This is a genomic window from Herminiimonas sp. GW821-FHT09C12 (assembly GCF_059416385.1).
The window spans coordinates 230,686-288,356 of record NZ_JBWKPC010000001.1 but is presented as its reverse complement, the minus strand read 5'-3'; the positions used below and the strand labels follow the sequence as shown (position 1 = coordinate 288,356).

48 protein-coding genes, 3 tRNA genes and 3 rRNA genes (2 of these 54 only partly in view) are annotated in these 57,671 nt (G+C 51.2%); 27 read left to right on the top strand and 27 right to left on the bottom strand.

Annotated elements, in window-relative coordinates:
* Window positions 1–762 carry the end of a DNA primase gene (gene dnaG, locus AC07N2_RS01345; protein WP_494776670.1) on the top strand. It extends 1,038 nt beyond the left edge of the window, so 762 of the gene's 1,800 nt are visible here — the last part of the coding sequence; the start codon falls outside the window, past its left edge; its stop codon occupies window positions 760–762.
* A 325-nt stretch (window positions 763–1,087) separates the two neighbouring features.
* Here the strand turns inward: dnaG and AC07N2_RS01340 are convergent, their stop codons facing one another.
* Complete coding sequence (locus tag AC07N2_RS01340) at window positions 1,088–1,327, bottom strand: hypothetical protein (protein ID WP_231949310.1); 240 nt, start codon at window positions 1,325–1,327, stop codon at window positions 1,088–1,090.
* Between AC07N2_RS01340 and rpoD the strand changes: the two genes are divergently transcribed.
* The 5 genes from rpoD to AC07N2_RS01315 all read left to right on the top strand — a co-directional run bounded on the left by rpoD (window position 1,239) and on the right by AC07N2_RS01315 (window position 9,229).
* Complete coding sequence (rpoD, locus tag AC07N2_RS01335; RefSeq protein ID WP_494776669.1) at window positions 1,239–3,473, top strand: RNA polymerase sigma factor RpoD; 2,235 nt, start codon at window positions 1,239–1,241, stop codon at window positions 3,471–3,473. The two genes, AC07N2_RS01340 and rpoD, sit on opposite strands and share 89 nt — an antisense overlap.
* A gap of 17 nt (window positions 3,474–3,490) precedes the next feature.
* Window positions 3,491–3,569 (top strand) — tRNA-Ile (locus tag AC07N2_RS01330).
* Window positions 3,570–3,745: 176 nt separating this feature from the next.
* On the top strand, window positions 3,746–5,410 hold the full coding sequence (locus tag AC07N2_RS01325; RefSeq protein ID WP_494776668.1) for an ABC1 kinase family protein: 1,665 nt from the start codon (window positions 3,746–3,748) through the stop codon (window positions 5,408–5,410).
* A gap of 215 nt (window positions 5,411–5,625) precedes the next feature.
* Entirely contained in the window at window positions 5,626–7,305 is a 1,680-nt protein-coding gene (locus AC07N2_RS01320) for a methyl-accepting chemotaxis protein (RefSeq protein ID WP_494776667.1), read from the top strand.
* Between the two features lie 394 nt (window positions 7,306–7,699).
* On the top strand, window positions 7,700–9,229 hold the full coding sequence (locus AC07N2_RS01315; RefSeq protein ID WP_494776666.1) for a DEAD/DEAH box helicase: 1,530 nt from the start codon (window positions 7,700–7,702) through the stop codon (window positions 9,227–9,229).
* Between the two features lie 44 nt (window positions 9,230–9,273).
* On the opposite strand, the gene gluQRS is transcribed toward AC07N2_RS01315, so the two are convergent.
* Together gluQRS and AC07N2_RS01305 are read right to left on the bottom strand one after the other, a co-directional pair.
* Window positions 9,274–10,164, bottom strand: coding sequence for a tRNA glutamyl-Q(34) synthetase GluQRS (gene gluQRS / locus AC07N2_RS01310; protein WP_494776665.1), 891 nt, complete (start codon window positions 10,162–10,164; stop codon window positions 9,274–9,276).
* Window positions 10,165–10,167: 3 nt separating this feature from the next.
* Window positions 10,168–11,085, bottom strand: coding sequence for a LysR family transcriptional regulator (locus tag AC07N2_RS01305; protein WP_494776664.1), 918 nt, complete (start codon window positions 11,083–11,085; stop codon window positions 10,168–10,170).
* 137 nt (window positions 11,086–11,222) lie between these two features.
* Between AC07N2_RS01305 and AC07N2_RS01300 the strand changes: the two genes are divergently transcribed.
* Entirely contained in the window at window positions 11,223–11,921 is a 699-nt protein-coding gene (locus AC07N2_RS01300) for a pirin family protein (RefSeq protein WP_494776663.1), read from the top strand.
* Between the two features lie 73 nt (window positions 11,922–11,994).
* On the opposite strand, the gene kdsA is transcribed toward AC07N2_RS01300, so the two are convergent.
* Both kdsA and AC07N2_RS01290 read right to left on the bottom strand, forming a co-directional pair.
* Window positions 11,995–12,840, bottom strand: coding sequence for a 3-deoxy-8-phosphooctulonate synthase (gene kdsA / locus AC07N2_RS01295; protein WP_494776662.1), 846 nt, complete (start codon window positions 12,838–12,840; stop codon window positions 11,995–11,997).
* A 62-nt stretch (window positions 12,841–12,902) separates the two neighbouring features.
* Window positions 12,903–13,742: a sulfurtransferase gene (locus tag AC07N2_RS01290; RefSeq protein WP_494776661.1), complete on the bottom strand. Its 840-nt coding sequence runs from the start codon at window positions 13,740–13,742 to the stop codon at window positions 12,903–12,905.
* A gap of 202 nt (window positions 13,743–13,944) precedes the next feature.
* Here AC07N2_RS01290 and dnaE point away from each other — a divergent pair, with 202 nt between their 5' ends.
* From dnaE to msbA, 3 genes are read left to right on the top strand one after another with little or no spacing between them, the layout of a single operon-like run.
* Window positions 13,945–17,406: a DNA polymerase III subunit alpha gene (gene dnaE, locus AC07N2_RS01285; protein ID WP_494776660.1), complete on the top strand. Its 3,462-nt coding sequence runs from the start codon at window positions 13,945–13,947 to the stop codon at window positions 17,404–17,406.
* A 4-nt stretch (window positions 17,407–17,410) separates the two neighbouring features.
* Window positions 17,411–18,625 carry an O-antigen ligase family protein gene (locus AC07N2_RS01280; RefSeq protein WP_494776659.1) on the top strand — a complete coding sequence of 405 codons (1,215 nt, stop codon included), beginning with the start codon at window positions 17,411–17,413 and terminating at the stop codon, window positions 18,623–18,625.
* The gene (gene msbA / locus AC07N2_RS01275) at window positions 18,625–20,361 is read left to right on the top strand and encodes a lipid A export permease/ATP-binding protein MsbA (RefSeq protein WP_494776658.1); all 1,737 of its coding nucleotides are present in this window, start codon (window positions 18,625–18,627) and stop codon (window positions 20,359–20,361) included. Before AC07N2_RS01280 ends, msbA begins: the two co-directional genes overlap by 1 nt.
* 36 nt (window positions 20,362–20,397) lie before the next feature.
* On the opposite strand, the gene AC07N2_RS01270 is transcribed toward msbA, so the two are convergent.
* A complete protein-coding gene (locus AC07N2_RS01270; protein WP_494776657.1) occupies window positions 20,398–21,279 on the bottom strand; it encodes a glycosyltransferase family 2 protein in 882 nt (293 codons plus the stop codon).
* 360 nt (window positions 21,280–21,639) lie between these two features.
* Here AC07N2_RS01270 and AC07N2_RS01265 point away from each other — a divergent pair, with 360 nt between their 5' ends.
* Window positions 21,640–22,398 carry a glycosyltransferase gene (locus AC07N2_RS01265; RefSeq protein ID WP_494776656.1) on the top strand — a complete coding sequence of 253 codons (759 nt, stop codon included), beginning with the start codon at window positions 21,640–21,642 and terminating at the stop codon, window positions 22,396–22,398.
* A gap of 76 nt (window positions 22,399–22,474) precedes the next feature.
* On the opposite strand, the gene rng is transcribed toward AC07N2_RS01265, so the two are convergent.
* From rng to AC07N2_RS01225, 8 genes are all read right to left on the bottom strand, one after another.
* A complete protein-coding gene (gene rng, locus AC07N2_RS01260; protein WP_076592321.1) occupies window positions 22,475–23,938 on the bottom strand; it encodes a ribonuclease G in 1,464 nt (487 codons plus the stop codon).
* A complete protein-coding gene (locus AC07N2_RS01255; protein ID WP_494776655.1) occupies window positions 23,935–24,555 on the bottom strand; it encodes a Maf family protein in 621 nt (206 codons plus the stop codon). Before AC07N2_RS01255 ends, rng begins: the two co-directional genes overlap by 4 nt.
* 7 nt (window positions 24,556–24,562) lie before the next feature.
* Entirely contained in the window at window positions 24,563–25,033 is a 471-nt protein-coding gene (rlmH, locus tag AC07N2_RS01250) for a 23S rRNA (pseudouridine(1915)-N(3))-methyltransferase RlmH (protein ID WP_076592319.1), read from the bottom strand.
* 12 nt (window positions 25,034–25,045) lie between these two features.
* Window positions 25,046–25,708: a ribosome silencing factor gene (gene rsfS, locus AC07N2_RS01245; protein WP_076592318.1), complete on the bottom strand. Its 663-nt coding sequence runs from the start codon at window positions 25,706–25,708 to the stop codon at window positions 25,046–25,048.
* Window positions 25,708–26,379, bottom strand: a complete 672-nt coding sequence (locus AC07N2_RS01240; RefSeq protein ID WP_494776654.1) for a nicotinate-nucleotide adenylyltransferase — start codon at window positions 26,377–26,379, stop codon at window positions 25,708–25,710. The genes rsfS and AC07N2_RS01240 overlap by 1 nt, the downstream gene beginning before the upstream one ends.
* Window positions 26,380–27,354, bottom strand: a complete 975-nt coding sequence (gene hemF / locus AC07N2_RS01235) for an oxygen-dependent coproporphyrinogen oxidase (RefSeq protein ID WP_494776653.1) — start codon at window positions 27,352–27,354, stop codon at window positions 26,380–26,382.
* Window positions 27,355–27,421: 67 nt separating this feature from the next.
* Window positions 27,422–28,693, bottom strand: a complete 1,272-nt coding sequence (purD, locus tag AC07N2_RS01230; protein WP_494776652.1) for a phosphoribosylamine--glycine ligase — start codon at window positions 28,691–28,693, stop codon at window positions 27,422–27,424.
* A 134-nt stretch (window positions 28,694–28,827) separates the two neighbouring features.
* On the bottom strand, window positions 28,828–29,553 hold the full coding sequence (locus tag AC07N2_RS01225; RefSeq protein WP_494776651.1) for a YebC/PmpR family DNA-binding transcriptional regulator: 726 nt from the start codon (window positions 29,551–29,553) through the stop codon (window positions 28,828–28,830).
* Window positions 29,554–29,643: 90 nt separating this feature from the next.
* Between AC07N2_RS01225 and AC07N2_RS01220 the strand changes: the two genes are divergently transcribed.
* Window positions 29,644–31,134 carry a helicase HerA-like C-terminal domain-containing protein gene (locus AC07N2_RS01220; RefSeq protein WP_494776650.1) on the top strand — a complete coding sequence of 497 codons (1,491 nt, stop codon included), beginning with the start codon at window positions 29,644–29,646 and terminating at the stop codon, window positions 31,132–31,134.
* Between the two features lie 52 nt (window positions 31,135–31,186).
* Here AC07N2_RS01220 and AC07N2_RS01215 read toward each other — a convergent pair whose 3' ends face one another.
* The gene (locus AC07N2_RS01215; RefSeq protein WP_494776649.1) at window positions 31,187–32,089 is read right to left on the bottom strand and encodes a LysR family transcriptional regulator; all 903 of its coding nucleotides are present in this window, start codon (window positions 32,087–32,089) and stop codon (window positions 31,187–31,189) included.
* Window positions 32,090–32,257: 168 nt separating this feature from the next.
* Here AC07N2_RS01215 and AC07N2_RS01210 point away from each other — a divergent pair, with 168 nt between their 5' ends.
* The 6 genes from AC07N2_RS01210 to AC07N2_RS01185 all read left to right on the top strand — a co-directional run bounded on the left by AC07N2_RS01210 (window position 32,258) and on the right by AC07N2_RS01185 (window position 36,589).
* Complete coding sequence (locus AC07N2_RS01210; RefSeq protein WP_494778090.1) at window positions 32,258–32,872, top strand: FMN-dependent NADH-azoreductase; 615 nt, start codon at window positions 32,258–32,260, stop codon at window positions 32,870–32,872.
* A gap of 85 nt (window positions 32,873–32,957) precedes the next feature.
* A complete protein-coding gene (ribA, locus tag AC07N2_RS01205) occupies window positions 32,958–33,596 on the top strand; it encodes a GTP cyclohydrolase II (RefSeq protein ID WP_494776648.1) in 639 nt (212 codons plus the stop codon).
* Window positions 33,597–33,702: 106 nt separating this feature from the next.
* Complete coding sequence (locus tag AC07N2_RS01200; protein WP_494776647.1) at window positions 33,703–34,614, top strand: DMT family transporter; 912 nt, start codon at window positions 33,703–33,705, stop codon at window positions 34,612–34,614.
* Window positions 34,615–34,623: 9 nt separating this feature from the next.
* Window positions 34,624–35,403, top strand: coding sequence for an SDR family oxidoreductase (locus AC07N2_RS01195; protein WP_494776646.1), 780 nt, complete (start codon window positions 34,624–34,626; stop codon window positions 35,401–35,403).
* 36 nt (window positions 35,404–35,439) lie between these two features.
* A complete protein-coding gene (locus AC07N2_RS01190) occupies window positions 35,440–36,414 on the top strand; it encodes a quinone oxidoreductase family protein (protein ID WP_494776645.1) in 975 nt (324 codons plus the stop codon).
* Between the two features lie 10 nt (window positions 36,415–36,424).
* Window positions 36,425–36,589 (top strand): hypothetical protein, encoded by a 165-nt coding sequence (locus AC07N2_RS01185; RefSeq protein WP_494776644.1) that lies wholly within the window; start codon window positions 36,425–36,427, stop codon window positions 36,587–36,589.
* Window positions 36,590–36,698: 109 nt separating this feature from the next.
* Here the strand turns inward: AC07N2_RS01185 and AC07N2_RS01180 are convergent, their stop codons facing one another.
* Window positions 36,699–37,322, bottom strand: coding sequence for a DUF4136 domain-containing protein (locus tag AC07N2_RS01180; RefSeq protein WP_494776643.1), 624 nt, complete (start codon window positions 37,320–37,322; stop codon window positions 36,699–36,701).
* 234 nt (window positions 37,323–37,556) lie between these two features.
* On the opposite strand from AC07N2_RS01180, the gene pepN reads away from it, so the two are divergent.
* The 9 genes from pepN to AC07N2_RS01135 all read left to right on the top strand — a co-directional run bounded on the left by pepN (window position 37,557) and on the right by AC07N2_RS01135 (window position 49,784).
* Complete coding sequence (pepN, locus tag AC07N2_RS01175) at window positions 37,557–40,211, top strand: aminopeptidase N (protein WP_494776642.1); 2,655 nt, start codon at window positions 37,557–37,559, stop codon at window positions 40,209–40,211.
* A 95-nt stretch (window positions 40,212–40,306) separates the two neighbouring features.
* Window positions 40,307–41,311, top strand: coding sequence for a class 1 fructose-bisphosphatase (locus AC07N2_RS01170; protein ID WP_076592305.1), 1,005 nt, complete (start codon window positions 40,307–40,309; stop codon window positions 41,309–41,311).
* A gap of 587 nt (window positions 41,312–41,898) precedes the next feature.
* Window positions 41,899–43,431, top strand: a 16S ribosomal RNA gene (locus AC07N2_RS01165).
* A gap of 122 nt (window positions 43,432–43,553) precedes the next feature.
* Window positions 43,554–43,630 (top strand) — tRNA-Ile (locus AC07N2_RS01160).
* Window positions 43,631–43,652: 22 nt separating this feature from the next.
* Window positions 43,653–43,728, top strand: a tRNA-Ala gene (locus AC07N2_RS01155).
* A gap of 304 nt (window positions 43,729–44,032) precedes the next feature.
* Window positions 44,033–46,907: ribosomal RNA gene (locus AC07N2_RS01150) — 23S ribosomal RNA — on the top strand.
* Window positions 46,908–47,076: 169 nt separating this feature from the next.
* Window positions 47,077–47,189, top strand: a 5S ribosomal RNA gene (gene rrf, locus AC07N2_RS01145).
* Together the 16S, 23S and 5S rRNA genes with 2 tRNA genes alongside form the textbook arrangement of a ribosomal RNA operon.
* 627 nt (window positions 47,190–47,816) lie before the next feature.
* Entirely contained in the window at window positions 47,817–48,992 is a 1,176-nt protein-coding gene (locus tag AC07N2_RS01140) for an acetyl-CoA C-acetyltransferase (RefSeq protein WP_494776641.1), read from the top strand.
* A 51-nt stretch (window positions 48,993–49,043) separates the two neighbouring features.
* On the top strand, window positions 49,044–49,784 hold the full coding sequence (locus tag AC07N2_RS01135) for a beta-ketoacyl-ACP reductase (RefSeq protein WP_494776640.1): 741 nt from the start codon (window positions 49,044–49,046) through the stop codon (window positions 49,782–49,784).
* Between the two features lie 74 nt (window positions 49,785–49,858).
* Here AC07N2_RS01135 and AC07N2_RS01130 read toward each other — a convergent pair whose 3' ends face one another.
* From AC07N2_RS01130 to AC07N2_RS01080, 11 genes are all read right to left on the bottom strand, one after another.
* Window positions 49,859–50,497: a DsbA family protein gene (locus AC07N2_RS01130; protein ID WP_494776639.1), complete on the bottom strand. Its 639-nt coding sequence runs from the start codon at window positions 50,495–50,497 to the stop codon at window positions 49,859–49,861.
* Between the two features lie 95 nt (window positions 50,498–50,592).
* Window positions 50,593–51,180, bottom strand: coding sequence for a 3'-5' exonuclease (locus AC07N2_RS01125; RefSeq protein WP_494776638.1), 588 nt, complete (start codon window positions 51,178–51,180; stop codon window positions 50,593–50,595).
* A 111-nt stretch (window positions 51,181–51,291) separates the two neighbouring features.
* A complete protein-coding gene (locus AC07N2_RS01120; RefSeq protein WP_076592300.1) occupies window positions 51,292–51,513 on the bottom strand; it encodes an RNA-binding S4 domain-containing protein in 222 nt (73 codons plus the stop codon).
* A gap of 41 nt (window positions 51,514–51,554) precedes the next feature.
* Complete coding sequence (locus AC07N2_RS01115) at window positions 51,555–51,836, bottom strand: hypothetical protein (protein WP_494776637.1); 282 nt, start codon at window positions 51,834–51,836, stop codon at window positions 51,555–51,557.
* A 46-nt stretch (window positions 51,837–51,882) separates the two neighbouring features.
* A complete protein-coding gene (locus AC07N2_RS01110) occupies window positions 51,883–52,272 on the bottom strand; it encodes an MAPEG family protein (RefSeq protein ID WP_494776636.1) in 390 nt (129 codons plus the stop codon).
* 103 nt (window positions 52,273–52,375) lie between these two features.
* Window positions 52,376–53,809 carry an exodeoxyribonuclease I gene (sbcB, locus tag AC07N2_RS01105; RefSeq protein WP_494776635.1) on the bottom strand — a complete coding sequence of 478 codons (1,434 nt, stop codon included), beginning with the start codon at window positions 53,807–53,809 and terminating at the stop codon, window positions 52,376–52,378.
* Between the two features lie 37 nt (window positions 53,810–53,846).
* Entirely contained in the window at window positions 53,847–54,812 is a 966-nt protein-coding gene (locus tag AC07N2_RS01100) for a GGDEF domain-containing protein (RefSeq protein WP_494776634.1), read from the bottom strand.
* 10 nt (window positions 54,813–54,822) lie between these two features.
* Window positions 54,823–55,686 carry an HDOD domain-containing protein gene (locus AC07N2_RS01095; RefSeq protein WP_494776633.1) on the bottom strand — a complete coding sequence of 288 codons (864 nt, stop codon included), beginning with the start codon at window positions 55,684–55,686 and terminating at the stop codon, window positions 54,823–54,825.
* 11 nt (window positions 55,687–55,697) lie between these two features.
* Window positions 55,698–56,015 carry a hypothetical protein gene (locus tag AC07N2_RS01090; RefSeq protein WP_494776632.1) on the bottom strand — a complete coding sequence of 106 codons (318 nt, stop codon included), beginning with the start codon at window positions 56,013–56,015 and terminating at the stop codon, window positions 55,698–55,700.
* Window positions 56,016–56,223: 208 nt separating this feature from the next.
* The gene (locus AC07N2_RS01085) at window positions 56,224–57,363 is read right to left on the bottom strand and encodes a GGDEF domain-containing protein (RefSeq protein ID WP_494776631.1); all 1,140 of its coding nucleotides are present in this window, start codon (window positions 57,361–57,363) and stop codon (window positions 56,224–56,226) included.
* 169 nt (window positions 57,364–57,532) lie between these two features.
* A protein-coding gene (locus tag AC07N2_RS01080; RefSeq protein ID WP_494776630.1) for a DUF2237 family protein crosses the window boundary here: on the bottom strand, window positions 57,533–57,671 show its 3' portion. It continues 254 nt past the right edge of the window; the window shows 139 of its 393 coding nt (coding positions 255–393); the start codon falls outside the window, past its right edge — the gene reads right to left on this strand; its stop codon occupies window positions 57,533–57,535.

Sequence of the window (57,671 nt, the reverse complement as noted above, 5' to 3'; positions counted from 1 at the left end):
CCGGACAGTTTTATCCGCGAACTAGGCACCGATGCGTTCGAGAAGCAAGTGCAGGATGCCATGCCGTTGTCGCAATTTCTGTTGAAAGAAGCGGTTGGCGATAATGATCTCGGCACACCGGAAGGCAGGGCGCGTGCGCAGTTCGATGCCAAGCCTTTGCTGCAGGCATTGCCGCCTTCTTCATTGCGTTTGCAAATTGTGCGCAGCCTGGCGCAAGTAACGGAAAGTACGCCGGCAGAAATCGAAGCCCTATTCGAATTGGTACAACCGATTTCTCGTGTACGCGCTGCACCGCCGCGCAGCAAGCGGACAGCGCCGCTTGGTTTGGAGCGCCAGATCATGCGCTTGTTGGTAGCGCATCCGATATTGGCCGCCGAGCTGGATCAAGCTGCCTTGGATATGACGGCGCATTTTGCGCCGGATCATGCGGAAATGCTGGAGCAACTGGTCATGATGAGTCGCGACATGGGTGCGCAGGCAAATTTTGCGATTCTGGCAGAGTTATTGCGTTCTACCGGTTCGGATTTCGATCCCCTGATAGCCGAGATTGCCGCTGAGCCAGAGTCGGATGTGGCGGTTGCTCGTGTGGAGTTGGCTGGCGCGATTCGTCAGACCAAAATGAAGGTCTTGAAGGATGAGCTTGAGCAACTTGTGCTGGCAGGTTTAAATGGTGAGCAAGCGCAGGCGCGTTATCGCGATTTGACCTTGCAGCAAGAGCAATTGCGACGTCAGGCGCAGGCAGAAATCATGCAAAGAGGCTAATTTTGCTCTTGTGTAGAGGAGGAATGCTCCCCTATATGTTATAATTAAAGGCTTTCGATTCAAGGTCTTAGAGTTGTAGGTAATAAAGTAATCGAAAAGAAAATCAATAAACTTGCGCGGGCGTAAGCCAGAGTTGAATGCGCAAATCGGCTCGTCGAGCGCAAGCTTAACCGCGCTTCAAGAGCATAACCTTGGTAGTTGATCCAATGGCGAATGCAATGAAGAAACCCGCGAACAAACAAACTCTTGCCGCAAGTAAGGCCAAATCGGCTGCGGTAAAGTCGACAAAACCTGTTGAGAAGAAAGTAGCTGCCAAGTCAGTTGGTCAGGCAAAAGCCGTGGCCTCGAAGACAAAGGCAATAACATCGTCAAGCAAAGCCGTGACGAAGAGCGCTGCAGTTGTAGCGAAAACTCCCGCGGCCAAACTTTCACCCAAAGTTGCTGCAAAGCCGGTATCAGTGCAATCGAAAGCCCCTGTGACAAATAAGAAATCTGAAGTGAAGTCTGCTAGCAAATCAGCAAAAATCGAACCAAAAGTCGAGTCGCGTCCTGGCGTCAACGTCATGATCACTGCGACCGTCAGTCAGACTACTGACGCTGCTACTTTGGCCGCAATCGATACGTCGGGTTACATCCTGCCATCGATCAAGGTGCCTGGCCGTCGTGGTCGCAAACCAAAAGAATTCCAGCCTGAGAACGATGAAGTCGCGGCATTGAACGCAGTCGAACGTGCAGAACTGAAAGCTGTCGACAAAGCGAAAGCGAAAGATCGCAAGGCCAAAGAAAAAGCATTGTTGAAAGATGCATTCTCGTCCGATACAGAAGCCAGTGAAGAAGAACTCGAAGCGCGTCGTCAAAAACTGAAGACGCTGATCAAGTTCGGTAAAGAACGCGGCTTCTTGACGTACGCAGAGATCAACGATCACCTGCCTGAAAACATCATTGATCCGGAAGCGATCGAAGGCATCATCGGTACCTTCAACGACATGGGTATCGCGGTCTATGAACAAGCGCCGGATGCAGAAACATTGTTGTTGTCCGATAACGTCGCTACCGTTGCCAGTGATGATGAAGCCGAAGCTGCTGCTGAAGCTGCACTGTCGACTGTCGACTCCGATTTCGGCCGTACTACTGATCCTGTCCGCATGTACATGCGTGAAATGGGTTCGGTTGAACTGCTGACACGCGAAGGCGAAATCGGCATTGCAAAACGTATTGAAGATGGCTTGCGTGACATGATCCAGGCGATCTCCGCATGCCCGACCACGATTGCAGAAATCATCGCAGCATCGGAACGCATTGCCAAAGACGAAGCCAAGGTCGACGAGATCGTTGACGGCTTGGTCGACATGAATGCATCCGAGCCGGTGATTGCACCTCCTGCTCCTGCCGCTTCTGATGAAGAAGACGAAGAAGAGGAAGAGGAAGAAGAAGAGGAAGAAGAGGAAGAAACGACAGCTGCTTCTGGTGCTGCTGGTTTCTCGAGCGAACAACTGGAACAGTTGAAGCGTGACTCTCTCGCCAAATTCGCTACTATCGCTACGCAATTCGACAAGATGCGCAAAGCCTTTGAGAAGGAAGGCTATAACTCCAAGCCTTACGTCAAGGCGCAGGAAATCATCTCGAACGAATTGTTGAGCATTCGCTTCACCGCAAAAGTTGTTGAGAAATTGTGCGACACCTTGCGTGGTCAAGTTGACGAAGTGCGTCACATCGAAAAACAAATTCTCGATGTCGCTGTCAACAAGTGCGGTATGCCGCGCGGCCACTTCATCAAAGTCTTCCCAGGCAATGAAACCAATCTGGACTGGGTTGATGGTGAAGTGAATGGCAAGCATGCATACAGTGTTGTGTTGGCACGTAACGTACCAACCATCAAAGAATTGCAGCAAAAATTGATCGACTTGCAAGCGCGTGTCGTATTGCCCTTGCCAGATCTGCGCGCCATCAACAAGAAGATGGCTGCCGGTGAAATGAAGGCACGCAAAGCGAAACGCGAAATGACCGAGGCTAACTTGCGTCTGGTTATTTCGATCGCGAAAAAATACACCAACCGTGGTTTGCAATTCCTGGATCTGATTCAGGAAGGTAATATCGGTTTGATGAAGGCAGTCGACAAGTTTGAATATCGTCGCGGCTTTAAATTCTCGACATATGCAACTTGGTGGATTCGTCAGGCTATCACTCGTTCGATCGCCGATCAGGCGCGCACTATCCGTATCCCTGTGCACATGATCGAAACAATCAACAAGATGAATCGCATCTCGCGTCAAATCTTGCAGGAAACCGGCGCCGAGCCAGATCCAGCAACATTGGCGATCAAGATGGAAATGCCGGAAGACAAAATTCGCAAGATCATGAAGATCGCGAAAGAACCGATTTCGATGGAAACACCGATCGGCGACGACGACGATTCACATCTGGGCGATTTCATCGAAGATAACAATACATTGGCACCAGCCGATGCAGCGTTGCACGCTTCGATGCGCGGCGTGGTCAAGGATGTATTGGATTCGTTGACACCACGCGAAGCGAAAGTCTTGCGTATGCGTTTCGGTATCGAAATGTCTACCGATCACACTCTGGAAGAGGTTGGTAAACAGTTCGACGTGACACGTGAGCGTATTCGCCAAATAGAAGCAAAGGCGTTACGCAAATTGCGTCATCCATCGCGTTCGGATAAACTGAAGAGCTTCCTAGAAGGTAATTAAATTCTAAACAGGTTACTGGGCCTCTAGCTCATGCTTGGTTAGAGCAGCGGACTCATAATCCGTTGGTGCCGTGTTCGACTCACGGGAGGCCCACCACAAATAAGAAGGGGTTACGATTATTCGTAACCCCTTTTTTTATTGCCTAAAGCTTGGGCAATGGCTTGCGCCATCAGCCGGTATTGTGGATTATATGGAAACGGTGCTTCGCTCGAAGTACCGCTGCGGGGCCGCACGACGAATTGGATAGCACGTACAACCAAGGAGCGAGGCAGATGTTAGACATGACATTGGCGGCGATACGGGATCGCGAACGTTTGCGGCAGATTATTTCTGTGCTGGCACGTTTCGGCGTGCAGGATGTCTTCATACGTCTTGGTTTGGGCGATCTCTTCAACGATAAAACATCCAATAGTTCTATCAATACGCCTCCGGACACTGCGGCAGAAGGGCAATCCGCGCCGCAGCGTATGCGCATGGCGATAGAGGCTCTGGGGCCGACCTTCATTAAACTCGGACAGATACTGGCGACGCGTGGCGATTTATTGCCGACGGAGTGGATAGAAGAATTCGAGCGCTTGCATAGCCGTGTAGCAACCGTGCCTTGGTCTGATATACGCGAACAGGTGGTTGCAGATCTGGCCGCACCTGTTGAAGATGTGTTTGCATCTTTTGATATAGAGCCGCTGGCTTCTGCGTCGATGGCGCAAGTGTATCGTGCACGCTTGCACGATGGGCAGGACGTGGTGGTGAAGGTGCAGCGTCCAGGGCTTCGTCGTACGGTCGAAGCTGATTTACGCTTGCTGGCGCAACTCGCGAATATTGTCGAAGAACGCAAGCTGGCACCGTATTACAAACCGCGCGATATCGTGCGTCATCTGACGCTAGCGATGCAGGATGAGTTGGATTTCAGACGCGAAGCACAATCCTGCGAACAGGTGGCGCGTAATTTCGAACAGCATCCAGAGATCGAGATTCCGCGTATTTATTCCGAATGGTCGAGTGAGCGTTTGTTGGTGCAATCGTATGTCGATGGGATTGCACCTACGGATGACAGCGGCTTGCGTGCGCAAGGATTGGATCGCTCTTTGTTGGCTGAGCGTGGTGCACGCGCATTCTTGAAAATGGTATTGCATGACGGTTTGTTCCATGCCGATCCACATCCCGGTAATTTGATAGTGCTGGCCGAGAATCGGGTTGGTTTTATTGATTTCGGCATGGTGGGTCGTTTGTCAGATTTGCGACGGGATCAACTGCTGGTGCTGTTCCGCGCCATCGTATCCGGTCGACCTGATGGCTTGATTAACCTGTTGATGGATTGGTCGGGGCCGACAGATTTCAATTGGTTGAGAGCAGAGCAGGCGGTGCAGGAATTTGTTACACGTACTGCCAGTGCGCCGCTTTCGTTAAAGCAGGCTTTGAATGATTTCATGGAGATGGCCAAGCAGAGTCGTGTGGCGGTGCCACCTGATCTTGCCTTGCTGGTGAAGGCGTTTGCGACTGCAGATGGCGTGCTGCAACGCCTGGATCCGCAATTCAATATCGTGCAAATTGCTGGTCCGATGGTGAAGCGTGCTTTGTTGCGTCGTTATTCACCTCGCACTATACGGCGAGAAGCACTAGGTGCTTTGGTCGATGTGCAAACGGCTGCTCTGGATTTGCCACAACTTCTACGCTTGGTCATGTTGCGCTTGAAGCATGGACACTTCATGGCGAATATAAAAATTGCGAACCTGGATCGTCTTGGTACTTCATTGGAGCGAGCGGCGACACGTTTGGCGATTGCGATCGTTACAGCAGCAGTATTGCTGGCGCTAGGGCCTGTGTTGTTGCAGTACGGTCCGCATTGGATGGGGATGCCGGCATTTGCGTGGTTGGGATTGTTGGCTGCAGTTGCAGGTTTGGTCACTTTATTTTGGACATTTCGTCGCCGACCTTGACTGAAAAGAAGCTGATTGGTTTGAATACGGAGATTTTGTGCTGTAATTTTTTATGTCTATCTCTACAAAATTTGATCTAGCGCAATAAAAACTTTCCCTACGGGAATATATTGAGTCCAGCGTATTACCCATACGCTCCTTTCGATAACGGTATGCGTACTTGGTTTGCCTTCTTATCGATACGCTCATTTCATCCCAAAGCTGGAGATTTTTAGATGCGCACCAATTTACCCGTCACAAATACCGAATACTTTTTAAAAGACGGGATGTCTTTGGTGTCGAAGACAGATACCAAAGGCCGGATCACTTATGTGAATCCCGCGTTTATAGAAGCAAGCGGTTTTCATGAAGATGAGTTGATCGGCAAGCCGCACAATCTCATTCGTCATCCCGACATGCCGGAAGAAGCATTCGGCGATATGTGGCAGACGCTCAAGCAAGGATTGCCGTGGACGGGTTTGGTTAAAAACCGTCGCAAGAATGGTGAGCATTACTGGGTGAATGCGAACGTCACGCCGGTGCGCGAAGAGAATCAAATCGTTGCCTATATGTCGGTGCGCAGCAAGCCTAGTCGGGAGCAGGTCGAAGGCGCGCATGCTATTTATGCACGCTTTAAAGCTGATCAAGCCAAGGGTTTGGCGATCAAGCGTGGTGCAGTGGTATCGACGGGTTTGTTTAGCAAGCTGGCGGCATTAAAGGATATTGGTTTAAGCGTAAAAATTGCACTGGGTATGAGTACGATCATTGCGCTGATTGCGGCGCTGGGGTTTGCCGCATCAACTGCAGCGGAAAATGCTGCATGGGCTTACTGGTATGCCGGTGCAACGATAGGCGGCATTTGTCTCGCCTTGTTGTTATGGGCCGGATTACACGCATCCATCGTGCGCCCTTTACGGATGTTGATAGACGAGACGCGCATCATTGCCGGTGGTGATTTGACTTTCGATTTCAAGGTGAATCGTCATGACGATATGGGGCAGTTGCAGCAAGCCTTGCAGCAAATGAACGTGAATTTGCGCTCGGTAATGGGTGATATACGCAGCAACGTTGATTCCATTACGGTCGCAACGCGAGAAATTGCTGCGGGCAATATGGATCTGTCGGGCCGAACTGAATCACAGGCTTCCAGTCTGGAAGAAACTGCATCCAGCATGGAGCAGCTTGCTGCTACCGTGAAACAGAATGCAGACAATGCGAGCCAGGCCAATCAATTGGTGCAATCGGCATCGGACGTGGCTGGCAAAGGCGGCGCAGTCGTGGAAAAAGTTGGCGCCACGATGGATGAAATCAGTACATCGGCCAGAAAGATCGTCGACATCATCAGTCTGATTGATGGCATTGCATTTCAGACGAATATTCTCGCGCTGAATGCGGCAGTTGAAGCTGCGCGTGCCGGTGAACAAGGCAAGGGATTTGCGGTTGTCGCCTCAGAAGTGCGGAGTCTGGCGCAACGCTCTGCCAGTGCGGCGAAAGAAATCAAAACCTTGATCGATGCGTCAGTTGAAAAAGTCGATGCCGGCAATCGTCTGGTCAGTGATGCAATGGCTACCATGGACGATATCGTCAGCTCGGTGCAACGCGTGACCGGCATCATGAACGAGATCACAGTGGCTAGCCGCGAACAAAGTAGCGGAATAGATCAAGTCAATTTGGCGATTTCGCAAATGGATGAAGTGACGCAACAGAATGCCGCACTGGTGGAAGAGGCCGCTGCCGCTGCAGCCAGTCTGGAAGAGCAGACTGTGCATTTGGCGCAGTCCATTTCCGTCTTCAGGACGGGACGTAGTGAGGCCAGAGTTGCACCGTTCCATTCGCCACAAAAGTCCTTGCAAGTGCAACATGGCACGCATGAATCTCTATCAGCGAACAATGCAGCATTGAGAATATCGGCTTGATAAGTGGTTGATTCGATAAGTATTACCATTACATGCGGAAGGTTTCCCAGTGGTAATTTCTTCTGGGTCAGCTTTCGCGTGACCTATCTGTGAGTGGCCGGTAAAGAAATTTACCGGCTTTATTTACAGTTTTGCATCCAACATGTTGATAAATCACGATATATTCCCGTCCGGCGTATAATGCACACTGTCCTGTCGAGGGTAGTGATGGCGGTCGAGATGGTCCCGATTTTCAATAGCGGCCTGCGTCCGCACATGCACCTCGTTTCATCACCACAGAAATAATTCAAATTTATCGAAAGAGCCAGGTCTTTTTCGGATTCGTTGTGCGGTTTTTTGATCCACATCGACATCGATCATGTCGCCTTATAAGAGGCAAGACCTGCTAAAAATCATGTCTGATAGTCAGCCTGTAATCCAGTCAGCAACTCCATCAAATGTTGTGCTCAATGCGGCTGATGCGCATCCGGCCATTCGTTTCGAAGACTTAGGCCTCGCACCGGAAATCCTGCGCGCCTTGAATGATCAGGGTTATGTACATCCGACGCCGATTCAGGCTGAGGCAATTCCTATCGTATTGCGCGGCATCGATTTGATGGGCGCGGCACAAACCGGTACTGGTAAAACGGCTGGTTTTTCGCTGCCTATCATTCAGTTGCTGATGGCACATGCCAACACCAGCGCTTCGCCGGCTCGTCATCCTGTGCGTGCATTGATACTGGCGCCGACACGCGAACTGGCCGATCAGGTTGCCGCTAACGTGAAAGCTTATTGCCGTCATACGCCATTGCGCTCGCTGGTGGTGTTCGGCGGCATGGATATGGCGCCGCAAACCGCTGCATTGCGTAACGGTGTGGAAATCGTCATTGCAACGCCTGGTCGTCTGCTCGATCACGTGCAGCAAAAAACAATCAATCTGTCGCAAACGCAAATCCTTGTCATGGATGAAGCGGATCGCATGCTGGACATGGGCTTCTTGCCTGACCTGCAGCGCATCATCAATTTGTTGCCGAAGAAGCGCCAGAACCTGATGTTCTCCGCGACCTTTTCGCCAGAGATCAAGAAACTGGCTGCGACCTTCCTGAAAGATCCGGTCACGATCGAAGTTGCGCGCAGCAATGCGACGGCAGAAAACGTTACGCAGATCATTTACAAAATCGATGAAGATGCGAAGGCCGCTGCAGTGTCCTACATCATTCGCCAGCGCGAATTGAAGCAAGTCATCGTTTTCTCGAATACCAAAATCGGAGCATCGCGTCTTGCGCGCCATCTGGAAAGTGAAGGCGTCAAAGCTTCCGCGATTCACGGCGATAAATCGCAATCGGAACGCATGCAAGCCTTGGAGCAATTCAAGAACGGCACGATAGAAGTATTGGTTGCGACTGACGTTGCAGCGCGTGGACTTGATATTGCGGAACTGCCTTGCGTGATCAACTACGATTTGCCGTATAACGCAGAAGATTACGTGCATCGTATCGGTCGTACTGGTCGCGCTGGTGCTTCCGGTGATGCGATTTCTCTGTATTCGGACAAGGATGCACGCTTGCTGGTTGATATCGAAAAGATGATCAAACACACATTCGTGCCGGCACAACTGGCAGGATTTGTACCGCCAGCTGCGCGTGCTAGTGAGCGTAAACCGCAAGAGCGTGGTGCGCGTCGTGATGATACTGAGTCGCGTGGTCGTACGCCGGAGCGTTCAGAGCGTCGTGAATCGAGTAACCGTGATTCGTCCGCTAGTCGCGATCCTAGTAGCCGTAGTGCGTATGCCGCACCACGTAAGGAAAAGATAGATCCATTCTTTACCAAGCCTTACGAGCCGACACCATCCACGATTAGCGAAGCCAAGCCGGTTGAGAAAGCGCCTGCCAAACCGCCTAAGCACAAGATGGCAGCATTGCTGGGTGGAATGCCTAAGCGCTAAGACTTAGTTCTTCATTTAAAAAGGGCACATTACTGTGCCCTTTTTTATTGTGCGATGAATCGTTGCGTCCATGCAGCGATAGCACGTTGCCAAAATTCAGCGATGGATGGCGTCTGATCGATTTTTAATTCAAGAAAATGCGCTGCACGTATGAGTTCATTGAGTGGATTATTTAGATCAAGTGCTTTCGCACCGGTTTGCTTCGATAGTTTTTCGCCCAGCTCATTCAATACGACAGGCACATGCATATACGATGGTGTAGTCAAACCGAGCATGCGTTGCAGATAGATTTGGCGGCCAGTTGATTCCAGCAAGTCGGTACCGCGCACGATATGTGTGACACCTTGGTTTGCATCATCTACCACGACGGCGATTTGATAAGCCCAGAAGCCATCTGCACGTTTTAAAACAAAGTCACCGACTTCCGTTGCCAGATGCTGAGTCAACGTGCCGAGCCAGCGATCATCGAAGGTAATTAATTCATTTTCTTCATTCAGTTCGGGTACGCGCACACGCCAGGTGCGTGCAGTTTTACCTAGAGCGACGCCGTGTCTGCACGTACCGGGATAAATCGCGGCACCGTCGGCGGCTACACCTAAACGTGAATCGGCGATTTCGCGACGTGTGCAGCCACATGGATAAAGCAGCCCGTTTAAACGTTCAAATGCGGCCTGATATAAATCCTTGCGCTCGCTTTGCACCACGACTTCACCATCGTGTTGCATGCCGAAGACAGTCAGCGCATCCATGATGGCCGCAGTGGCATCGGGGACGGTGCGGGTTTCATCGATGTCTTCTATGCGCACCAGCCACTGACCGTGATGTGCTTTGGCATCCAGATAGCTGGCCATGGCTGCGACCAGCGAGCCGGCGTGCAAGGGGCCGCTGGGTGATGGCGCAAAGCGCCCTATATATTTATTCGAGTTATTCGTCATGTATTACTCCGCCAGCAGCGCGCGTTGCACATCGGGATCTGCCAGTTTGTTGAGGAACCACTTCAGGCATTTGCCGCGCGATGAAGTGCGCCATGCGTATTGCGGCAATCCTGTGGGTTTGATTTCTATCGTTTGTTTTTCTATCAGTTCGCCTGAAGCGAGATAAGGCGTGGCCCATTTGCGTGGCAGATGGCCGCAGCCGAGCCCAGCTAATTGCGCTTTCAATTTTTCATGGATATCCGGAACGGTCAGCGTGGCCTGGCCGGTAAGCAGGCCGGCACTGACGCTGGGCAGGAAGCGGCCGCTATCGCCGGCGGCAACTGCGCGATATTGTTGTACCAGTTGCGCTGCCAGCGGATCAGGCATGTTTGCGAGTGGATGATCTGGTGCTACTGCAAAGACCCAATCGACTTCGCCTAAAGGACGTACGCGGAAGTCGCCGCTGCCGCGTACGATTTCCGGGCCATCAGATGAAACGCCAATAGCGAGATCGGCCGCGCCGCTGGTCAGGGTTTCCCACACGCCGGACAGCACTTCAGTGGAAAAGCGCAATTGCGTACCTGAACCTTCCGCATCGAATTCGCGTATCAGTGGCAGCATTTTTTCAAAAGGGATGATGCTGTCGAGCACGATACGCAATTCTACTTCCCAGCCGCTGGCCGTACGCTTGACCCTTTGCTCCAGCTCGTCGGCAGCACGCAGCAGGTGGCGTCCTTCTGTCAGTAATTCTTGTCCCGCTGCGGTCAGCTTGGCGCGATGACCACGTCGGTCGAATAGCAATACATCGAGGTCTTCTTCCAGCTTGCGTACGCTATAGGTCAGTGCCGATGGCACGCGATCCAGCGCCACCGCAGCTGCGGCAAAGCTGCCTTTGCGGTCTATGGTGTCCAGTATGCGTATGGCTTCCAGCGTCAGATTCATATGGATTTTCTATTATTCAAAATAATTGAATGACTTGTGCTGAATTATGCCCTTATTTAATATCTTTTGAACGTCTATAGTGTCACTCATAGTTTAAAACTTAAGTCATACAATAAAACTCACCGAAAGGAACGATCATGCTTGAAATTCGCAAAAGTGAAGACCGGGGCCACGCCAATCACGGTTGGCTAGATTCGCACCATACTTTCTCCTTCGCTGATTACTATGACGAAAAACATATGGGCTTCGGCCCGCTGCGAGTGATCAATGAAGATCGCGTCAATGCTGGTGGTGGCTTTGGCACCCATGGTCATCGCGATATGGAAATCATCAGCTATGTGCTGGAAGGCGAGCTGGCGCACAAAGACAGCATGGGTACCGGCAGCGTGATACGTCCGGGTGATGTGCAGCGCATGAGTGCAGGCAGCGGCGTACGCCATTCGGAATTCAATCATGCGAAAGACCAGGCCACGCATTTCCTGCAAATCTGGATCCAGCCGAATGTGAATGGGATTCCGCCCAGCTATGAAGAGAAGCATTTTGCGCCAGAGGAAAAACGTGGTCGCCTGCGTCTGATTGCCAGCTCAGATGGTGCCGACGGCTCCGTGTTGATACATCAGGATGCGAAGCTGTATGCGGGTTTGTTTGATGGTGCAGAGACAGCCAGTTTGACCTTGGCAGCGGGGCGACGCGCGTTTGTACATGTTGCAAGCGGGTCAGTGACTGTGAATGGTGCGGTGTTGAAAACTGGTGATGCCTTGAAGGTGGCTGATGTAGCAACGCTGGAAATTAGTGACGGTAAGGAAGCGGAAGTGCTGGTATTTGATTTGGTCTAAACCAGTGTGCTTGCAATAAAAAAGCGCGACATCGATAAAGATGCCGCGCTTTTTTCATAATGCAGGAATATTTTTACGCTTCGATATCCAGCGGTGCAAATGATTTAACTAAATCATCCAGCGCTTTCAATTGTGCGAGGAACGGTTCCAGTTTGTCCAATGGCAGTGCGCTCGGACCATCGCATTTTGCGACTTTAGGATCCGGATGTGCTTCGAGGAATAAGCCTGCCAAGCCAACACCCATGCCGGCACGTGCGAGGTCAGCGACTTGTTCGCGACGACCGCCGGAGGCAGCGCCACCCGGATCGCGTTGCTGCAATGCATGTGTGACGTCGAAAATAATCGGCAGGTTATTGCAGACTTTTTTCATTACGCCGAAGCCCAGCATATCGACCACCAGATTATCGTAACCGAAGCAGGTGCCACGATCGCACAGTATCAATTGTTCGTTACCGGCTTCCGTGAATTTTTCCATGATGTTCAGCATCTGCGACGGACTGAGGAACTGCGGTTTTTTGATATTGATAACGCGACCGGTTTGCGCCAGTGCGACGACCAGATCAGTCTGGCGTGCGAGGAAGGCGGGCAGTTGCAGGACGTCGATGACTTCTGCCGCGATCTTGGCTTGATACGGTTCGTGCACATCGGTAATGAGCGGTACGCCGAAAGTTTTTTTCACATCTTCAAAAATGCGCAAACCTTCTTCCAATCCAGGACCGCGATAGGAATGGATGGATGAGCGGTTGGCCTTGTCGAACGATGCCTTGAAGACGTAGGGAATGCCTAGCTTGCTGGTGACGCGTACATATTCTTCGCAGGAACGCATGGCAAGATCGCGCGATTCGAGCACATTGATGCCGCCGAACAGGACGAAGGGTGCTGCGTTGTCGACTTTGATTTTGCCGTTGATATTGATCATTTTTTAAACACAGTAAGTTAAACAGCGTGATCGTATGGGCGGTGCCTATACGTTCCTAAAAATTATTTTGCGCAATGCGGACACGAGCTGCCATCGACAAATTCCGGTGCCAGTTGCTCGCGCGGTGATACGGTCGCGTTGCAAGCGGTACATGTTGTCGGCAGACTGGGTTCCAGGCGCGGATTCAAGGCGGTGCGGTGATCAAATACAAAACAGTCGCCAGTGTAATGATCGCCACCTACATCTTCAAAATATTTGAGGATGCCGCCATCGAGTTGATACACGCTGCCGAAGCCAACGTTCTTCATATGGATAGCTGCCTTCTCGCAGCGGATACCGCCGGTGCAGAAGGTGACGATGGTTTTATCTGCCAACTCATCTTTGTGCTGCGCCACGATATCAGGGAATTCGCTGAATTTGTCGATGCGGTAATCGATGGTGTTGTCGAAAGTGCCGACATCAACTTCAAACGCATTGCGGGTATCCATCATGACGACAGGCTTGCCATCATCGTCGTGACCCTGATCCAGCCAGCGTTTGAGCGTGAGTGGTTCGACCGCAGGTGCGCGACCTTCTTCCGGTTTGATCAATGGGTGCTTCATCGTGATGATTTCACGCTTGAGCTTGACCAGCATGTATTTGAACGGTTGGTCGTCGGAAAAACTTTCTTTTACTTCCAGATCGGTGAAGCGCGCATCGGCACGTACCCAAGCGAGGAAGTTATCGATGTCGACACGCTTACCTGCCAAAAACAGATTGATGCCTTCCGGACTGAGCAGGATGGTGCCTTTTAGCGACAGTTCGTCGCATTTGGCGAGAAATTCCGGACGCTTCTCCGCCGTGTCATCAAAGCTGATGAATTTGTAGGCGGCGATATTAACGAATGACGATGTAGCTTGCATGCTTGCGTGTTTCTTGAAGGTGATTGCCCTTGTGATTTGAGCAATATTTTGTGGCTGATGCCTTGCATGCTGTGCCATGGCTGACGATGTGCAATCGTCAACGGCAGGAAGAGGCAAGGCAGGAATAAGTCGACATTATAAACTTCACGTTTAGGAATGCTGAAATGTCTGATCGAAGGGGTGGTCGCGGTAGAATACGGCCATGATTTCTCCGCAATTTACTCATCTCCGCCTCCATTCCGAATATTCGATTGTCGATGGCCTGATTCGCATCGATGATGTGATCCAGGCAGCGGCTGCCGATATGCAGCCCGCGCTGGCCATTACCGATCTGGCCAATCTGTTCGGGATGGTCAAATTTTATAAAGAAGCCCGTTCCAACGGCATCAAGCCCATCATTGGTTGCGATGTCTGGATCACGAATGATAACGACCGTGACAAGCCATCGCGTTTGTTGCTGCTGGTCAAGAACAAGACCGGTTACCTGCAATTATGCGAATTGTTGTCCAAAGCATGGTTGACCAATTTACATCGCGGTCGTGCCGAGATTCGTCCTGAATGGTTAGAGCAACTTGCTGCCGAGGGTGGCCCTAATGGTTTGATCGTTCTGTCTGGCGCGCATTTCGGCGATGTCGGCATGGCGATTGATAACGGCAATCTGGCTGGCGCCGAACGTTGCGCACGCCGTTGGGCCGAAGTTTTCCCCGGACATTTTTATATAGAAGTGCAACGTGCCGAGCAGCCGAATATGGATGCCCACGTGCGTCAGGCATCGGTGCTGGCAGCAAAATTGAATTTGCCTTTGGTGGCAACACATCCCGTGCAATTTTTGGGACAGGATGAATTTACCGCGCATGAAGCGCGTACCTGTATTTCCGAAGGCGAAATTCTTGCCAATCCGCGCCGTATCAAGCGCTTTAATATTCAGCAACGATTCAAGACGCAGGCGGAAATGGCGGAACTGTTCGCCGACATGCCGCATGCTTTGCAGAATTCAGTCGAGATTGCCAAGCGCTGTAATCTGGTGTTGGAACTGGGTAAGCCTAAGCTGCCGAATTTCCCGACGCCGGATGGCTCTTCCATCGATGAATTCCTCGTCAAGGAAGCGCAGCGTGGACTGGATCAACGTCTTGAACATCTTTATCCTGATCCGGCCGCGCGTGAGAAAAACCGCGAGCGTTATCAGGCGCGTTTGAAGTTCGAGACCGATACGATCATCCACATGGGTTTCCCCGGTTACTTCCTGATCGTGGCGGACTTTATCAAATGGGCAAAAAATAACGGCGTGCCGGTTGGTCCGGGCCGTGGTTCAGGTGCAGGCTCGCTGGTTGCGTATTCATTATTGATTACCGATCTGGATCCGCTGCAATACAACTTGCTGTTCGAGCGCTTCCTGAATCCTGAGCGGGTTTCGATGCCCGATTTCGATATCGATTTTTGCCAGGAAGGGCGCGATCGCGTCATTCAGTATGTGAAGGATCAATACGGCAAGGATGCGGTATCGCAGATTGCGACCTTCGGTACGATGGCGGCTAAAGGTGCGGTGCGTGACGTTGGTCGTGTGCTGGATTTCGGCTACAACTTCTGCGATGGTATTTCCAAGCTGATCCCATTCAAGCCGGGCAAACTGGTCACGATCTCTGATGCGATCAAGGAAGAACCGCTGTTGGCGGAACGCCTTGAGAATGAAGAAGAAGTGAAGCAGTTGCTGGAGTTGGCACAAAAAGTGGAAGGCATCGCCCGTAACATCGGTATGCATGCTGGTGGCGTGTTGATTGCACCGGGCAAGCTGACTGACTTCTGTCCGCTCTACACGCAGGGTGGTGATGCCGGCGTGGTATCGCAATACGATAAAGATGACGTTGAAGCCGTCGGTCTGGTGAAGTTCGACTTTTTGGGTTTGACCACGCTGACGATTCTTGATCGTGCCGTGCGTTACATCAAGGATCTCGATCCGGCGCTGGCCGATTTCGCGCTGGAAAAATTACCGCTCAACGATAGACCTTCGTATGAGTTGCTGACCAAGGCGAAGACGGTCGCGGTCTTCCAGCTGGAAAGTCGCGGCATGCAAGGCATGCTGAAGGACGCGCGTCCCGATCGCTTTGAAGACATTATTGCGCTGGTGGCTTTGTACCGCCCGGGTCCTATGGATCTGATTCCAGATTTCTGCCGACGCAAGCACGGCGAACGTTTTGAATATCCTGATCCGCGTACTGAAGCCATTCTGTCTGAAACCTACGGCATCATGGTTTATCAGGAGCAGGTTATGCAGATGGCGCAGGTCATCGGTGGTTACTCGTTGGGCGGCGCGGATTTGTTGCGTCGTGCGATGGGTAAGAAAAAAGCCGAAGAGATGGCGCAGCATCGCGAGTTGTTCCGTGCCGGCGCTGCGAAGAATGATTTGTCGGCAGAAAAAGCCGATGAAATCTTCGACTTGATGGAAAAGTTTGCCGGCTACGGTTTTAATAAATCGCATGCTGCTGCTTACGCCTTGTTGTCGTATCACACTGCATATTTAAAAGCACATCACCCGGCCGCGTTCATGGCAGCCAACTTGTCGCTGGCGATGGACGATACCGACAAGATCAAGATCTTGGTCGAAGATGCGATTGATATCTGCGGTCTGACTTTGCTGCCGCCAGATATTAATCAATCGGATTACCGTTTCACACCGGTTGGCGTGCCGGGCAAGAAGGCAACACAAATCCGTTATGGTTTGGGCGCAGTCAAAGGTTCAGGCAAGGGTGCGATTGATGCAGTAGTAGAAGCACGCAAGGAAAAACCGTTTGTCGACTTGTTCGATTTTTGCAAGCGTGTCGATAAGCGTCAGATCAATCGTCGCACTATCGATTCGCTGATACGCGCTGGTGCTTTCGATTGCTTCAATGTTGATCGCGCTATTTTGCTGGCATCGGTTGCTTTTGCAATGGAGTGTGCGGAGCAGGCTGAAGCTGCAGCGAATCAGGTCAGCCTGTTTTGCGGCGATGACAGCGACCTGGAAACACCACCGGAATATGTGAAAGTGTCGCCATGGAGCGACAAGCAAAAACTCACTGAAGAAAAAGCCGCGCTCGGTTTTTATCTGTCAGGACATTTATTCAATGCCTATGCAGAAGAAGCGCGTCGCTTTGCGCGTGCGAAGTTGAGCAGCCTGGAGCCTTCGCGCGAGCCACGCACGATTGCTGGCGTGATTTCCGGTTTGCGTACGCAGATGACGCAGCGCGGCCGCATCGTGATTGTTACGTTAGATGATGGTAGCGCGACGGTGGATGTGACGGTCTACAACGAGGTGTATGACGCCAATCGCAATTTGTTCAAGGAAGATGAATTCCTCGCGGTATCGGGCAAAGTCTCGGAAGATCGCTTCTCCGGTGGTTTGCGGATTACGGCAGAGAAGGTAATGGATATCGCTGCTGTGCGCATACAGTATGCAAAATGCGTGCGCCTGTCTTTGCAGGCGTCGGTTGACGTGAGTGTACTCATGGCAACCTTGCGCTCTGCTGCGCGCGCAGACGGTAGCCCGGTGGTTATTCAGTATCAAAATCCAAAAGGTATGTCGGAACTATGTTTTGCGGAGCAATGGCGCATCAATCCGGACGACAACATAAAACAAAAATTAATCGATTTATATTCGGAAAAAAATGTACAGATCGCCTATGACTGATCGTATGAATTTATTCAATTCAAACGAAACGAAAGCACAATTCATACTCTCGCTATTGCCCATCACCTTGTTTTTTCCAATAGGGATTGGTTATACCGGTATTACATTGTTCCTGCTGGCATGGCTGCTGGGCGGACATTACGGGGATAAATGGCAGGCAATCAAGGATAGTCCGATGTTTTTGCCGGTGATGGGTTTGCTGGTAGTGACTTGTGGTGCGGGATTGTTTCTGGATAGACCAGTCGGATTCTGGAAGGCATTCATGCATTACCAGATTTACCTGTTTCTACTCGTGTTCATCAGTGTGGGAGCAGGGCGTTGGCAACAACGTGCGCTGAATGTTTTTTTCACAGGTGCAGTGTTGGCGGCGACCTTGTTTTATCTGAGCCGTTTGCAATTGCTGCCGAAATGGACTCTGTTCCAGAACTACATTGATTACGCGGGCAACAAATCCATCTTGCTGGGCATCTTGTTGGGTATCGCTGGCGGCTGGATGCTGAATGAAATTTGTGCGAAGCGTGATCATAAACTGCTGCGTATCGTGGCTTTTCTGTACATCGCCGCTGCCTTGTTGTTCTTGGCTAAAACCCGTACCGGCAGTTTGATCTTCGTTTTCGGTTGTGCCTTGGTGGTGTTGCGCTACATGACATTTTCATGGCGCAGTGTATTGCTGTTGATCGGTACCGTCGCCGTGATTGGTGTTGCGTGGCAAACCGCAAGCGGTTTTCGCGAACGTCTGGTCGGTACGGCGCATGACATCAAAGCTTTTGTTGATGGTGGCAAGGTCAGTGCTGATGGCATACGTCTGGAGATGTATCGTCTTACCAGTGAGATCATCGAAGAGCATCCGGTAGTTGGCAGCGGCATCGGCACCTGGGCCGTCAAGTATCCGGAAAAAGCAAAAGGCTTGGAGAGCGAAAGCATGGCAACGCCGCATAACGATTATCTGTTGTACACCGCCGAGATTGGCGTGATCGGGGTGGCAGCACTGTTATGGATATGGCTGACGCAACTGATCGTGGCAGTCAGAATCGGTGGGGAAAACGGTGTGCGTTTGTTCACCATTGGTGTGGCCATCATGTTTGGCGGCCTGGTCAATGCCATTTTGCGTGATGCCTTGTTTGGCATTGCGTTCATGGTGCTGCTGGCGATTCCGCTAGCCGGTATCAACCGACATGCATATCGTAAGCAGGACCATCATTATGGAGATATGAGCTGATGACAATTTCTCCTCATTTAAAACGTCTGTACGGCATGCTGGGGCCGTACAAGAAGCGTCTGGCGATTGCATTTGTCGGCATGATCATGACGGCGCTGACCGAACCTATGCTCCCGGCCGTGTTGCGGGTCTTGCTAGATAAAGGCTTTGGCGGCAAACCGACATTCTCGTTGTGGCTGGTGCCATTCGCTATCGTCGGTATTTTTGTCTTGCGCGGCATCTCTACATTCACCACGACCTATATGATGACCTGGGTCTCGTCGCGTCTGCTTACCGTATTACGCAAGCAAATGTTTGAACGCATGCTGGACGTGCCGTTGGGATTCTATGCGACGCATTCAGTTGGTCGGGTCATCAACTCGATGATGTTTGAAGTGCAGCAAATCGTTGAAATGATCACCAAGGTCTATAGCTCTATTATTCGCGATTCACTGACAGTCGTGGTTCTGCTGTCTTTCCTGTTTTGGCTGAACTGGCGCTTGACCCTGATTACGCTGATTTTGTTACCCTTGATTGCCATCGTGGTACGGGCAAGTGGTCGGCGACTACGCCGATTGACGCGTGATTACCAGATGGTCAATGGCGAGATGACGCAAGTCATAGAAGAAACAACGCGTGCCAATCAGGTCATCAAGATTTTTGGTGGCCAACAGTACGAAAGCAAGCGATTCGAGGAACGTGCCGATAAACTTCGCGGCTACACGATGCGGATGGCGAGTGCCCTGGCATTGACCACACCAGTGACCCAAATCATGGCATCCACTGCGGTTGCAGTTGTGATCGTGATTGCTTTGATCCAGTCCGGTAATAATCAGACTACCGTCGGCGGTTTTGTTTCCTTCATAACAGCGATGCTGATGTTGTTGGCACCGCTGAAGAGTGTTGCAGAAGTAAACGGCCCTCTACAGCGCGGTTTGACCGCGGCTGAAGCGGTATTTCACTTGATAGATGCCAAACCTGAACGTACTTCGGGACGTGACCTGACGCAACGTGCAGCTGGTCGACTTGATTTTGTAAATCTCGGTTTCTCGTATCCAGGTCATCAAACATTGGCGCTGACAAATATCAATCTGAGCATCATGCCAGGTGAGACGATTGCGTTCGTTGGTATGTCTGGTGGCGGTAAATCGACATTAGTCAATTTGGTGCCAGGATTTTATGCGGCGACGGCCGGTGAGCTTCAATTGGATGGTGTATCGGTAGAAGACATTGCCTTGACCAGCTTGCGTAAGCAAATCGCGATGGTTAGTCAGCATGTGGTTTTGTTTGACGACACGATAGCTGCAAATATTTCCTATGGCGACGAAACACCAGACCGCGCACGTATTCTGGCGGCCGCTACTGCGGCGCATCTGGATGAAGTGATTGCCGGTTTGCCTGGCGGGCTGGAAACCATGATAGGCGATAACGGATCGCGCTTGTCTGGTGGTCAGCGTCAGCGTCTGGCGATTGCACGTGCGATTTACAAAGATGCGCCTATCCTGATTTTGGATGAGGCGACATCTGCGCTGGATTCTGAATCAGAGCGCGCAGTGCAAGCAGCACTGGATGAATTGATGAAGGGCCGTACTACTTTGGTTATTGCACATCGTCTGTCAACGATTGAGCGCGCGGACCGTATCGCAGTATTGGCCGAAGGTCAGATAGTCGAACTGGGTTCGCATCAAGAATTGCTGGAGAAAAATGGCGTGTACGCGAATCTCTACCATCTGCAATTTGCCAAAGACGCATTTTGAAAATGTGGATCAGTGTGAGCTGATCCACATCTAACGTTACTGCTTGGGTTTGTATGTAAACAAGCCGCAGATACGGCCAATCAGGCGAGATAAATAGCGCGGGAATGGCAGCAACAATCTTGGCAACAGAGTGAGTATTGCCAATCCCATCGTCTTCGAGCGCAATGCGGCAACATGCTCGGGGCCGAAATGCTTGCCGGTGAAAATCAGTTTTGATTGTGCATGATGGTAGCCGCGGCCGAATTCAGCGCGCCACGGATGCGCTCCCTTGACTGAGCCGCGCGATAGGTGCGTGACTGCGACATTGGGAGCAACGATGATTTCCTTGTTTTGCATGAAGACACGCTGACACAAGTCTTCATCTTCGTAATACAGGAAGAAGGTTTCATCAAAAAAGCCGATGTCGCGCATGACTTCCATATTCAACAACATGACGGCACCACAGACGAAGCCAACGCAGCAAGGTCCATCTGCTGCAGGACCGTTGGAGGTCCAGTGTGTTACCGGCCAGCGATAGCTGACTTCGACATCACCGCCACGACGTATCAAATGCGGTGCGATGATGGCAGCTTCAGGATATGCATCTGCGGTTGCCAGCAGATTTTGCAGGAAATCGGGAGTCGGCAGGCAATCCGGATTGAGCAGCAATGCATAGCGTGTCTGCGTTTGTTCCAGCGCGCGATTATTTGCAGCACCAAAACCGAGATTGCGGTCATTGCGCAATACCTGGGCATTTGGCATTTCGATCGCTATTTGCGCGATAGTGTCATCGTTGCTGTCGTTATCGACAATGACGACATGCGGCAATGCCGACAGCGTCTGTCCCAGCCCCGCCATGCAATGCGCGCTGTTATAGGTGACGACGATGACGGTGACATCGGCAACAGTGGTATTTGTTTCGGAATGAGTGGGGCGCATGGTCTGCACTAGTCTTAATTTAATGAGTACCGTACAAGCGGTAAATCAGATTGTATGAGCAGATTGTATGAGTTCTGGTGCATTTATTGCTGGTAGTGCCATGTAATTCTCAGAGAGCGCTGAAAAAGCATCGATCTTTGATCTATCGCTGGAAAGCGGCATTGAATCACTTTAAGATGCCGTAATTGCATATTTTGCTGCGACGGCACTATCCTTCAGGCGTCAAATCTTGTCGATTTGCGTTCTGTTCGGATTCGTACGGCATTATATGTCGTAACTTCTGTGTTTCGATGTATGCGTAGCGACTCGATTTTTTTGTAAATGAAATCTGTATCACGCGCTGTGCGCTGGAGAAAATGAATGACAGAAAACGTCAATGTGGGAAGTAAAGCGGCAGACCGCGTCATCCTGTGCATGAAATGGGGCACCAAATACGGCCCGGAATACGTCAATCGCCTGTACGCGATGGTTCGCCGCAATTTGAGCGGGAACTTCCGTTTTGTCTGTCTGACCGATGATGGCAGCGGGATTCGTTCCGAAGTTGAATGTTTTCCTATCCCGGATTTGAAATTGCCAGACGGTTTGCCTGAGCGTGGCTGGAAAAAACTGACGACCTTTGAAGCGGATCTGCATGGCTTGACCGGTACGGCGCTGTTTCTCGATGTCGATGTCGTGATCACCGACAAGATTGATGCCTTCTTTGAGCAGCCGGGTGAATTTCTGATCATCCATGACTGGAAGCGGCCTTGGCGTGTGACTGGTAATTCATCGGTCTATCGTTTCAAATTGGGTGCGCATGCAGATGTTTTGCAAGAGTTCCGCACGACAGGCGTCGAAGCGCGCAAGGCCTTTCGTAATGAGCAGGCATTCTTGTCGGATGTCTTGCACAAGCAGGGCAAGCTTAGCTACTGGCCGGCATCGTGGTGCTGCAGCTATAAATATCATTGCATTCCCGCCTGGCCGACTAATTACTGGCGTGAGCCGTTTGTACCGGCTGATACCAAGATCGTGATCTTCCACGGTGAAGTGAATCCACCAGATGCATTGGAAGGAAGACGTAATCGCGCTCTGCGTTTTGTACGCAAGGCGCCGTGGATTGCCGATTACTGGAAAGAATAAGGTATTCGCTGGTACAAATAAAAACGGAGTCATGCGCACATGACTCCGTTTTTTTATGGCTGCAATCCAGGCAGAACTACATCAGGATAACGTCGTACTGTTCCTGGTGATAAACCGTTTCCACTTGCAGTGAAATCGGCTTGCCGAGGAAGTCGCCCAGCATCGCCAGATGTTGCGACTCTTCTTCGAGGAACATATCGATGACGACTTGCGAAGCCAAGATGCGGAATTCACGCGGGTTGAACTGCTTCGCTTCACGCGTCAATTCACGCAGGATTTCATAGCAAATCGTGCGTGCTGTTTTGACTTGGCCTTTGCCGCTGCAAGCAGGGCAGGGCTCACACAGAATATGTGCCAGCGATTCACGCGTACGTTTGCGCGTCATTTCTACCAGACCGAGAGCAGAAAATCCTGAAACGGAAACCTTGGTGCGATCACGCGACAGCGCCTTGTTCAATTCGCTCAGCACAGCGCTTCTATGCTCGGTGTTTTCCATATCGATGAAATCGAGAATCATGATGCCACCCAGATTACGTAAACGTAATTGGCGTGCGATGGCGTGCGATGCTTCCAGATTGGTCTTGAAAATCGTGTCGTCGAAGTTGCGGCCGTTGACGAAGCTGCCAGTGTTGACGTCGATAGTCGTCATTGCTTCGGTTTGGTCGACGATCAGATAGCCGCCTGATTTCAAATCGACACGGCGCCCCAGTGCGCGTTGAATTTCTTCTTCCACACCGTACAAATCAAACAGCGGACGTTCACCTGGATAATGCGCCAGCTTGGTCAGAACGGAAGGCGTATACAACTCGCCGAACTGTTGCAGTTTGAGATAATTTTCACGCGAGTCGACCTGGATGCTGGCGGTTTCGTCATTGACGAAATCGCGCATCACACGTTGCGCCAGATCAAGATCTTGATACAGCAAGCTAGGTGCAGGTTTGGTCTTCGCGAGTTGAGTAATATTGGCCCATGTTTTGCGCAGATATTCGACGTCGGCTTGTAAATCGCTATCCGACGCATCTTCTGCCATGGTGCGTATGATGAAGCCGCCTTTTTCCTCAGGCTGCATCAGCTTTTGTACTTTTTCGCGCAACAGCTCGCGTTCGGCTTCGTTTTCTATGCGTTGCGAAATGCCGATATGCGATTCTTGCGGCAGATACACCAGCATGCGTCCGGCGATGGAAATCTGTGTCGACAGTCGCGCACCCTTGGTGCCTATCGGGTCCTTGATGACTTGCACGGTCACTGCCTGGCCATCGAACAGCATGCGTTCAATCGGCGTCGGCGTGGTCGGCGGCCCTTCGTGCGAACGCGCATCCCAGATATCGGCGACGTGCAGAAAGGCAGCACGCTCCAGGCCGATGTCGATGAAGGCCGATTGCATACCAGGCAAGACGCGTACGACTTTGCCTAGATAAATATTGCCGGCCATGCCGCGCGACAGCGTGCGCTCAATATGCAGCTCTTGTACTGCACCTTGCAATACGAGTGCGACGCGGGTTTCTTGCGGTGTGACGTTGACGAGAATATCTTCACTCATAGAATACGCATCCCAGCCTGTTCCAATAATTTTCCGGTTTCAAATAGCGGCAGCCCCATGATGCCTGAATAACTGCCTGCGATGTCTTGAATGAAGAGTGCAGCCTGACCTTGTATGCCGTAACCGCCTGCTTTGTCATACGGTTCAGATGTAGCGCAGTAGGCACGAATGGTGTGATCCGATAGCGCAGTGAAAGCGACATCGGAGCGTTGCGTCATTTGATAAATTTTATCGTCGTGCAGGACGGCGATATGCGTGAGTACTTGATGCGTGCGACCTGATAGCGAGCGCATCATGGCGATGGCTTCTGCTTCGTCGGCTGGTTTGCCGAGTATATGGCCGTCGAGCACGACGGTCGTATCGGCTGCAAGTATCGGTCGTGCCGGTAGCTTGCGCCACCACATGGTTTTTTGCGCGAAGGCAGCTTTTTCCAGCGTTACGCGTGCGACGTAATCTTCTGCGCGTTCGTTAGGCAGGACGATTTCACTGACTTCGGGCCCGCGCGGGGTTTGGTCGCGTAGTAAAAGTAATTCGAATTCGATACCTATTTGCCGTAATAGCTCGCGTCGGCGCGGGCTTTTGGAGGCGAGATAGATTTTTTGCGGAGGAGGTTTCATAAGGTCGTTACACCCGATGATAAGGATGGTTCTGCGTGATGGACCAGGCACGATAGAGTTGCTCGGCCAATAGTACGCGCACCATGCCGTGCGGCAGAGTCAGACTGGATACGCGGATCAGCATATCTGCTTTTTTCTTGAAATCGGCATCTAGACCATCTGCGCCGCCGATGATGAAGGCAACATCGCCGCCATCCTGCTGCCATTGCGTCAGTTGCTGTGCCAGTTGCACGGAGGTGAGGTCCTTGCCGTGTTCATCCAGCGCGATGATGCGTGCGCCCTTGGGAATGGCAGCTTCTATCTTTGCACGTTCCAGTGCCATCGCGGTCTCGGCAGTTTTGCTGCCGGACCGTTCGACTGGTTTGATTTCCTTCAGGAGAATGCGGCAGTCGGGCGGCATGCGTTTGGCATACTCGCCGAACCCGCTTTCTATCCAGGCGGGCATCTTGTGACCAACCGCAGCGATGACGAGCTGCATGGGCGCGTCCGATTACTCGGCAGGCTTGGCTTTTGGCTTCGCCGGTGCGCGCGTCTTGCTGGCTACTTTTTTGGCAGGCGCTTTCTTGGGTGCTGCTTTTTTGTAAGCTTCTGCAGTTTTGGTTGCTTTTACCTTGATGGTTTTGCCGACAGCTTTCTTGGCAGGTGCTTTTTTCGCAGCTGTTTTGGTGGCCGTGGTTTTGCTTGCGGCAGTTTTGCGCGCAGGTTTCTTCGGCTCGTCGTCGTCCAGTGTGGTTTGGCTTGCGCTCAAATGACGACCGGTTGCTTTTTTCGGTGCATCGTCGTCTGGTGTGATGCGTGTCGAAAGACGTTTCGCTGCGCCGAATTTGACTTCTTTCTCGCCCCAGATTTCTTCCAGGCGGTAGTAAGCACGAATAGCTGGTTGCATGATGTGGACGATCATGTCGCCCAGATCGACCAGTACCCATTCGCCGGTGTCTTCACCTTCGACGCTGAGAACGGTGCCGCCGTTTTCTTTAACCTTGTCGCGCACGGATGCTGCCAGCGCCTTGGTTTGGCGGTTGGAGGTACCAGATGCAACGGCGATACGGTCAAACAGGCTGGTCAGATGTACGGTATCGAACACCTTGATATCCTGTGCTTTGACGTCTTCGAGTGCGTCGATTACCAGGGCTTGCAGTTTTTTGATGTCCATTAGCTTTTATATAGGTGATGTTGTTCAATATAGTCTAGCACCCCGGGAGGCACTAGCGAAATCGGGTGTTTTCCGCGTTGCAGCGCTGCGCGGATTTCAGTGGCAGAAATATCGACTGCCAAATTCGGCGCAAGATAAGCCAAGCCTTGCGCGGTATTGCGTATTTGTTCCATTGTTGCTGCGCGCCGTGTGAATTCCTGCGTCACGTCGGCTGGTACATGCGCTGCATCCATCGCAAAACCTGGGCGCGAGGCGGCACATATATGCGCATAGTCAAACATGTGTTGCCATTCCTGCCATGTATTCAGATGCTGTAACTGGTCAGCCCCCATCAGAAAAATGATGGAAACATGCGGTCCCAACTCTTCCCGGACCGCGCGCAAGGTGTCGATGGTATAGGTTGCGCTGTCACGCAGGATTTCTTGCTGATCGATGCTGACGGCGGTTTTTTGTGTGCTGAACGCACTACGCACCATCGCTACTCTATCTTTGCCGGATGCCTGTAAACCATGCTTTTGCCATGGATTTCCGGCGGGAATGATGCGTAATTCGTCCGGTTTCAGCAATTCGACAAAGTAATTCGCCAGGGCAACATGGCCGTTATGTACCGGGTCGAAACTGCCGCCGAGTATGGCCACGCAACGCGTGACGGCTTGTTCGCTGGTCTTCATTCAGACCCAATCGCGATGAATCAGGAAGTCGGAAGTCAGTTTTGCTTCCGGGCTGCCGACTTCTGGCTGCCAATTGTAGCGCCATGTTACCACTGGTGGCATCGACATCAGTATAGATTCGGTGCGACCGCCCGATTGCAGACCAAACAGGGTGCCGCGATCGAAGACCAAATTGAACTCGACATAACGTCCGCGTCGGTAGGTTTGGAAGTCGCGTTCACGTTCGCCATAAGGCGTATCTTTACGACGTTTTAAGATAGGCACATATGATGCAATGAAATGATCGCCTACGCTTTGTTGCAAGGCGAAGCATTGCTCGAAGCTGAATTCATTCAGATCATCGAAGAAGATTCCGCCTACGCCGCGCGGTTCTTGCCGATGTTTAAGATAAAAATAATCGTCACACCATTTCTTGTAGCGCGGATGCACATCATCACCAAACGGTTGCAGTGCATCGCGACAGGTTTGATGAAAATGCCGCGCATCTTCTTCAAAGCCATAATACGGTGTCAAATCCATACCGCCGCCAAACCACCAGATAGGTTCATGACCTTCTGCCGTCGCCGTAAAGAAGCGCACATTCATGTGTACCGTCGGTGCGTATGGATTGCGCGGATGCAGCACTAATGACACGCCCATCGCTTCCCAATTGCGGCCAGCGATTTCGGGACGGTTAGCTGCAGCCGATGGCGGCAGATTCTTGCCCATGACATGCGAGAAGCCAACGCCGCCACGTTCGAACACATTGCCGTTTTCAATAATGCGCGAGATACCGCCGCCGCCTTCCGGACGTTCCCAGCTATCGGTGCCGAAGGCTTTGCCGTCGACTTCTTCCAGCGCAGCGACGATGCGCGCCTGCAGACCAAGCAAATAATCTTTGACGGAGGAAGACGAGGGAAGGGAAGAAGTCACTATGCGAGCGGTAAAAAGGTTGTGGGCGGATTGTACCTTGCGCGCATATGCGCCGCAGCCCATCGTTATTAATGAAGGAAGAGCAGTTATTCCCGCTTGTACGGGAATAACTACACGACATCACTTGGTATTAAGAGCGTTTCAGTGCGCGCCAGCCGATATCGCGGCGGAATTGTGCGCCGTCAAAATGGATGCTGTCGATAGTGTCGTAGGCTTTCTTTTGTGCGACTTTGACACTGTCGCCGAGGCCGACTACACACAAGACGCGACCGCCAGTGGTGGTCAACTGATCGTTATTCAATGTAGTGCCAGCGTGGAAGGTGACGCTATCTGCAGTTTCTGCCGGGATGCCGGTGATGACGTCGCCTTTGCGCGGTGCATCAGGGTAACCCGCTGCTGCCAACACTACGCCCAGCGCGGTACGACGGTCCCATTCCAGTTCTATCGTATCCAGCGTGCCGTTGACCGCGTGTTCCATTACGCCGACCAGATCGGTTTTCAGACGCGCCATGATCGGTTGTGTTTCCGGATCACCCATGCGGCAGTTGAATTCCAAAGTCTTAGGATTACCTTTGTCGTCGATCATCAGACCTGCATACAGGAAGCCGGAGAATGGAATGCCATCCTTGGCCATGCCTTGCACGGTAGGTTGAATAATTTCGCGCATGACGCGTGCATGCAGCGCTGGCGTGACGATAGGCGCAGGTGAGTAAGCACCCATGCCGCCGGTATTTGGGCCTTCGTCGTGGTCGAGCAGACGTTTGTGATCCTGACTGGTGGCCAGCGCCAAAATGTTTTTGCCATCGACCATGACGATGAAGCTGGCTTCTTCGCCGGCGAGGAATTCTTCAATCACGACACGTGCGCCGGCATCGCCGAGCTTGTTGTCGGACAGCATCATGTCGACTGCGTGGTGCGCTTCATCCAGCGACATCGCAACGACTACACCTTTACCAGCCGCCAAGCCATCGGCCTTGATGACAATAGGTGCGCCTTTGAGGTTGATGTAATCGTGCGCTGCATTTACTTCGGAGAAGGTTTGATATTCCGCAGTCGGGATCGCATGGCGTTGCATGAACGATTTAGCGAAATCCTTGGAGCTTTCGAGCTGTGCTGCTTCCTTGGTTGGGCCAAAAATCTTCAAACCTTGGTTGCGGAAGATATTCACGATGCCAGCCGCCAGCGGCGTTTCCGGGCCGACCACGGTCAGCGCGATATTTTCCTGCTGGGCGAATTGCGCCAACTCTTGCGGATCGGTGATCGCAATGTTTTTCAGTCTGTCGTCCAGCGCAGTGCCACCGTTACCAGGTGCAACATAGATGGTTTGAATCCGTTCGGATTGCGCCAATTTCCAAGCCAGAGCGTGTTCGCGGCCGCCTGAGCCGACTACCAGAATTTTCATGTGGTTCATTACTTTTTAAAATTGCCGCATCAACATGTGTGTGATGTAGCTGGTTATCTTGGTGTCTTGCTGCGCTTCGACTGATTTCATATCGTCATTTAAAACGGAGCCAGTCCGTTTTTAAAAACTGTGCATTACTCTTCGATCACTGCGTTCGTATAAATCTCTTGTACGTCGTCGAGATTTTCCAGTGCATCCAGTAATTTCTGCATCTTGATCGCATCGTCGCCCTGGAACACGGTTTCGGTCGCCGGTTTCATCACGACTTCTGCCAGTTCAGCCTTGAAGCCGGCTGCGGCCAGTTTGTCTTTGACTGTGGAAAAATCGTGAGGTGGGCAAATAACTTCTATGCCGCCTTCTTCATCCGTAGTGACATCATCGGCGCCAGCTTCCAGCGCTGCTTCCATCAATTTGTCTTCATCGGTACCCGGCGCAAAGAAAAACTGGCCGCAATGCTTGAACATGAAAGCGACCGAGCCTTCGGTCCCCATATTGCCGCCGAACTTGGAGAACGCGTGACGTACTTCAGCCACTGTGCGTACCCGATTGTCGGTCATGCAGTCGACTAGTATGGCTGCGCCGTTGATGCCGTAGCCTTCGTAACGGATTTCTTCGTAATTGACGCCTTCCAGACCGCCGCTGCCGCGTTGGATCGCGCGCGTGACATTGTCTTTCGGCATATTGGCATCGGCTGCCTTGTCGACTGCCAGACGTAAACGCGGGTTGGCTGCGACGTCGCCGCCGCCCATACGTGCTGCCACCGTGATCTCTTTGATCAGGCGGGTCCAGATTTTGCCTCGTCTTTCGTCTTGACGGCCCTTACGATGCTGAATATTGGCCCATTTACTATGTCCTGCCATGACGAATCTTTCCCGATGAGTTAGCTATAATGAAGCGCGGATTTTACCATATCGCTTTTGCTGCAAACCCCTCCTACTTTGGACAAGAACATGCCAAATCCTCTGCTGATTGCTAAAAACAAAGACCATGAATTAAGTTTGCTGCCTGAGCTTGCCAATCGGCATGGTTGTATTACGGGCGCCACCGGTACGGGTAAAACCGTGACCTTGCAGACTTTGGCACAGGCTTTGTCCGATATAGGCGTGCCGGTTTTCATGGCCGACGTCAAAGGCGACTTGTCCGGTATTGCCAAGGCGGGCGCTTCCGTCGGCAAGGTCAAAGAGCGTTTTGCGATGCTGGAACTGACTGAGCCGACGTGGGCAGGGGTGCCGGTCACGTTCTGGGACGTTTATGGCGAAAAAGGGCATCCGGTCCGCGCAACGATTTCCGATCTCGGTCCCTTGTTGTTGGCGCGCATGTTGAATTTGAACGATACCCAGCAAGGCGTATTGCAGCTGGTGTTCAAGATTGCCGACGATCAAGGCATGTTATTGCTCGATACCAAGGATTTGCGCGCGATGTTGCAGTACGTTGGTGACAACGCATCTTCCTTCCAGACTGAATACGGCAATATCTCCAGCGCCAGTATCGGTGCGATTCAACGTGGCTTGATCGGTGTTGACGAGCAAGGTGGTGATAAATTCTTTGGTGAGCCTATGCTCAATATCGAAGATTTGTTGCAAACCGATGCTAAAGGCAAGGGGGTAGTAAATATCCTTGCTGCAGATAAGTTGATGAATGCGCCTTTGCTGTACTCCACCTTCTTGCTGTGGATGCTGTCCGAATTATTTGAGCATTTGCCGGAAGTCGGCGATCTGGACAAGCCTAAGCTAGTCTTCTTTTTCGACGAAGCGCATTTGTTGTTCAGTGAAGCACCCAAGCCTTTGCTGCAAAAAATCGAACAAGTGGTGCGCCTGATACGCTCGAAAGGCGTAGGCGTCTACTTCGTGACGCAAAATCCATTGGACATCCCAGATACCGTACTTGGCCAGCTCGGTAACCGCGTGCAGCATGCCTTGCGTGCCTATACACCGCGCGATCAAAAAGCAGTACAAGCGGCGGCGCAAACCTTCCGTCCGAACCCTGCGCTGGATATCGTGCAAGTGATTACCGAATTGGGAGTGGGAGAAGCGCTGGTTTCTTTCCTTGATGCAAAGGGGCGCCCAACCATCGTTGAACGCGGTTATGTCTTGCCGCCGCCATCGCAGATAGGTCCGATTACGGATGCCGAGCGTTCCACATTGATTGCGAGTTCGGTGGTTGCTGGCGTGTATGAGAAGGCAGTTGATCGCGAATCTGCTTACGAAATGATCAAAGCGCGCGTGGCAGAAAATACGCCACAAGGAACAGCAGCGACCAAAGGTGCTGACGCGGGAAGTGGCGGGATGCTTACCGATGCCTTGGGTGGTTTGTTCAGTAAGAGTGGTCGTGGCGATAGTATTGCGACGACGATGGTGAAATCGGCGGTGCGGACGATGGGATCGAGTGCGGGACGGGCGATTATCCGCGGCGTGCTGGGCTCGATTTTCAAGGGCAAGTAAAAAGATGTGACTCGCCGTATTTGTTCGATGCAAATACGGCGAGTCAAGTAAATCAAGCCTCTGACGCTTGATCCAGCAAATACTGCATCAACCAACGCCCCGCCACACCCGGTGCTTCATCCACGCGATTGATCATGTGCAAGGTATATTGCCCACTGATCATGTGTGCAAACTTGAGATGAACCAGGCGCCCATTCTCCAGATCGGCTTTGACGATCTCTTCCGGCATCGAGCCCCAGCCCAAACCGTTCAGCAGCAGCATGTGTTTGGCACCAAGGTCGCCGAGTCGCCAATCGCGTAGGGCGATCACGCCAAAATTCTGTCCGGCAGTCAATTGACTGCGATCGGTCAGCACCAACTGGATGTGATCGCGTGCGACTTCGGTTGGGATGACGCCTTCTATCTGTGCCAGCGGATGCGTAGGCGCGGCGACCGGAATCATCGTGATATGCCCCAATTGCTGATGGTGGAAGGTATCAGCAAAATCCAGCATGGGGCCGGTGATGCCGATCTGGCATACGCGTTCGCTCACCAGATGCATGACTGCGCCTAGCGCTTCGATGCGCAATCGCAGGCCTACCGTAGGGAACTCTTGCTGAAATGCCTTTAAGGCAGTGACTAGCCGGCAATTCGGGAACATCACGTCGACCACCAGCGACACTTCAGCCTCCAGACCTTGCGCCAGTGTCTTGGCGCGCGCGCGCATCGCATCGACTTTCATCCCTACTGTACGGGCGTCGGCCAGTAGCGCTTTGCCTGCTTCAGTCAATGTTGGTTTGCGCTTACTACGGTCAAACAGCGCGACATTCAACTGTGCTTCCAGATTGGCTATGGTGTAACTGACAACGGATTGGGTGCGGTGCAATTCGCGCGCAGCGCGAGAAAAGCTGCCGCAGTCGATCACGGCGACGAATACGCGCAATTGATCCAGTGTGGGTAGGCCGGGTTCTCTCATATCGAAAATATCGATTCTAATTAGCTAAACAATGTGGGTTTTCTTGATGCTAATCCTGTTCTACGATGAGTGCAACAAATCAGTAGTCCTGATTTAGCAAAAAACATGTCGAAAAGCACGTTGATAGACGCGCCGACGACTCAACCTGACAAGAAAGCGAGTTTTATCATGACCAAGATCCTCAACATCAACAGCAGCATACGTAACGGCGATTCGATCTCCCGCAAGGCTACTGCCGAATTCATCAACAAATGGAAGGCCAAGGAGCCAAATGCAGTTGTCGTTGAACGCGACGTAGCGGCCCAGCCTTTGCCACATATTGATGGCCAGACACTAGGCGCGTTCTTTACACCAGCGGAAAACCGTAGTGCAGAACAGGCGCAAATCGCCAAATTGTCGGAAACCCTGGTGCAGGAGCTGTTTGATGCAGACGTGATCGTCATAGGCGCTCCAATGTACAATTTCTCTATTACATCTGGTCTGAAAGCCTGGATCGACCACGTTGCCCGCGCTGGCGTCACCTTCACATACACGGAAAAAGGCCCGGTTGGCCTGTTGACGGGTAAAAAAGTCTATATTTTTACCGCTAGCGGTGGTGTCTATAGTGAAGGTCCAGCCAAGGTAATGGACTTCACCAGCACCTATTTGCGTGCGGTGTTAGGCTTTATTGGTCTGACCGATGTGACCTTTATTCAGAGCGAAGGAATCGCAATGGGCGCGGAAGGCGTGCAAAAAGCGCAAGCCAAAACCAGCGATGCAATAAACGAATTGCTCGCAGCCTGATATCCTTCGTCTTCTGAGCATTTAATACAGACAATGCCGATGGTCGGTATTGTCTGTATTTGCTGGTTGATTGAATCCCTTACTCATGAATACAAGTCTTACCCCTAGTGCCGCAGTTGAAGCGGCAGTTTCTTCTGAAGTTGAACTGGATTACGCTGCGTCGTGCGAATTGCCGACGCCGTGGGCGACCTTTCGCCTGCACGCATTTGTTGAACCTGCCACCGGCAAGGAACATGTTGCGATCACGCTGGGTGATGTCTCTAATGGCGAGCCGGTTTTGTCGCGCATCCATTCGGAATGTCTGACCGGCGACGGCTTGTTCAGCCTGCGTTGCGATTGCGGTCCGCAACTGGAAGCTGCATTGCAGAAAATCGCTGAAGAAGGGCGGGGCGCCTTGTTTTATCTGCGTCAGGAAGGACGTGGCATCGGCCTCGTCAATAAAATCCGTGCTTATCAATTGCAGGATGCCGGCGCAGATACGGTTGAGGCAAATGAAGCGCTGGGCTTCAAGCCGGATCAACGCAATTACAAACTGTGCAAACCTATGCTGCAGCATCTGAAGATTTCGACGCTGCGCTTGATGACGAATAATCCACGCAAGATCACGGCGATGGAGCAACTTGGCGTCAAAGTGGTGGAACGCGTACCGCTGGTGATTACACGCAATCCATTTAATGAGCGTTATCTGACTACCAAGGCTGCCAAGCTCGGGCATTTGTTCTAATGTCTATTTATCGGTTCGCGCCATCATCGGTGCGAACTGAACGTGCTTGAAACGATGATTTTGGCAGCGTCCAACCTGTAATCCGCTTAGCCTTTACAATCATGGCATGGCCGATTTCACTTCTATTCCTTCCGAACGTAAACATTTCCTCATCGGTCTGATGATCGCGCTCTTGGGCGCGATTCTATTTTCGACCAAAGCAATCGTTGCCAAACTGATATACCGCTACGGTGTGGATGCGGTGACGCTGATTGCTTTTCGCATGATATTTTCTCTCCCGTTTTTTATCGTCATTGGCATCTGGAAGGGACGCACAGCGGTGCCGCTGACGCGCAGTGAGAAAGGAAAGATCGCCGTATTGGGTTTGCTCGGCTATTACCTCTCCAGCTTTCTCGATTTCCTCGCATTGCAATATATCTCCGTCGGGCTGGAACGCCTGATTCTGTTTTTGACGCCATCTTTTGTGTTGCTGATCTCCATTTTTGTCATGAAGCGAAAGATTACCGGGCTTGAATGGGCGGCGCTGGGCATTTCTTATCTCGGTACGGTGCTGGTATTTGTGCACGATGTTCGTATCGGTGGTTCCAATGTTGTGCTTGGCAGCCTGCTGGTCTTGGGCAGCGCGATTGCATACGCGATCTATTTGCTGGGATCGGGTGAACTGGTCAAGCGTGTCGGCGCATTGCGTCTGGTGGCGTATGCGATGTGCGTCTCCAGCGTGGCTTGCATCGCGCAATTCTTTATCCTGCGTCCGGCCTCGGCCTTGATACAGCCGATGGCGGTATACGGCTTGTCCATGATTAATGGTTTCTTCTGTACAGTGATGCCGGTGTTCCTGACGATGATTGCGGTCGATCGCATAGGCGCGGCAACGGCGTCGCAAGCCGGCATGATAGGTCCAGTGTCCATTTTATTTTTAGCGGCACTGATACTCGATGAACCGATTACCGGCATACAACTGGCGGGTACTGCTTTGGTCTTGTGCGGTATTTATGTCTTATCTAAAAAACGAGCGTAGGAATCAGCGATGGATTTAGGCATACGAGGAAAATCCGCATTGGTATGCGGCGCGAGTCGCGGCTTGGGACGTGGTTGTGCTGAAGCGCTGGCGGCAGAAGGTGTGAATGTCACGCTGGTGGCGCGCAATCTGGAAGTCTTGCAGGCAACTGCGAGTGAAATCCGTGCAATTTCCAGCAGCATGATTACCATCGTCGCTTGTGACATCACGACTGCCGAAGGACGCGCACAGGTGCTGGCGGTTTGTCCGCAACCCGATATTCTGGTGACGAATGCAGCAGGCCCGCCGACTGGTGACTTCCGTGATTGGAGTCGTGACGATTGGATCGCGGCGCTCGATGCAAACATGCTGACGCCGATAGAGCTGATCAAAGCAACGGTGGATGGCATGATGGCGCGTGGCTTTGGTCGCATTATCAACATTACGTCGAGTGCAGTGAAGGCACCGATAGATAGTCTGGGTTTGTCTAATGGCGCACGTTCTGGTTTGACCGGTTTTGTCGCTGGCTTGGCGCGCAAGACAGTTGCGCGCAATGTGACGATCAATAATTTATTACCCGGTCCTTTCGAGACCGACAGGTTGGCGGCTATCTTCTCCGCTGCCGCAGAAGCGAGCGGGCGGACGGTAGAAGAAGTCAGTGCTGCACGTCGTTCGGCCAATCCGGCCAAACGTTTCGGTACGCGCCAAGAGTTTGGCGCGACTTGCGCATTTCTATGTAGCGAACATGCGGGTTACATCAACGGGCAAAACATTTTGCTCGATGGTGGTGGTTATCCTGGAACGTTTTGATTCAATCCACGTATTACTAAATTAGGCGAGTTACTCATGACCAAAGCAATCAAGATCTTCAAAACCGGCGGCCCGGAAGTGATGGAATACGTTGATGTCGATGTTGCTGCACCCGGTCCCGGCGAAGCCTTGATTCGGCAGCATGCTTGCGGTTTGAATTACATCGATGTGTATTTTCGCATGGGGTCGTATCCGCAGCCTTTGCCAGCGGGATTGGGGATGGAAGGTGCGGGCGTGGTGGAAGCAGTTGGTGCTGGCGTCACGCACGTCAAGCCGGGTGATCGCGTTGCGTATGCCGGACGTCCGCCTGGTGCATATGCCGAAGCACGCGTGCTGCCTGCAGATATTCTCGTCAAATTACCAGAAGCGATCAGCTTCGAGACGGCCGCGGCCATGATGTTGCAAGGTTTGACGGTGCAATATTTGTTCCGCCGTACTTTCCGTTTGCAGGGTGGTGAAACGATTTTGTTTCATGCAGCAGCAGGCGGCGTAGGTTTGATCGCATGCCAATGGGCGCGTGCCTTGGGTGTGACGATGATAGGCACCGTCGGTTCGGATGAGAAAGCTGAGCTGGCGAAGGCACATGGTTGCGTACACACGATCAATTACAACAAGGAAAACTTTGTCGAGCGCGTGAAGGAAATCACCGGCGGTAAAGGTGTGCCTGTTGTTTATGATTCGATTGGTAACGATACCTTTATGGGTTCGCTGGATTGTTTGTCGCCGCTGGGGATGATGGTTAGTTTTGGTGGCGCGTCTGGTCCGGTGCCGCCATTCAGTCTGAACGAACTGGCATCGCGCGGGTCTTTGTTCATTACGCGGCCATCGCTGTTCAACTATATTGCCAAGCGCGACGATCTGGAAATGATGGCGGCTGAATTGTTCGGCATGGTGGAAAGCGGCAAGATCAAAATCGGCATTAATCAGCGTTATGCACTGAAGGATGCCGCGCAAGCGCATCGCGATCTGGAAGCGCGGAAAACCACCGGTTCCTCAATTTTGCTTCCTTAAGGATTCTGCAATGCAAGAGTTAGATTCGGAAAACAATCCAATACAGCATCCGGAAGAACAGCCGTCAGACTCCGATGGCACACCTAAATTCGGCCGACTTCTTATTTTGCTGGGATTTGGCGTGCTGATGGTGGTGGCGCTTACTTTCGGTTCATTGGCGTATTACACACCTTGATTGTTTGAACAGCGTTTGTGCTACGACAGGTGGACGAGACGTTGAGGGAATAAAAAATGGCGACTTATATATTAAGTCGCCATTTTTATATTCAGATGCAGTTGCTGCTTTATTCCTTGATTTCCAGATCTATGCGACGTGGCACACCATTTTTCCCAGGGAAGTCAGTGAATGCTGCGCGTACCAAATAAGGCATGGCGAAAGCCAGAGAACCATTGCCACCGCTGCTGTGTACGGTGACGTCATATAGTTTTTTGCCACCCTTGATACTGGTAATCAGGATATTAAGCTGGCGGTCAAATACTTGGTATTGAACGTCGCGATACTGCGTAACTGGCCCTGGGTACCAGAATGGATCGTAGTAAGGGCCGTAATAACCGCGCCATCTTGGGCCGTAATACATGCCACCGTTCCAGTAAGGATCGACGATGTATGGCTGTACGGTTCTGACGTCACGTGTATCGACCTTGTACTTGAACGCAACCTTGAGATTGGCTGCGCTCTGAGTAGGCGCTTCTACAAAGCCAAGACGTGTCAGCTCGGCGCGAACCAGATTTTCGTAGCTCTTTTCTTCCAGATTGTTTTGATCAATTTTTTGATCGAAGACATATGTTTTGTTCTGCAGGTCGGCAGGCCAATCGTGAAAGGCGATGACATCAGTTCTGATAACCGACGCGCAACCGCTTAACAATAGGCTGGATAACGCCACCCACATCAATAACCAGCGTTTCATTTTTATTCTCCTTGGACAGATGTGTATAGCATAGCGGTAATGGCAAAAAGAGCCGTTACATTTTGTAACTCGGCAATTCCGTTTATGCTCAACAGTAAATTTGTTGTTGATACGACTATGTATGTGGGCGGGGTCGCTTTTGCCGCATATCAACGATCAGACAAGCAGATTCCATTTTCATTCCCATGATTGGTAAAATGGTATTTTGCTTTACTCCCACCTATATCTATCCCTATGCGCACCGACACTTCCCCCGCGATTTATCGCAAAGATTACACTCCGCCTAGCTATTGGGTTCGCACCGTTGAGATGGGTTTCGACCTGGATCCGTCGAACACCAGAGTCGCGACGCGCATGACGCTGGAGCGCAATGCCGCCAGTTCAGAGAAGGCAGTAGTGCTGCATGGCGAAGAGCTGGAACTGGTGCAAATCCGCCTGAACGGTAAAAATCTGAGCAAGCGCGATTACAAACTGGTGGATGGCCTGTTACGCATCCCGACTACGGCGGAAAAGATCACGCTGGAAATCGAAACACTGATCCGCCCGGACAAAAATACTTCGCTGATGGGTTTGTACGTCTCCAACGGCAATTTCTTCACGCAATGCGAAGCTGAAGGCTTCCGCAAAATCACCTATTTCCCGGATCGCCCTGATGTGATGGCGCAATACACCGTCATGCTGCGCGGGGATAAAAAGAAATATCCGGTCTTGCTGTCGAACGGCAACCTGATCGAACAGGGCGATTTGGGTGACGGTCGTCACTATGCATTGTGGGAAGACCCGTTCAAGAAGCCGTCTTACCTGTTTGCGCTGGTCGCCGGTCAATTGGTCTGCCAGGAACAGACCGTCAAACTCAAGTCAGGCCGCGAAGCACTGCTGCAGGTCTGGGTCGAGGAAGGCAACCTGGACAAGACCCAGCATGCGATGGATTCGCTCGTGAACAGCATTCACTGGGACGAAGAACGTTACGGCCTGGAACTGGATTTGGATCGTTTCATGATCGTCGCGGTTGGTGACTTCAATATGGGCGCGATGGAAAACAAGGGTTTGAATATTTTCAATACCAAGTTCGTGCTGGCCAATCCGCGCATTGCTACCGATACCGATTACGCGAATATCGAAGCGGTGGTCGGCCATGAATACTTCCATAACTGGACCGGTAATCGCGTGACTTGCCGCGACTGGTTCCAGTTGTCTCTGAAAGAAGGCTTGACCGTATTCCGCGATCAGGAGTTTTCCGCCGACATGATAGGCACCGACAGCGGTCGTGCGGTTAAGCGCATCGATGACGTGCGTGTGCTGCGTCAGGCTCAGTTCCCGGAAGATGCAGGCCCGATGGCGCATCCAGTGCGCCCTGACTCTTTCGTTGAAATCAGCAACTTCTATACCGTCACTATTTATGAGAAAGGCGCAGAAGTCGTGCGCATGTATCAAACCTTGCTGGGCCGCGATGGTTTCCGCAAAGGGATGGATCTGTATTTTGAGCGTCATGATGGCCATGCCGTGGAATGCGATGACTTCCGTGCCGCGATGATGGATGCCAATGGTCGCGACCTGACGCAATTCGAGCGTTGGTACAGTCAGGCTGGTACGCCGCGCGTGAAAGTCACGACTTCGTATGATGCCGATAAACAGACTTACGACATCACGCTGGCGCAATCTTGCCCGCCAACACCGGGTCAGGCCAAGAAACTTCCTTTCCATATCCCAGTAGCGGTCGGTTTGCTCGATGGCAAAGGTAAAGATATGCCTTTGTCATTGAATGGACATAGCGGTCAATCAGAAACTTTGGTGTTGGAACTGACTTCGAATCAGCAAACTTTTCACTTCACGAATGTGAGCGAAAAACCGGTGCCATCGCTGTTGCGCAATTTCTCTGCGCCGGTTGTATTGGAATACGAATATAGCGATGAGGAGCTGGCTTTCCTGATGGCGCATGACAGCGATGCCTTCAATCGTTGGGAAGCTGGTCAACGTTTGGCGACGCGTCGTTTGCTGGCATTGACTGCAACAGCACAGAAAGCGGGCAGCACCTTGAGTGTGGATGTCGCGTTGAGCGATAGCCTGCGCGCCAGCCTGAATGACCTGACGCTGGATCCAGCTTTCCGTGAAACCGTGTTGACCTTGCCGGCCGAAACTGTGATCGCGGAGCAAATGGATGTAATTGATCCGCAAGCTATCCATACGGCGCGTCGTTTCTTGCGCCTATCGCTGGCGCAAGACCTGCGCAAAGATTTTAGCAGTGTGTTTGCGGCGAACCAGGCCGATGGTCCATATAGCCCGGATGCGGCTTCGTCTGGCAAACGCGCGCTCAAGAACCTTGCGCTATCTTATTTGTCGGAGTTGGACGATGCCGATGCACATGCATTGGCACAAGAGCAATACGACGCGGCAAACAATATGACGGATAGAATGGCGTCCTTGGCGGCACTGGCAAATAGTCAGGCGCCGGGTCGGGCCGCAGCTTTGTCCAAGTTTTATAGTGATTTCGAGCAAGAGCCGTTGGTGGTCGATAAATGGTTCAGCCTGCAGGCGATGGCGCGTACTACTGATGTTGCGGCAGTGCGTACCTTGATGAAGCATCCTGCCTTCTCGATCAAGAATCCGAATCGCGCGCGCAGCCTGATCTTTAGTTTTTGCAATGGCAATCCGTCGCGCTTCCATGCGGCAGATGGCAGCGGTTATGCTTTTTGGGCGGAACAAGTGATCGCACTCGACGCGATCAACCCGCAAGTAGCGGCACGCCTGGCACGTAGTCTGGATCGCTGGCGCAAATATGCGCCTGCCTTGCAGGAAAAAATGCGTGCCGCTTTGCAGCAGGTTGCCGATACGGCCAAGTTGTCCAAGGATACGCGTGAAGTAGTGGGCAAGTCGCTGGCTGCCAGCTGATCGATAATAGATAGCTATATAGATAAATACAGCTTTGCCGGGTTTGTACGATAGAACCGGCAATTACAGAATCAAACTAAGAGTAAAAGGACCACATGAAACGTATCAGTCTCACGCAATACCTGATTGAAGAGCAGCGTCTGCACAATACCATCCCGTCAGAACTGCGTTTGCTGCTCGAGGTAGTTGCCCGTGCCTGCAAAACGATCAGCCATGCGGTCGGTAAAGGCGAGCTTGGCGAAGTGATGGGCACAGCGGAAAGTGAAAACGTTCAAGGCGAAGTGCAAAAGAAGTTGGACATCATTTCCAACGATATCTTGCTGGAAGCAAATGAATGGGGCGGGCATCTGGCGGCAATGGCGTCGGAAGAGATGGAAACCATCCATCCGATTCCGAATCGCTACCCTATGGGCGAATACCTGTTGTTGTTCGATCCACTCGATGGCTCCAGCAATATTGATGTCAATGTATCTATAGGTACTATTTTCTCGGTATTGAAAGCTGCAGATGGCGTGCAAGCACCAACGGAAGCAGATTTCCTGCAACCTGGCAGCAAGCAAGTCGCTGCCGGTTACGCAGTATATGGTCCGCAAACAGTATTAGTACTGACTACCGGCAACGGCGTGCAGTGCTTTACGCTGGATCGCGAGATGGGTTCATGGGTCATGACCCAGCGCAACATGCAAATCCCGGCTGATACCAAGGAATTTGCCATTAATGCATCGAATGCGCGCCACTGGCATCCGCCGGTCAAACGTTATGTTGACGAAATGCTGGCCGGCACCACTGGCCCACGCGGTAAAGACTTCAATATGCGCTGGATCGCTTCGATGGTGGCAGATGTACATCGCATCCTTAATAGAGGCGGCGTATTTATGTATCCGGCTGATGCGCGTGAACCGGACAAGCCAGGCAAGCTGCGCCTGATGTATGAAGCCAATCCTATGGCCTTCATCGTAGAGCAGGCAGGCGGAGCAGCAACCGATGGTCAGCAACGCATCCTGGACATACAACCTGAAAAGCTGCATCAACGTGTGCCAGTCTTCCTCGGATCGAAGAATGAAGTTGATTTAGTAACCAGTTATCACAAGGCAAAGTAAGGCTTCTATATAGGCAAGTACTCTTGGTAAAAAGCCTCTGCAAAAAGAATTTATATTATTTTCAGAAAAGCGCTTGCCAAGTTGAAAGAAGCTTTGCTATAGTTCGGCTCCCGTCGCAGAACACGCAGCGAAACGCGAAGTAAGCGAGCTGAAATGTGAGTGTGATGGGGGTGATAAGTGGTTTGTTTTTCGGGTCCGTTTTAGATGTTTTAAAGCGAGTCTTTTTAGGAAGTTTTTTAGAAGAGTTTGTAAAAAATCTTTTAAAAAATAAATTAAAAAGATGTTGACGAAAACGAAGACATGCCACATAATCTCATCTCTCTGCTGCTGACGAACAAAACGATTCGCAGCGACGCAAACGACGCAAGTTGATAGCGAAGCAGAACAGGTTCTTTAAAAATTAACAGTCGATAAGTGTGGGCGTTTGATGGAAGCGCGGCAGCGAATTTATTCGTTGTCATAACTTTAAACATTAAATGCTCACAAAGAAATATAGATACTTTCAGTTAAATGAAAGTACCTGTCAGTATTTTGAGTGAGCGACCGGTTCGAAAGAACCATGTCAGCAATGACATAAAACAGAGATTAAACTGAAGAGTTTGATCCTGGCTCAGATTGAACGCTGGCGGCATGCCTTACACATGCAAGTCGAACGGCAGCATGGGAGCTTGCTCCTGATGGCGAGTGGCGAACGGGTGAGTAATATATCGGAACGTACCCTAGAGTGGGGGATAACGCAGCGAAAGTTGCGCTAATACCGCATACGATCTACGGATGAAAGTGGGGGATCGCAAGACCTCATGCTCATGGAGCGGCCGATATCTGATTAGCTAGTTGGTGGGGTAAAAGCCTACCAAGGCATCGATCAGTAGCTGGTCTGAGAGGACGACCAGCCACACTGGAACTGAGACACGGTCCAGACTCCTACGGGAGGCAGCAGTGGGGAATTTTGGACAATGGGCGCAAGCCTGATCCAGCAATGCCGCGTGAGTGAAGAAGGCCTTCGGGTTGTAAAGCTCTTTTGTCAGGGAAGAAACGGTGAGCTCTAATACAGTTTGCTAATGACGGTACCTGAAGAATAAGCACCGGCTAACTACGTGCCAGCAGCCGCGGTAATACGTAGGGTGCAAGCGTTAATCGGAATTACTGGGCGTAAAGCGTGCGCAGGCGGTTATGTAAGTCAGATGTGAAATCCCCGGGCTCAACCTGGGAATGGCATTTGAGACTGCATGGCTAGAGTGTGTCAGAGGGGGGTAGAATTCCACGTGTAGCAGTGAAATGCGTAGAGATGTGGAGGAATACCGATGGCGAAGGCAGCCCCCTGGGATAACACTGACGCTCATGCACGAAAGCGTGGGGAGCAAACAGGATTAGATACCCTGGTAGTCCACGCCCTAAACGATGTCTACTAGTTGTTGGGTCTTAATTGACTTAGTAACGCAGCTAACGCGTGAAGTAGACCGCCTGGGGAGTACGGTCGCAAGATTAAAACTCAAAGGAATTGACGGGGACCCGCACAAGCGGTGGATGATGTGGATTAATTCGATGCAACGCGAAAAACCTTACCTACCCTTGACATGTACGGAACCTCTGAGAGATTAGAGGGTGCTCGAAAGAGAGCCGTAACACAGGTGCTGCATGGCTGTCGTCAGCTCGTGTCGTGAGATGTTGGGTTAAGTCCCGCAACGAGCGCAACCCTTGTCATTAGTTGCTACGAAAGGGCACTCTAATGAGACTGCCGGTGACAAACCGGAGGAAGGTGGGGATGACGTCAAGTCCTCATGGCCCTTATGGGTAGGGCTTCACACGTCATACAATGGTACATACAGAGGGCCGCCAACCCGCGAGGGGGAGCTAATCCCAGAAAGTGTATCGTAGTCCGGATTGTAGTCTGCAACTCGACTACATGAAGTTGGAATCGCTAGTAATCGCGGATCAGCATGTCGCGGTGAATACGTTCCCGGGTCTTGTACACACCGCCCGTCACACCATGGGAGCGGGTTTCACCAGAAGTAGGTAGCCTAACCGTAAGGAGGGCGCTTACCACGGTGGGATTCGTGACTGGGGTGAAGTCGTAACAAGGTAGCCGTATCGGAAGGTGCGGCTGGATCACCTCCTTTCTAGAGTTTGCGTGAAAGTTAAGCGTCCACACTTATCGTCTGTTAGTAAGAAAAGAACAGTTAATGTCGGCAGTGCGCAGGCTGAATCAGTCTGCGGGTTGTTGGTTGGTACTGATCCAAACGGGTCTGTAGCTCAGTTGGTTAGAGCACCGTGTTGATAACGCGGGGGTCGTTGGTTCGAGCCCAACCAGACCCACCAAGAAATACGTATAACCGGTTTCGGGGGTTTAGCTCAGCTGGGAGAGCACCTGCTTTGCAAGCAGGGGGTCGTCGGTTCGATCCCGTCAACCTCCACCAAGATGTCAAACCTAAGTTGATCTGCATGAAAGTGCGGACGTGATTTAGGTTTGATCTTTTAGATAGATCATTGGCTGTTTTTGTTCTTTAACAATTTGGAAGAAGTAAAGATTTATTGGTGCAAACCAATGATGCGCAAGCATTGTTGAGATGCGCTGATGGGTTTTGATTGTATCAAATCAAATAGTATTGACGATCAGTTATCCGAAAGGATAATCCAGTGTCAATACAGCAAACACGTAGTACTTGTTTGCCTTATAACCGTCTCTTGAAAGTGCAAGCGATTGAGAGGCTAAAGTTATAGGGACAAGCGAATAAGTGCACATGGTGGATGCCTTGGCGATATCAGGCGATGAAGGACGTAGTAGCTTGCGATAAGCTGCGGGGAGCTAGCAAACAAGCTTTGATCCGCAGATTTCCGAATGGGGAAACCCGGCCCTTTGGGTCATCACTCACTGAATACATAGGTGTGTGAAGCGAACGCGGCGAACTGAAACATCTAAGTAGCTGCAGGAAAAGAAATCAACCGAGATTCCCAAAGTAGTGGCGAGCGAAATGGGATCAGCCGCAAGTTTTAGCATCAGATATAGTGGAATGCTCTGGAAAGTGCAGCCATAGAGGGTGATAGCCCCTTACACGAAATATGTGGTGTGGAACTAAGCTTGCAACAAGTAGGGCGGGACACGAGAAATCCTGTCTGAACATGGGGGGACCATCCTCCAAGGCTAAATACTCGATATCGACCGATAGTGAACCAGTACCGTGAGGGAAAGGCGAAAAGAACCCCGGAAGGGGAGTGAAATAGATCCTGAAACCGTGTGCATACAAACAGTAGGAGCGGACTTGTTCCGTGACTGCGTACCTTTTGTATAATGGGTCAGCGACTTACATTCAGTGGCAAGGTTAACCGTATAGGGAAGCCGTAGAGAAATCGAGTCCGAATAGGGCGTTCAGTCGCTGGGTGTAGACCCGAAACCAAGTGATCTACTCATGGCCAGGTTGAAGGTGCGGTAACACGCACTGGAGGACCGAACCCACTAATGTTGAAAAATTAGGGGATGAGCTGTGGGTAGGGGTGAAAGGCTAAACAAACTTGGAAATAGCTGGTTCTCTCCGAAAACTATTTAGGTAGTGCCTCAAGTATCACCATCGGGGGTAGAGCACTGTTATGGCTAGGGGGTCATCGCGACTTACCAAACCATTGCAAACTCCGAATACCGATGAGTGCGAGCTTGGGAGACAGACGTCGGGTGCTAACGTCCGGCGTCAAGAGGGAAACAACCCAGACCGCCAGCTAAGGTCCCAAAGATTGGCTAAGTGGAAAACGAAGTGGGAAGGCTAAAACAGTCAGGAGGTTGGCTTAGAAGCAGCCATCCTTTAAAGAAAGCGTAATAGCTCACTGATCGAGTCGTCCTGCGCGGAAGATGTAACGGGGCTAAGCCAGTCACCGAAGCTGCGGATATATCTTCGGATATATGGTAGGAGAGCGTTCTGTAAGCCTGCGAAGGTGTCTTGTAAAGGATGCTGGAGGTATCAGAAGTGCGAATGCTGACATGAGTAGCGATAATGGGGGTGAAAAGCCTCCACGCCGTAAGCCCAAGGTTTCCTGTTCAACGTTCATCGGAGCAGGGTGAGTCGGCCCCTAAGGCGAGGCAGAGATGCGTAGCTGATGGGAAGCAGGTTAATATTCCTGCACCGTCGTTAGATGCGATGGGGGGACGGATCGCGGAAGGTTGTCCGGGTGTTGGATGTCCCGGTTCCTGTGTCATAGAAGGCTGTTAGGCAAATCCGGCAGCGTAATTCAAGGGCATGGGACCAACGAATTTATTCGTGAAGCAATCGGAAGTGGTTCCAAGAAAAGCCTCTAAGCTTCAGTCTAACGAGACCGTACCGCAAACCGACACAGGTGGGCGAGATGAGTATTCTAAGGCGCTTGAGAGAACTCGGGAGAAGGAACTCGGCAAATTGGTACCGTAACTTCGGGATAAGGTACGCCCTTGTAGTTTGACCACTTTACTGTGGAAGGATGAAGGGGTTGCAATAAACTGGTGGCTGCGACTGTTTAATAAAAACACAGCACTATGCAAACACGAAAGTGGACGTATATGGTGTGACTCCTGCCCGGTGCTGGAAGATTAAATGATGGGGTGCAAGCTCTTGATTGAAGTCCCAGTAAACGGCGGCCGTAACTATAACGGTCCTAAGGTAGCGAAATTCCTTGTCGGGTAAGTTCCGACCTGCACGAATGGAGTAACGATGGCCACACTGTCTCCTCCCGAGACTCAGCGAAGTTGAAATGTTTGTGATGATGCAATCTACCCGCGGCTAGACGGAAAGACCCCATGAACCTTTACTGTAGCTTTGCATTGGACTTTGAACCAATCTGTGTAGGATAGGTGGGAGGCTTTGAAGCGGGGACGCTAGTTCTCGTGGAGCCAACCTTGAAATACCACCCTGGTTTGTTTGAGGTTCTAACCTTGGTCCGTTATCCGGATCGGGGACAGTGCATGGTAGGCAGTTTGACTGGGGCGGTCTCCTCCCAAAGTGTAACGGAGGAGTTCGAAGGTACGCTAGGTACGGTCGGACATCGTGCTAATAGTGCAATGGCATAAGCGTGCTTAACTGCGAGACTGACAAGTCGAGCAGGTACGAAAGTAGGACATAGTGATCCGGTGGTTCTGTATGGAAGGGCCATCGCTCAACGGATAAAAGGTACTCTGGGGATAACAGGCTGATTCCTCCCAAGAGTTCATATCGACGGGGGAGTTTGGCACCTCGATGTCGGCTCATCACATCCTGGGGCTGTAGCCGGTCCCAAGGGTATGGCTGTTCGCCATTTAAAGTGGTACGTGAGCTGGGTTTAAAACGTCGTGAGACAGTTTGGTCCCTATCTGCCGTGGGCGTTGGAAATTTGAAGGGGGCTGCTCCTAGTACGAGAGGACCGGAGTGGACGAACCTCTGGTGTACCGGTTGTCACGCCAGTGGCATTGCCGGGTAGCTAAGTTCGGAAGAGATAACCGCTGAAAGCATCTAAGCGGGAAACTTGCCTTAAGATGAGATTTCCCAGAGCCTTGAGCTCTTTGAAGGGTCGTTCGAGACCAGGACGTTGATAGGTCAGGTGTGGAAGTGCAGTAATGCATTAAGCTAACTGATACTAATTGCCCGTACGGCTTGTCCCTATAACCTTAGCAGGTGTAGGCAACAAGTACACGTGAGTGCGAACTTGATTCGTGCAATCAAAACCGCTGTACCATCACCCATGGTTACAGTGTGATCTTTACTTCTTCCAGATTGAGTTGTTTGCTCAAGTCAGCTTTAACGACTTAGCAAGTGGCTTTACAAGTTATGCCTGATGACCATAGCGATTTGGTACCACCCCTTCCCATCCCGAACAGGACCGTGAAACGAATTTGCGCCGATGATAGTGCTGCAACCAGTGTGAAAGTAGGTCATCGTCAGGCTTTTATTTAGAAAACCCCTCAGCAGAAATGCTGGGGGGTTTTTGCTTTGGAAAATCGGTTTTACATCCTCGATCGTTCGGGAAAATCCAGGCTCTACGTCATCGGAAACTGGAGACGATAGCACCAATTCAGACCGCACTTCGTTCCATTTCCTCTTCCGTTCGTCCTGATACACGCTACAGCAAATAATATCGACTGCCCAAGTACGCTCAAGCATGATCGCGATCCTCGATCGCTTACTTCTCTAGTGTCCATATACTTTCAATCGACGAGCATTTGCATACGAAGCATGTAATGCGAATGCATTCTTATTTGGGCGATTAAGAACGAAGTGTTTTCCTCATAAATCGTCTTGAATTCTCATGATTCAATCATCGTGATTTCCACATAGTTCTGAAGCTGACGACAGAAAAACTGACATATAACAAGTCGAAACAAAGAAGAATCATTTTATGTCTGCGGAAGTTTTCTTCTATTTGATATCTAGTCATTGCGTTCCCAACAATTTTTAGATACGGTTCTAAGAGGATACTTTTGAGCAGAGAGTTCTTTGTGCGAATTTCACCGCGTAGCCTTGCTGATCAACAGTAAAAGTTGTTTCCCCGAAGTGCATTATGGAGAGTTGAAATGGATGATGTCGTCATTGTTTCTGCTGGACGTACTGGTGTTGGAAAATTTGGTGGGGCTTTGGCAAAGACACCTGCTACAGATTTAGGTGCACATGTCATTAGAAGTTTATTGGCGCGTAGCGGCATTCCGGCGGACTTAATTAGTGAAGTAATTCTGGGGCAGGTGCTGACTGCCGGTTGCGGACAAAATCCTGCACGACAGGCATTGATACGTGGTGGCATACCGGACATGGTGCCGGCTTTTACAATCAATAAAGTGTGCGGTAGCGGATTGAAGGCAACACATCTTGCTGCGCAAGCGATCAAATGTGGTGATGCGCAAATCATCATCGCTGGTGGGCAGGAAAACATGAGCGCTTCGCCGCATGTTTTGAATAACTCACGTGATGGTTTCCGCATGGGTGATGCGAAGCTGACCGATACGATGATTGTTGATGGTCTGTGGGATGTCTACAATCAGTACCACATGGGTACAACCGCAGAAAATATTGCAAAAAAATTCGGTATCTCACGCCAGGAGCAAGACGAGTTTGCACTCGCATCTCAACAAAAGGCTGAGGCGGCCCAAAAGGCCGGCAAGTTCAAAGACGAAATCATTCCTTTTGAAATACAAAGTAAAAAAGGGAATGTCGTTTTCGATACCGATGAATACATCAAACACGGCACAACGGCCGAATCACTCGCTGCCTTACGCCCTGCATTTTCAAAAGATGGTACTGTCACCGCAGGTAATGCATCCGGTATTAACGATGGTGCGGCTGCAGTTATTCTGATGTCTGCGAAAAAAGCGAATGAACTCGGACTCAAACCTCTAGCAAAAATAAAAGCTTATTCATCGGCTGGTGTCGATCCCAGTGTGATGGGCATGGGGCCTGTCCCAGCGGCGCAGCTATGTTTGAAAAAAGCGGGATGGACGCATCAGGATCTTGATTTGATGGAAATCAATGAAGCCTTCGCGGCACAGGCAATCGCAGTGAATCGCGAAATGGGTTGGGATACAAACAAAATCAACGTAAATGGTGGTGCGATTGCCATTGGTCATCCGATTGGTGCATCCGGTTGCCGTATTCTGGTCACGCTCTTGCATGAAATGATACGTCGCGACGCCAAGCGTGGCTTGGCGAGTTTATGTATCGGTGGTGGTATGGGGGTAGCACTAGCGATTGAACGATAAAAATTCTTTGACGCTTTTAATAAAAATATCGAATTAAGAGGACGACAAAATATGACACGCGTTGCATTGGTCACTGGAGGCATGGGTGGTTTGGGTGAAGCGATTTGCATCAAACTGGCGGCACTTGGATATCAGGTAGTGACGACTTATTCGCCTGGCAATACCAAGGCGGATGAATGGTTGAAGACGATGAAGGCCAGCGGTTACGATTTTCACGCTTATTCGTGTGATGTTTCGGATTACGAGTCAGCGCAACAGTGCGTTGCGCGTATCGAAAAAGAAATCGGCCCGGTTGATGTACTGGTCAACAACGCTGGTATCACGCGCGACATGACTTTCAAGAAAATGAATAAGCCTGATTGGGATGCTGTTATGGGCACCAATCTGGATTCCGTATTCAATATGACGAAGCCTGTATGTGATGGCATGGTGGAGCGCGGTTGGGGGCGCATCATTAATATCTCTTCAGTGAATGGCCAGAAGGGGGCATTTGGGCAAACCAATTATTCTGCAGCCAAAGCAGGCATGCATGGTTTTACTAAGGCATTGGCGCTGGAAGTTGCACGCAAGGCGGTTACAGTGAATACGATTTCACCAGGATATATTGGTACCAAGATGGTGATGGCGATTCCACAAGAAGTGCTGGAATCGAAAATCGTGCCGCAAATTCCAATGGGGCGATTAGGCAAACCGGAAGAGATCGCTGGCTTGGTGGCTTATCTCGCATCGGATGAGGCAGCGTTTTTGACTGGCGCCAACATCGCGATCAATGGTGGGCAGCATATGTATTGAAGCAAGCTGAACCACGGTTCAGCTTGTTTTAAAAATCTATCTGTTACGTCAGTTTATTGAACGGAATATGTAGATCAAGCTGGTTGATCGATCAGCGCTTGCAAACGATCAACCAGTGTTTCTGTTTTTGTGTAGCCGGATGTCACCAGGTGTAGCTCACCATTTTTTTCCAATACCAAAGTTGGAAAACCGGATACGCCCCAACGTTTGGTTTGTACAAAATCGGCATTAGTCGTTGCGATGGCTTCTTCGGATGACCATGTCGCAAGAAACGTTGCCGCGTCAATTTCGAAACCAGCTTTGTTGAGCACGTCCGCTCCAATTTTCGCCAATACTTCAGCCTTCGTTGTATTCAAAGCTTCAGCATAAAATGCATGTTGAATCGCATGAAAAACGTTGAGTGCTGTATCAGGGGCCAAGATGCCGGCTGCGACGACAGCGCGGCAAGCCGGTTCGGTATCGTAGACAAAGCCTTCATGCGATAAACCATCTTTAGAGAATGGTAGTCCGCTGACTTCTTCAACCTTCTTCCAATGTGAAAGCAGCGTTGCTTTCAACTCCTCATCCATCACTTCCGTATTGTAGGCACGCAAGCCGCCGACAATAATCTCCAAGGGCGTATCTGGCAAACCATGGATCAAAGTCATCAATTCCGGCCCAAAACCATAGCACCACGAACACATTGGATCGGCGATGTAGATGAGTTTGCTCATTAGTCGTATTCCTTAGGTATAAATCAGTAAAGGCAAGCGTGGCCGTTTGGGAATGTTGATGACCCGTTTGCTAGCCAGCAGCATAGCATTACTATTTAGCTATCTGATGCTGTTGGTACGGGTAAATTTGGTTGTTGTCGCAAGGTTTGAACGGCCTTGGAAAAGACCTCATGCGGTATGTTGGTGCTCAGCTTCCGCCACAACTGCCACAACAAATCCGCATCGGCCAAAGCACGATGGCGGGCTTCAGGAATCAGCTCGTGACGGGTGATCAGCGTATCCAGATTATGTTTTTTCTCGGTAGGGAATAATGCACGCGATAGTTTGACGGTGCACAGCATTTCCGAGCGCAGTGCATGTCCTGAGCGTGCAAAGGCATGATGCAAAAAGCCGTAATCGAAGCGTGCGTTATGCGCGATGAATAATCCATCTTCCAAACGTGCGCGTACGGCATCTGCCAATATTTCAAACGAGGGCGCAGTCTCCACCATCTCGTCGCTGATACCGGTCAAGCCTTGAATAAATTCAGGTATAGGCCGGCCTGGATTAACGAAGGTCGACCAGCGATCAATGTTGCCATCAATACTGACGGTAACAATACCGATTTCGGTGATGCGATCGTTGAGCAGGTTTGCGCCTGTTGTTTCCAGATCGACAAAGATTAATTTTTCGTGTGGCGTCATGGCCTCATTGTCCCATGCCTGCCATCACTGCGTAGGCTTTTGCGATTGTGCTAAAGACAAGTTGAGCGCGCCATTCAAGGGCTGACATGATGAATAGGAGGGTGGTGCGACTTATGTTGCTGCGCGTACCTTGATGCGCACGTCGCCCAAGGCGACAACTTGTCCTGCACGGATTTTGCAGGTTTTGCGCAATTCGGTTTGACCATCTACTTTGACATTACCGCTGGCAACCATGACCTTACCGGCTCCACCGCTATCGCAGATGCCGACCAGTTTCAGCAGTTGGTTCAATTCGACATATTCGTCGTTCAGTTCAAATTCAAGTTGTTGCATGGTGTGCTGACTATTTAAAGAATGATGGGAGCGACGTACGCTTAGTTTGATTTGGCCAGCGTTTGTCGCGCATTATCCAGCCACATATCCAGTGTTGTCAGCAGATCGATCTGGCTGAAGGAGCAGCTCTCTTCAGTGAACAAGCTGCCTGCTTCCAGACGGCCGAGCATATCTTCCATCACTTTGCCATAAGGTGCAGGCAAATCTGATAGGAGAGCCGTTTGCGCGCGCCATGTTTGGCAGAGCGCGGCAACGGTGAGGCGATCTTGCCGAATGGCATCAAGAGACTCTTGCAGTCGTTGTAAGGTTTGATCGTGCGACATAACTATGAAGTAGAGAAAAGTGAAAAAACAGCGCCAACAAACTATGTCATGAAGCGCTATGAAAAACTGGAGTCAGGAAAAGCGCGATGACACACAGATAACCGATGAACCACGCGATGGAACGCAACGTAGCGCGATCCGTCAGATACAGAAATGTGTACACAAGGCGCGCAGCAATAAATGCTGCAGCCAGCATATTAATCGAATCTTGCGGTGCCTGTAGTTGTTGCGCGACTAGTACACCCGCAGCAAAGAATGGAAATGCCTCAAAGTGATTGCGATGAGCTGCATCTGCACGACCGCGTCGGCCTTCCAGTTTTTCCATCCAGCGTCGCGGTTCCGAGTTGTCGAAGTCAGGACGGCCCCATTTGGCGATAGCAACGGTGACGACGGGCATGATGCCGGCAATCAGAACACACCAGTAAGAAAGATGCATATCTATCTCCAATTAATGGCCTGAGCCCTTATCTGCCAGTGCACAGATTAGCACGGCGTGTTCAGCCGCAAGTGACAGATCGGCGTTGTGCTATGCAGGAATGTTATGCGCGACTTGGTGCGATCGCTTCAGCATAATCGTAGAGTGCACCGAGGATTTCTTCGCCGCGTTCATCGACATCTTCAGATAACTGGTCAATTTCAGCAAACAAGGTTTCTATTGTGCGGGCACCGCCTTCGCCATCAAACAGACGCGCAGCGCGATGTTCTTCCCAGCGCTGCACTTCTTCTTCAGAAAGCGTATGCGGGAAGTTGCGCGCACGGTAGCGCCAAACGATTTCTTCCAGGCGAGCATCGTTAAAGCTTGGCGTTGCCTTGGCTAATGCTTCCGGGGAGAGTGCGCGTAAATCTTGCAGCAAGCGTCGGTCATTATTGCCAACGAAACCGCCGTATAGATCTTCATCTACGTCCGGCGTTGCTTCCTGCGGGCGATGGAATACATCCTGCCAGATAGCACTCATATCCGGTGTGGCTGCTGCGATCTCCGCATGCTTGAGCGCGGTGGCGACATCGATGCCCCATTGTTCCGTCATCGCTGGTGACAGTGTTTTCAGATTATTGATAACGATGGGCGATTTATTCAGATGGATGGTTTTGATCGGCAGTCGACTTACACCTTCCGGCAAGGCATCGGTCTTGGTGAACATACGCATGCGTATGGTTTCTGCATCCAGTGTTGCCAATTCGGCAGGATCGACAGACAAGTCCCAGACGATCACTTCATTCTTGTTGGTCGGGTGAACTGCCAATGGCCAAACGATAGCGATGCAACCGCGTTCGGCGGGAATCATGCCGGTGATATGCAGAAAAGGACGACGCACCGGCAAGCCGATTTCCGCCGCGACTTTGTCTTTCTTGTGTAGACCTAAGCAGAAGTCGAACAGCTTGGGCTGACGATCACGAATCAAGCGTGCGAGTGCAATCGTAGCGCGTACATCGGACAGCGCATCGTGCGCAGCTTCATGCGCGATGCCATTTTCTGCAGTCAGTTGTTCCAATCTGAAGCTGGGACGACCATCTGGATGTTTAGGCCAATTGATGCCATCAGGGCGTAAGGCGTACGCAGTGCGCACGACATCGAGTATGTCCCAGCGACCGCAACTGTTTTGCCATTCGCGCGCATAGGGATCGATCAGATTGCGCCAGAACATGAAGCGCGTGACTTCATCATCGAAACGTATGGTGTTGTAGCCGACACCTATGGTGCCGGTTTGCGATAAGACTTTTTCTATCTCTGCGGCAAACTGATGTTCCGGTACGCCGCGTTCCAGACAGACTTGCGGTGTGATACCTGTGATCAGACACGATTGCGGATCAGGCAGGAAGTCGTTGGCCGGCTTGCAGTACAGCATGATCGGTTCGCCGATTTCATTCAGTTCGGCATCGGTGCGGATCGCGGCGAATTGCGCCGGGCGATCGCGACGCGTATTGATACCAAAGGTTTCGTAGTCGTGCCAGAGAAAGGTGTGCGTAGACATCGTGAAATAAAAATAAGTAATGAAGCGAGGCTTTTAATTAAACCGCGACTTGATTGCGCCCGGCTTCTTTGGCGCGATACAAGGCGGCATCTGCGCTTGCCAGCAAGCCATCAGCATCCTGCTGCGGTGCCAGTACGGCGACGCCAAACGATGCAGTAATGTGCGGCAAGGGGATACGCATATCGTCGAACACAACGGCCAGGCGCATGCGTTCGCACAGACGTTGCGCCACCATTGTACCGGCAACATCATTGCTGTCTGGCAGGATGACGATTAATTCTTCACCACCATACCGCACGGCAAAGTCGCTAGGACGCAGTGCTGCACTCAATACACCAGCGGCAGTACGCAAGGCATTGTCGCCAGCCAGATGGCCGTGTTGATCGTTGAATTGCTTGAAGTAATCCAGATCTATCATGATCAGAGAAAAAGCTTGGTTGGTACGATGTGCTTCTTCTATCAATACGGATAATTTATCGTTGAGCCAGGCGCGATTATTCAGATTGGTTAAGCCATCCACCATCGATAACTGTCGATAGAATTCACCGACTTTTTCACGTCGCCGCAATTTGGCATTGGCTGCACGCAGGCGGAATGATAGTTGGCGTAAAAGATTGCGTGCGACGCCATCTGCTTCATCTATCAGACGCCAGAGCGTGCTTGATTCAATCACCAGCAGATCAGTTTCCTGCAAGGCGATCAAAGTGCTTGAATGTGCTGCGTCGTCCAGTACGGATAATTCACCAACACTTTCGCCGGGTAGTATCTTCTCGGTGCGTACGCCTTGTGTTTCATCGATGAGTGTATTGCCGAGCGCGCCGCGCAAGACGGCATACACGCAGGCATCGCTATTGTGAGGCTGGGAAACGGTTTGACCGTGAAGGATGCGTACTACAGCGCATTGATCGAGCAGGGTGGCGACGACAGTATCGGTAATGCCATCGAATAAATGTAAGCTGCCAATTGCATAACCGGATGCGCCAAAGGTCGTAATCTGCTCCAACTTGTTCCTTCTATTTTTCTGTCAACAATACGCGGCTTACTTCATCGAACAACATTTCAGTTTCGTGAAAGACCTGCTGATAAACATCTTCACTCAATCCCAGCCCATTCCACGCGATCACTGAAATCGGCGGCACCAGATCATCTTCCTTGCCGGATAAATCGAGCGCATGCGCGATAGCATCGGCGATATGCACGATCGATGCCAGTGAACGCACTTTTTGCTGTTCAGGATGGTGATGGCCTGCAATCGCATAACGGATCGAATCGGAAAAATTCCAGTGTGCCGCCAGCGCTTCTCCAGCCATGACGTGATCGACGCCCATTACTTCGCGTTCTGCATCCAGCCATTGGCAATCGTGCAGATTGCGATAGGCGATCACCGCTTCGTATTCATTGCGGAAATAGGTGACCAGAACCAAGCGGCCGATATCGTGCAGCAAACCAGCGGTGAAGGCGTAATCCTGATTCAGATGCAGATGGCGTGCCAATACGCGTGCGCAGACGGCCGTTGCCACTGAATGACGCCACAAGGAAAAGAAATCGAAACCGGCGCAATTATTCGGCGGGAAGTATCCAGTCAGTGCGCTTGCCGTAACCACATGGCGCACCGAATCCACGCCAATCAGCGTAATCGCCTGCTGGATGGTCGTGACCTTCGATTGCAAAGCATAGAAAGAGGAGTTGGCAAACTGCAGCGTTTTGGCAGTGAGTGCCTGATCGAGAGAAACTTTTCTGGTGATGACATTGAGGTCGACATCATCCGGACCGACGTTTCTCATCAAATCCTGCACGATCGCAGGCAAGGCCGGCAGATCACGGATCTGACTGATGACCTGATCAAAATGCAATCTGTATGTACTTGTTTCGGGCATATCTATCGTCATCATTGTTCCCCCAGACGAAAGCGGCGGATGTAGGCATGCAGCAAGCCGTTCGCTTCCTTGTCATCTGATTTGCGGAACAGTCGTGCAAGTCTGGATTGAAAGCGATCGCGTTGCGCGGTTTCTTCTTCTTCCGTGAGTTCACCCATGAAGATGCGCAAGGAAACGACATTGTGACGACGCAGGGATTCTATCGTTTGTTCTGTCAGCATCACCCCTTTGGGCAATAGAACTTGTCCCTGCGTATCCAATAAATTATCTGCTAGCACCATACCGGGAACGATATCAGCCAATGCCAACTGTTGATGAATGATGCCCACGGTGTCTGCCTCTTTTATTGTGATCTAGGCTTAGCTTACCACCGGCTGTGCGATGTATCCATGGGGAAATAAAGATGGTGTTGCATAGGCAAAATACTGAGGAAAAATGAGGGTTTGCCGCCACAAAAGGAAACATCTCGCTGCATTATGCATTTTACAAATATAGCGAGATGAAAAAAGGGCAAGTGTTCAAGCGAGGGGATGGAACTTAGGCTGCGTACCGATTTCGCCCCAAGCCTTTTGCTTCGTATAAGGCTGCATCTGCTCGTCGGACTAACTGCTCCCACGAGCAAACGTCCTTCTTTGGTAAGGTCGTTAATCCCACGCTGATGGTGACAGGGTGTACACCGAGGAAGCGATAATTGTCTACCGCATCCACCAAACGTTGGCCGACAAGTGCGGCGTCGTCACGATTAACTCCTGGGAAAATGATCAGGAATTCTTCACCGCCATAGCGACCGACCAGATCGATGGTGCGGCAGGTTTGCTGCAGGATGGCGGCAACGTCCATGATGACTGTGTCGCCGGCAGCATGGCCGAACTTGTCATTGAAGTTCTTGAACATATCGATATCGATAAATGCAATCGTCAGCTCATGCTGCAGCCGTGCAGCGGATGCCAGGCTGTACTCGCCGGAGGCAACGATGGCGCGACGATTCAACAGTTTGCTTAATTCATCGTGCGTTGCCAGATGGCGGTTCTCTTCCACTATGCGTTCAAAGTACAGAAGCAGTAAGCCGATGGAAAACAGTACGGTGCCAACAGTTGGTAGCAGATAGGCAACGGCGATCTCGAACGTTGAGCGAGTAGGCGGCAAGTATTCGCTTACCTGCAGAAGGGCAATTCCTATACGCAGAATATTGCCTATCATCAGCAGCACAATCGCACCTGGCGCCAGTGCTTGAACAAATGTTTTCGGTGGGCCGTTTTGTCCTTGCCAGATCGCGTGAAAGCTCAGGCCAAGTAATAGCAATATTGTGAAGGAGAGAAGAATCGAGCGTCCTTGAGGGCTAGATTCCAGCGTGACCATAATCGCGAGCAGGATGATGAAGACGACGACGATGGCCCATCCCCATTTTTGCGGTTGTTTTTTGTAAAAAGCTTGAATGCCATGCCATTGGAAGACCAAGCCAATCATGATCGCGCCGGTTCCGTTGAGGATAAAGGCGGGTCTATTCAGTCGATTATTTAATATGGCGATCAAGACGCCGAAGGCGATCCAGACACCAGACAATGCCCAGTATTTTGTGCATTTTTCGGAAGGGGCGGCGTAAAAAACACCAGCCATCACCAATGCAATACAAAATTGCACAAGGATTAAAGCGATGCCAGCGGTCAACGAATCCATACTTTGCCTGACGATCCGTTTAAATGAGTGTTGGGTTAATTTGCAGGGTGGAAATTATTCTAACGGATTCTTTTCAGAAATATTGAGGAGTATCTTGGCATTTTGCGACAACAATCATGTTGATTGTCATATTGATAAAGCTATCGGTGCTATATGGCCTGAGAGTGGCCTATTCTTCTTCCCGGATCGGATAAGCATACTTGCGTAAATCATCCAGGCTCACGATTTCCAGTGCAGTCTGGTTGGTGCTCTCCAACACCACTTTAGGTGCCACACCCGCACTCCATGCTTCTACCCAGCGATTGGCA

What these genes read in the sequence shown, in the direction of transcription:
- AC07N2_RS01340 (WP_231949310.1), bottom strand. Translation starts at nt 1,327, where the DNA reads ATGACGTTGACGCCAGGACGCGACTCGACTTTTGGTTCGATTTTTGCT.
- AC07N2_RS01325 (WP_494776668.1), top strand. Translation starts at nt 3,746, where the DNA reads ATGTTAGACATGACATTGGCGGCGATACGGGATCGCGAACGTTTGCGG.
- AC07N2_RS01320 (WP_494776667.1), top strand. Translation starts at nt 5,626, where the DNA reads ATGCGCACCAATTTACCCGTCACAAATACCGAATACTTTTTAAAAGAC.
- AC07N2_RS01315 (WP_494776666.1), top strand. Translation starts at nt 7,700, where the DNA reads ATGTCTGATAGTCAGCCTGTAATCCAGTCAGCAACTCCATCAAATGTT.
- gluQRS (WP_494776665.1), bottom strand. Translation starts at nt 10,164, where the DNA reads ATGACGAATAACTCGAATAAATATATAGGGCGCTTTGCGCCATCACCC.
- AC07N2_RS01305 (WP_494776664.1), bottom strand. Translation starts at nt 11,085, where the DNA reads ATGAATCTGACGCTGGAAGCCATACGCATACTGGACACCATAGACCGC.
- AC07N2_RS01300 (WP_494776663.1), top strand. Translation starts at nt 11,223, where the DNA reads ATGCTTGAAATTCGCAAAAGTGAAGACCGGGGCCACGCCAATCACGGT.
- kdsA (WP_494776662.1), bottom strand. Translation starts at nt 12,840, where the DNA reads ATGATCAATATCAACGGCAAAATCAAAGTCGACAACGCAGCACCCTTC.
- AC07N2_RS01290 (WP_494776661.1), bottom strand. Translation starts at nt 13,742, where the DNA reads ATGCAAGCTACATCGTCATTCGTTAATATCGCCGCCTACAAATTCATC.
- dnaE (WP_494776660.1), top strand. Translation starts at nt 13,945, where the DNA reads ATGATTTCTCCGCAATTTACTCATCTCCGCCTCCATTCCGAATATTCG.
- AC07N2_RS01280 (WP_494776659.1), top strand. Translation starts at nt 17,411, where the DNA reads ATGAATTTATTCAATTCAAACGAAACGAAAGCACAATTCATACTCTCG.
- msbA (WP_494776658.1), top strand. Translation starts at nt 18,625, where the DNA reads ATGACAATTTCTCCTCATTTAAAACGTCTGTACGGCATGCTGGGGCCG.
- AC07N2_RS01270 (WP_494776657.1), bottom strand. Translation starts at nt 21,279, where the DNA reads ATGCGCCCCACTCATTCCGAAACAAATACCACTGTTGCCGATGTCACC.
- AC07N2_RS01265 (WP_494776656.1), top strand. Translation starts at nt 21,640, where the DNA reads ATGACAGAAAACGTCAATGTGGGAAGTAAAGCGGCAGACCGCGTCATC.
- rng (WP_076592321.1), bottom strand. Translation starts at nt 23,938, where the DNA reads ATGAGTGAAGATATTCTCGTCAACGTCACACCGCAAGAAACCCGCGTC.
- AC07N2_RS01255 (WP_494776655.1), bottom strand. Translation starts at nt 24,555, where the DNA reads ATGAAACCTCCTCCGCAAAAAATCTATCTCGCCTCCAAAAGCCCGCGC.
- rlmH (WP_076592319.1), bottom strand. Translation starts at nt 25,033, where the DNA reads ATGCAGCTCGTCATCGCTGCGGTTGGTCACAAGATGCCCGCCTGGATA.
- rsfS (WP_076592318.1), bottom strand. Translation starts at nt 25,708, where the DNA reads ATGGACATCAAAAAACTGCAAGCCCTGGTAATCGACGCACTCGAAGAC.
- AC07N2_RS01240 (WP_494776654.1), bottom strand. Translation starts at nt 26,379, where the DNA reads ATGAAGACCAGCGAACAAGCCGTCACGCGTTGCGTGGCCATACTCGGC.
- hemF (WP_494776653.1), bottom strand. Translation starts at nt 27,354, where the DNA reads ATGGGCTGCGGCGCATATGCGCGCAAGGTACAATCCGCCCACAACCTT.
- purD (WP_494776652.1), bottom strand. Translation starts at nt 28,693, where the DNA reads ATGAAAATTCTGGTAGTCGGCTCAGGCGGCCGCGAACACGCTCTGGCT.
- AC07N2_RS01225 (WP_494776651.1), bottom strand. Translation starts at nt 29,553, where the DNA reads ATGGCAGGACATAGTAAATGGGCCAATATTCAGCATCGTAAGGGCCGT.
- AC07N2_RS01220 (WP_494776650.1), top strand. Translation starts at nt 29,644, where the DNA reads ATGCCAAATCCTCTGCTGATTGCTAAAAACAAAGACCATGAATTAAGT.
- AC07N2_RS01215 (WP_494776649.1), bottom strand. Translation starts at nt 32,089, where the DNA reads ATGAGAGAACCCGGCCTACCCACACTGGATCAATTGCGCGTATTCGTC.
- AC07N2_RS01210 (WP_494778090.1), top strand. Translation starts at nt 32,258, where the DNA reads ATGACCAAGATCCTCAACATCAACAGCAGCATACGTAACGGCGATTCG.
- ribA (WP_494776648.1), top strand. Translation starts at nt 32,958, where the DNA reads ATGAATACAAGTCTTACCCCTAGTGCCGCAGTTGAAGCGGCAGTTTCT.
- AC07N2_RS01200 (WP_494776647.1), top strand. Translation starts at nt 33,703, where the DNA reads ATGGCCGATTTCACTTCTATTCCTTCCGAACGTAAACATTTCCTCATC.
- AC07N2_RS01195 (WP_494776646.1), top strand. Translation starts at nt 34,624, where the DNA reads ATGGATTTAGGCATACGAGGAAAATCCGCATTGGTATGCGGCGCGAGT.
- AC07N2_RS01190 (WP_494776645.1), top strand. Translation starts at nt 35,440, where the DNA reads ATGACCAAAGCAATCAAGATCTTCAAAACCGGCGGCCCGGAAGTGATG.
- AC07N2_RS01185 (WP_494776644.1), top strand. Translation starts at nt 36,425, where the DNA reads ATGCAAGAGTTAGATTCGGAAAACAATCCAATACAGCATCCGGAAGAA.
- AC07N2_RS01180 (WP_494776643.1), bottom strand. Translation starts at nt 37,322, where the DNA reads ATGAAACGCTGGTTATTGATGTGGGTGGCGTTATCCAGCCTATTGTTA.
- pepN (WP_494776642.1), top strand. Translation starts at nt 37,557, where the DNA reads ATGCGCACCGACACTTCCCCCGCGATTTATCGCAAAGATTACACTCCG.
- AC07N2_RS01170 (WP_076592305.1), top strand. Translation starts at nt 40,307, where the DNA reads ATGAAACGTATCAGTCTCACGCAATACCTGATTGAAGAGCAGCGTCTG.
- AC07N2_RS01140 (WP_494776641.1), top strand. Translation starts at nt 47,817, where the DNA reads ATGGATGATGTCGTCATTGTTTCTGCTGGACGTACTGGTGTTGGAAAA.
- AC07N2_RS01135 (WP_494776640.1), top strand. Translation starts at nt 49,044, where the DNA reads ATGACACGCGTTGCATTGGTCACTGGAGGCATGGGTGGTTTGGGTGAA.
- AC07N2_RS01130 (WP_494776639.1), bottom strand. Translation starts at nt 50,497, where the DNA reads ATGAGCAAACTCATCTACATCGCCGATCCAATGTGTTCGTGGTGCTAT.
- AC07N2_RS01125 (WP_494776638.1), bottom strand. Translation starts at nt 51,180, where the DNA reads ATGACGCCACACGAAAAATTAATCTTTGTCGATCTGGAAACAACAGGC.
- AC07N2_RS01120 (WP_076592300.1), bottom strand. Translation starts at nt 51,513, where the DNA reads ATGCAACAACTTGAATTTGAACTGAACGACGAATATGTCGAATTGAAC.
- AC07N2_RS01115 (WP_494776637.1), bottom strand. Translation starts at nt 51,836, where the DNA reads ATGTCGCACGATCAAACCTTACAACGACTGCAAGAGTCTCTTGATGCC.
- AC07N2_RS01110 (WP_494776636.1), bottom strand. Translation starts at nt 52,272, where the DNA reads ATGCATCTTTCTTACTGGTGTGTTCTGATTGCCGGCATCATGCCCGTC.
- sbcB (WP_494776635.1), bottom strand. Translation starts at nt 53,809, where the DNA reads ATGTCTACGCACACCTTTCTCTGGCACGACTACGAAACCTTTGGTATC.
- AC07N2_RS01095 (WP_494776633.1), bottom strand. Translation starts at nt 55,686, where the DNA reads ATGCCCGAAACAAGTACATACAGATTGCATTTTGATCAGGTCATCAGT.
- AC07N2_RS01085 (WP_494776631.1), bottom strand. Translation starts at nt 57,363, where the DNA reads ATGGATTCGTTGACCGCTGGCATCGCTTTAATCCTTGTGCAATTTTGT.